51 protein-coding genes, 3 tRNA genes and 2 pseudogenes (2 of these 56 running past the window's edge) are annotated in these 56310 nt (G+C 64.0%); 37 read left to right on the forward strand and 19 right to left on the reverse strand.

Annotated features, from left to right (window positions below; translation table 11 throughout):
- The 4 genes from QN413_RS12600 to QN413_RS12615 form a co-directional block, all read right to left on the reverse strand.
- Positions 1 to 880, reverse strand: the 5' portion of a protein-coding gene (locus QN413_RS12600) for an efflux transporter outer membrane subunit (protein WP_323496947.1). The gene continues 680 nt to the left of window position 1, outside the view; the window shows 880 of its 1560 coding nt (coding positions 1-880); it begins with the start codon at positions 878 to 880; its stop codon lies beyond the left edge, outside the window.
- A gap of 50 nt (positions 881 to 930) precedes the next feature.
- Complete coding sequence (locus QN413_RS12605) at positions 931 to 1710, reverse strand: CerR family C-terminal domain-containing protein (RefSeq protein ID WP_323496948.1); 780 nt, start codon at positions 1708 to 1710, stop codon at positions 931 to 933.
- Between the two features lie 198 nt (positions 1711 to 1908).
- A complete protein-coding gene (locus QN413_RS12610) occupies positions 1909 to 2337 on the reverse strand; it encodes a putative toxin-antitoxin system toxin component, PIN family (RefSeq protein ID WP_323496949.1) in 429 nt (142 codons plus the stop codon).
- A gap of 29 nt (positions 2338 to 2366) precedes the next feature.
- The gene (locus QN413_RS12615) at positions 2367 to 2618 is read right to left on the reverse strand and encodes a type II toxin-antitoxin system Phd/YefM family antitoxin (protein WP_323496950.1); all 252 of its coding nucleotides are present in this window, start codon (positions 2616 to 2618) and stop codon (positions 2367 to 2369) included.
- 136 nt (positions 2619 to 2754) lie between these two features.
- Here QN413_RS12615 and QN413_RS12620 point away from each other — a divergent pair, with 136 nt between their 5' ends.
- The 8 genes from QN413_RS12620 to QN413_RS12655 all read left to right on the forward strand — a co-directional run bounded on the left by QN413_RS12620 (position 2755) and on the right by QN413_RS12655 (position 10808).
- Positions 2755 to 4314 carry a sigma-54 interaction domain-containing protein gene (locus QN413_RS12620; protein WP_323496951.1) on the forward strand — a complete coding sequence of 520 codons (1560 nt, stop codon included), beginning with the start codon at positions 2755 to 2757 and terminating at the stop codon, positions 4312 to 4314.
- 208 nt (positions 4315 to 4522) lie between these two features.
- Positions 4523 to 5731 (forward strand): substrate-binding domain-containing protein, encoded by a 1209-nt coding sequence (locus QN413_RS12625; RefSeq protein ID WP_323496952.1) that lies wholly within the window; start codon positions 4523 to 4525, stop codon positions 5729 to 5731.
- 8 nt (positions 5732 to 5739) lie between these two features.
- Entirely contained in the window at positions 5740 to 6522 is a 783-nt protein-coding gene (locus tag QN413_RS12630) for an ABC transporter ATP-binding protein (RefSeq protein ID WP_323496953.1), read from the forward strand.
- Positions 6519 to 7256 carry an ABC transporter ATP-binding protein gene (locus QN413_RS12635; RefSeq protein WP_323496954.1) on the forward strand — a complete coding sequence of 246 codons (738 nt, stop codon included), beginning with the start codon at positions 6519 to 6521 and terminating at the stop codon, positions 7254 to 7256. Before QN413_RS12630 ends, QN413_RS12635 begins: the two co-directional genes overlap by 4 nt.
- An 11-nt stretch (positions 7257 to 7267) precedes the next feature.
- Positions 7268 to 8254 (forward strand): branched-chain amino acid ABC transporter permease, encoded by a 987-nt coding sequence (locus tag QN413_RS12640; protein ID WP_323496955.1) that lies wholly within the window; start codon positions 7268 to 7270, stop codon positions 8252 to 8254.
- 8 nt (positions 8255 to 8262) lie between these two features.
- On the forward strand, positions 8263 to 9327 hold the full coding sequence (locus tag QN413_RS12645) for a branched-chain amino acid ABC transporter permease (RefSeq protein WP_323496956.1): 1065 nt from the start codon (positions 8263 to 8265) through the stop codon (positions 9325 to 9327).
- Positions 9324 to 10199 (forward strand): alpha/beta hydrolase, encoded by an 876-nt coding sequence (locus tag QN413_RS12650; protein WP_323496957.1) that lies wholly within the window; start codon positions 9324 to 9326, stop codon positions 10197 to 10199. The genes QN413_RS12645 and QN413_RS12650 overlap by 4 nt, the downstream gene beginning before the upstream one ends.
- 102 nt (positions 10200 to 10301) lie before the next feature.
- Complete coding sequence (locus QN413_RS12655; protein WP_323496958.1) at positions 10302 to 10808, forward strand: DUF1993 domain-containing protein; 507 nt, start codon at positions 10302 to 10304, stop codon at positions 10806 to 10808.
- A gap of 66 nt (positions 10809 to 10874) precedes the next feature.
- On the opposite strand, the gene QN413_RS12660 is transcribed toward QN413_RS12655, so the two are convergent.
- The 4 genes and pseudogenes from QN413_RS12660 to QN413_RS12675 form a co-directional block, all read right to left on the reverse strand.
- Positions 10875 to 11429, reverse strand: coding sequence for a DsrE family protein (locus tag QN413_RS12660; RefSeq protein WP_323496959.1), 555 nt, complete (start codon positions 11427 to 11429; stop codon positions 10875 to 10877).
- A gap of 22 nt (positions 11430 to 11451) precedes the next feature.
- Positions 11452 to 11646 (reverse strand): annotated as a pseudogene (locus QN413_RS12665) (DUF6691 family protein); the annotation flags it as partial.
- Positions 11646 to 11780: pseudogene (locus QN413_RS12670) on the reverse strand (YeeE/YedE family protein); the annotation flags it as partial. The pseudogenes QN413_RS12670 and QN413_RS12665, both read right to left, overlap by 1 nt.
- Positions 11780 to 12103: a metalloregulator ArsR/SmtB family transcription factor gene (locus QN413_RS12675; protein ID WP_323496960.1), complete on the reverse strand. Its 324-nt coding sequence runs from the start codon at positions 12101 to 12103 to the stop codon at positions 11780 to 11782. The gene QN413_RS12675 and the pseudogene QN413_RS12670, both read right to left, overlap by 1 nt.
- Positions 12104 to 12237: 134 nt before the next feature.
- Here QN413_RS12675 and QN413_RS12680 point away from each other — a divergent pair, with 134 nt between their 5' ends.
- Positions 12238 to 12987, forward strand: a complete 750-nt coding sequence (locus QN413_RS12680; protein WP_323496961.1) for an MBL fold metallo-hydrolase — start codon at positions 12238 to 12240, stop codon at positions 12985 to 12987.
- Between the two features lie 23 nt (positions 12988 to 13010).
- Positions 13011 to 13436, forward strand: a complete 426-nt coding sequence (locus QN413_RS12685; protein ID WP_323496962.1) for a beta-lactamase hydrolase domain-containing protein — start codon at positions 13011 to 13013, stop codon at positions 13434 to 13436.
- 332 nt (positions 13437 to 13768) lie between these two features.
- Here the strand turns inward: QN413_RS12685 and hemH are convergent, their stop codons facing one another.
- Positions 13769 to 14812 (reverse strand): ferrochelatase, encoded by a 1044-nt coding sequence (gene hemH, locus QN413_RS12690; RefSeq protein ID WP_323496963.1) that lies wholly within the window; start codon positions 14810 to 14812, stop codon positions 13769 to 13771.
- A gap of 39 nt (positions 14813 to 14851) precedes the next feature.
- Between hemH and QN413_RS12695 the strand changes: the two genes are divergently transcribed.
- Complete coding sequence (locus QN413_RS12695) at positions 14852 to 15562, forward strand: HAD family hydrolase (protein WP_416352175.1); 711 nt, start codon at positions 14852 to 14854, stop codon at positions 15560 to 15562.
- A 23-nt stretch (positions 15563 to 15585) separates the two neighbouring features.
- On the opposite strand, the gene QN413_RS12700 is transcribed toward QN413_RS12695, so the two are convergent.
- Genes QN413_RS12700 through hpnC form a run of 4 tightly spaced genes read right to left on the reverse strand, consistent with a single transcriptional unit; the run spans position 15586 to position 18998 of the window.
- A complete protein-coding gene (locus tag QN413_RS12700; protein WP_323496965.1) occupies positions 15586 to 15885 on the reverse strand; it encodes a hypothetical protein in 300 nt (99 codons plus the stop codon).
- Positions 15882 to 17204, reverse strand: coding sequence for a hydroxysqualene dehydroxylase HpnE (gene hpnE / locus QN413_RS12705; RefSeq protein WP_323496966.1), 1323 nt, complete (start codon positions 17202 to 17204; stop codon positions 15882 to 15884). Before hpnE ends, QN413_RS12700 begins: the two co-directional genes overlap by 4 nt.
- Before the next feature lie 28 nt (positions 17205 to 17232).
- Positions 17233 to 18072, reverse strand: a complete 840-nt coding sequence (hpnD, locus tag QN413_RS12710) for a presqualene diphosphate synthase HpnD (RefSeq protein WP_323496967.1) — start codon at positions 18070 to 18072, stop codon at positions 17233 to 17235.
- Positions 18069 to 18998: a squalene synthase HpnC gene (gene hpnC, locus QN413_RS12715; protein ID WP_416352178.1), complete on the reverse strand. Its 930-nt coding sequence runs from the start codon at positions 18996 to 18998 to the stop codon at positions 18069 to 18071. The genes hpnD and hpnC overlap by 4 nt, the downstream gene beginning before the upstream one ends.
- A gap of 51 nt (positions 18999 to 19049) precedes the next feature.
- Between hpnC and QN413_RS12720 the strand changes: the two genes are divergently transcribed.
- The 11 genes from QN413_RS12720 to QN413_RS12770 all read left to right on the forward strand — a co-directional run bounded on the left by QN413_RS12720 (position 19050) and on the right by QN413_RS12770 (position 32375).
- Positions 19050 to 20951 (forward strand): potassium transporter Kup, encoded by a 1902-nt coding sequence (locus QN413_RS12720; RefSeq protein ID WP_409052634.1) that lies wholly within the window; start codon positions 19050 to 19052, stop codon positions 20949 to 20951.
- Between the two features lie 90 nt (positions 20952 to 21041).
- Positions 21042 to 22232 (forward strand): efflux RND transporter periplasmic adaptor subunit, encoded by a 1191-nt coding sequence (locus tag QN413_RS12725; protein ID WP_323496969.1) that lies wholly within the window; start codon positions 21042 to 21044, stop codon positions 22230 to 22232.
- Positions 22229 to 25402 (forward strand): efflux RND transporter permease subunit, encoded by a 3174-nt coding sequence (locus tag QN413_RS12730; RefSeq protein ID WP_323496970.1) that lies wholly within the window; start codon positions 22229 to 22231, stop codon positions 25400 to 25402. The genes QN413_RS12725 and QN413_RS12730 overlap by 4 nt, the downstream gene beginning before the upstream one ends.
- Positions 25403 to 25478: 76 nt before the next feature.
- Positions 25479 to 25565 (forward strand) — tRNA-Leu (locus tag QN413_RS12735).
- A gap of 26 nt (positions 25566 to 25591) precedes the next feature.
- Positions 25592 to 26905, forward strand: coding sequence for a trigger factor (gene tig / locus QN413_RS12740; protein ID WP_323496971.1), 1314 nt, complete (start codon positions 25592 to 25594; stop codon positions 26903 to 26905).
- Positions 26906 to 27052: 147 nt separating this feature from the next.
- On the forward strand, positions 27053 to 27664 hold the full coding sequence (gene clpP / locus QN413_RS12745; RefSeq protein WP_187052311.1) for an ATP-dependent Clp endopeptidase proteolytic subunit ClpP: 612 nt from the start codon (positions 27053 to 27055) through the stop codon (positions 27662 to 27664).
- Between the two features lie 105 nt (positions 27665 to 27769).
- Positions 27770 to 29035, forward strand: coding sequence for an ATP-dependent Clp protease ATP-binding subunit ClpX (clpX, locus tag QN413_RS12750; protein ID WP_187052310.1), 1266 nt, complete (start codon positions 27770 to 27772; stop codon positions 29033 to 29035).
- Between the two features lie 10 nt (positions 29036 to 29045).
- Positions 29046 to 31496: an endopeptidase La gene (lon, locus tag QN413_RS12755; protein WP_323496972.1), complete on the forward strand. Its 2451-nt coding sequence runs from the start codon at positions 29046 to 29048 to the stop codon at positions 31494 to 31496.
- A 51-nt stretch (positions 31497 to 31547) separates the two neighbouring features.
- Positions 31548 to 31623, forward strand: a tRNA-Gly gene (locus QN413_RS12760).
- Between the two features lie 66 nt (positions 31624 to 31689).
- Positions 31690 to 31763: transfer RNA gene (locus tag QN413_RS12765), tRNA-Cys, on the forward strand.
- 156 nt (positions 31764 to 31919) lie between these two features.
- On the forward strand, positions 31920 to 32375 hold the full coding sequence (locus QN413_RS12770) for a hemerythrin domain-containing protein (protein WP_323496973.1): 456 nt from the start codon (positions 31920 to 31922) through the stop codon (positions 32373 to 32375).
- 27 nt (positions 32376 to 32402) lie between these two features.
- Here QN413_RS12770 and QN413_RS12775 read toward each other — a convergent pair whose 3' ends face one another.
- From QN413_RS12775 to hemN, 4 genes are all read right to left on the reverse strand, one after another.
- Positions 32403 to 32735, reverse strand: a complete 333-nt coding sequence (locus QN413_RS12775) for a TraR/DksA C4-type zinc finger protein (RefSeq protein WP_323496974.1) — start codon at positions 32733 to 32735, stop codon at positions 32403 to 32405.
- A gap of 110 nt (positions 32736 to 32845) precedes the next feature.
- Entirely contained in the window at positions 32846 to 35566 is a 2721-nt protein-coding gene (locus tag QN413_RS12780) for a bifunctional acetate--CoA ligase family protein/GNAT family N-acetyltransferase (RefSeq protein WP_323496975.1), read from the reverse strand.
- A 70-nt stretch (positions 35567 to 35636) separates the two neighbouring features.
- Positions 35637 to 36830 (reverse strand): NAD(P)H-dependent flavin oxidoreductase, encoded by a 1194-nt coding sequence (locus tag QN413_RS12785; protein WP_323497041.1) that lies wholly within the window; start codon positions 36828 to 36830, stop codon positions 35637 to 35639.
- A 108-nt stretch (positions 36831 to 36938) separates the two neighbouring features.
- Complete coding sequence (gene hemN, locus QN413_RS12790; protein WP_323496976.1) at positions 36939 to 38357, reverse strand: oxygen-independent coproporphyrinogen III oxidase; 1419 nt, start codon at positions 38355 to 38357, stop codon at positions 36939 to 36941.
- Positions 38358 to 38518: 161 nt separating this feature from the next.
- Between hemN and QN413_RS12795 the strand changes: the two genes are divergently transcribed.
- From QN413_RS12795 to QN413_RS12830, 8 genes are all read left to right on the forward strand, one after another.
- Positions 38519 to 40873 carry a heavy metal translocating P-type ATPase gene (locus QN413_RS12795; RefSeq protein WP_416352176.1) on the forward strand — a complete coding sequence of 785 codons (2355 nt, stop codon included), beginning with the start codon at positions 38519 to 38521 and terminating at the stop codon, positions 40871 to 40873.
- Entirely contained in the window at positions 40873 to 41010 is a 138-nt protein-coding gene (gene ccoS, locus QN413_RS12800) for a cbb3-type cytochrome oxidase assembly protein CcoS (protein WP_323496977.1), read from the forward strand. The genes QN413_RS12795 and ccoS overlap by 1 nt, the downstream gene beginning before the upstream one ends.
- A gap of 67 nt (positions 41011 to 41077) precedes the next feature.
- On the forward strand, positions 41078 to 42517 hold the full coding sequence (ccoN, locus tag QN413_RS12805) for a cytochrome-c oxidase, cbb3-type subunit I (protein WP_323496978.1): 1440 nt from the start codon (positions 41078 to 41080) through the stop codon (positions 42515 to 42517).
- 18 nt (positions 42518 to 42535) lie between these two features.
- A complete protein-coding gene (gene ccoO, locus QN413_RS12810; RefSeq protein ID WP_323496979.1) occupies positions 42536 to 43177 on the forward strand; it encodes a cytochrome-c oxidase, cbb3-type subunit II in 642 nt (213 codons plus the stop codon).
- Between the two features lie 11 nt (positions 43178 to 43188).
- A complete protein-coding gene (locus QN413_RS12815; protein WP_323496980.1) occupies positions 43189 to 43326 on the forward strand; it encodes a cbb3-type cytochrome c oxidase subunit 3 in 138 nt (45 codons plus the stop codon).
- 10 nt (positions 43327 to 43336) lie between these two features.
- Complete coding sequence (gene ccoP / locus QN413_RS12820; RefSeq protein ID WP_323496981.1) at positions 43337 to 44263, forward strand: cytochrome-c oxidase, cbb3-type subunit III; 927 nt, start codon at positions 43337 to 43339, stop codon at positions 44261 to 44263.
- A complete protein-coding gene (gene ccoG, locus QN413_RS12825) occupies positions 44260 to 45690 on the forward strand; it encodes a cytochrome c oxidase accessory protein CcoG (RefSeq protein WP_323496982.1) in 1431 nt (476 codons plus the stop codon). The genes ccoP and ccoG overlap by 4 nt, the downstream gene beginning before the upstream one ends.
- 18 nt (positions 45691 to 45708) lie before the next feature.
- The gene (locus tag QN413_RS12830) at positions 45709 to 46011 is read left to right on the forward strand and encodes a FixH family protein (protein WP_323496983.1); all 303 of its coding nucleotides are present in this window, start codon (positions 45709 to 45711) and stop codon (positions 46009 to 46011) included.
- A gap of 4 nt (positions 46012 to 46015) precedes the next feature.
- On the opposite strand, the gene fnr is transcribed toward QN413_RS12830, so the two are convergent.
- Positions 46016 to 46729 carry a fumarate/nitrate reduction transcriptional regulator Fnr gene (fnr, locus tag QN413_RS12835; protein ID WP_323496984.1) on the reverse strand — a complete coding sequence of 238 codons (714 nt, stop codon included), beginning with the start codon at positions 46727 to 46729 and terminating at the stop codon, positions 46016 to 46018.
- 216 nt (positions 46730 to 46945) lie between these two features.
- On the opposite strand from fnr, the gene QN413_RS12840 reads away from it, so the two are divergent.
- The 7 genes from QN413_RS12840 to QN413_RS12870 all read left to right on the forward strand — a co-directional run bounded on the left by QN413_RS12840 (position 46946) and on the right by QN413_RS12870 (position 55405).
- Positions 46946 to 47656: a sulfite exporter TauE/SafE family protein gene (locus QN413_RS12840; protein ID WP_323496985.1), complete on the forward strand. Its 711-nt coding sequence runs from the start codon at positions 46946 to 46948 to the stop codon at positions 47654 to 47656.
- Between the two features lie 45 nt (positions 47657 to 47701).
- Positions 47702 to 48529, forward strand: coding sequence for a universal stress protein (locus tag QN413_RS12845; RefSeq protein WP_323496986.1), 828 nt, complete (start codon positions 47702 to 47704; stop codon positions 48527 to 48529).
- 186 nt (positions 48530 to 48715) lie between these two features.
- Entirely contained in the window at positions 48716 to 49429 is a 714-nt protein-coding gene (locus tag QN413_RS12850) for a sensor histidine kinase (RefSeq protein ID WP_323496987.1), read from the forward strand.
- The gene (locus tag QN413_RS12855; protein ID WP_323496988.1) at positions 49426 to 50535 is read left to right on the forward strand and encodes an Acg family FMN-binding oxidoreductase; all 1110 of its coding nucleotides are present in this window, start codon (positions 49426 to 49428) and stop codon (positions 50533 to 50535) included. Before QN413_RS12850 ends, QN413_RS12855 begins: the two co-directional genes overlap by 4 nt.
- The gene (locus QN413_RS12860) at positions 50532 to 52091 is read left to right on the forward strand and encodes a DASS family sodium-coupled anion symporter (RefSeq protein ID WP_323496989.1); all 1560 of its coding nucleotides are present in this window, start codon (positions 50532 to 50534) and stop codon (positions 52089 to 52091) included. Before QN413_RS12855 ends, QN413_RS12860 begins: the two co-directional genes overlap by 4 nt.
- Complete coding sequence (locus QN413_RS12865) at positions 52088 to 54970, forward strand: cation-translocating P-type ATPase (RefSeq protein ID WP_323496990.1); 2883 nt, start codon at positions 52088 to 52090, stop codon at positions 54968 to 54970. Before QN413_RS12860 ends, QN413_RS12865 begins: the two co-directional genes overlap by 4 nt.
- A 9-nt stretch (positions 54971 to 54979) precedes the next feature.
- A complete protein-coding gene (locus QN413_RS12870) occupies positions 54980 to 55405 on the forward strand; it encodes a universal stress protein (protein WP_187052291.1) in 426 nt (141 codons plus the stop codon).
- Positions 55406 to 55463: 58 nt separating this feature from the next.
- Here the strand turns inward: QN413_RS12870 and adhP are convergent, their stop codons facing one another.
- On the reverse strand, positions 55464 to 56310 hold the 3' portion of the coding sequence (adhP, locus tag QN413_RS12875) for an alcohol dehydrogenase AdhP (protein WP_323496991.1). 185 nt of this gene lie beyond the right edge of the window; the window shows 847 of its 1032 coding nt (coding positions 186-1032); its start codon lies beyond the right edge, outside the window; the stop codon is at positions 55464 to 55466.

Genomic DNA, 56310 nt, shown 5'->3' on the forward strand with positions numbered 1-56310 from the left:
CGAGTTGCACCGGCGCTGCGGCCAGACGCGGTTCGAGCACGCGCTCGTCGATGCCGCTGAGCGCTACCAGCGCCTTGCGTTGCACGGCGCACGTCGCGCGTTGTTGCGTGAGCCGCGCCGAGCTGTCGGACGCGCTGGCGCGGGCCAGTGCCGCATCGGCCGGCGCAGTGAAGCCTGCGCGCGCCGACAGGTCGGTGAGCCGCGCTGTCTCGCTGCGCGAGCGGGTGTCGTTCTCGGCGACCGCCAACTGCAGCCTGCAAGCGCGCTCCGCGAAATAGGCGTTGGCCGTTTCGGCCGCGACCGATACGCGTGCGTCGTGCCATTTGGCCGTCGCGCTTTCGTCGCGCTGCACCGCGGCGTCACGGTCGGCACGCAGGCGGCCGAACAGGTCGACCTCCCAGCGCGACTGCAGGCTCGCTTGCAGCGTGGTGATTGCGGGGCTCGCACCGGAAGCGCCGAGCGCGGAGCTGGTCGCCGCGCCCGTCGTCCCGGTTGTCGCCGTGCTGCCAGCGGCGCCGGTCGTGCCGACACCGCTGCTTCCGAATGCGCTGTTGCTTCGGGTGCCGGTCAGGCTGCCGTCCAGGCTCGGCAGCAACACGGCACCGGCAGCGATGCGCGTCGACCGCGCCTCTGCCACGCGTGCTGCCGCACTCGCGAGGTTGGGGCTGGCGGCCTCGGCGGCTTCGATCAGCTCGACCAGCAGCGGATCGTCGAGTTGGCGCCACCAGTCGGCGAGGGCGATGGTCGACCCGCCGTGCGGCATGGGCGCATTCCACTGCGCGGGCGTGGGAGCGGCAACTTGCGCAGGCGGGCGCATGAGGCCGCAGCCTGTCAGCGTCAGCGTCAGCAGCAGAGTCAGGGACAGAGCGGGCAGACCCATTGGCAGGCTTGCGGCCGCGCTACCTGGCGTATCGGGTCGAGTGTTCGGTCTCATCGGGCAGGCTGTGGTTTGAGCGCGATGCGCTTGGATGGCGTCCGCTTTTTCAAATGGGAGGGTGCTTGCGCGGGAGGGTGCGCAAGAGATTCGGCACGACGCGCATCCGTGCGTCGCTGCGTCTCGGCGTCGACCATCGCGATGGCGAAAGTGACCAGCCTGTCGGACCATGTGTCGATGTGTTGCGGCGTGTCGAGCAGCGAGGGTGCGAGCGCATCGATGATGTCCTGCATCACGAAGAGCTGCATCGCGAGGCCGCTCACCGCCAGCGCGAGCCGGTGTACGTCGTCGTCTGGCTGCGTGAGCTGCAGATGACGGCCCAGCACGCGTACCAACGCGTCATGCGGTCCCTTGATGTCGCGGTCGAACTCGGTCGGCCACTGCGTGGTCGGTTCGATCATTTCGCGCAGGTGCAGTCGCATGCACTGCCGCACGATTTCGCCGTGTTTGAGTGGTTCGACGTACGCGGTCAGGAAGATGCGCAATGTCTGCTCTATCGGTAAGCCGGGCACGTCGATCAGCGTGATCAGGTCGCCAGCATTGCCACCCATCGGCTCGGTGAAGGTGGCCGAATAGAGGCCTGCCTTGTCGCCGAAGTAGTAGCTGATGGCGGCGATGTTGGCGCCGGCCGCGAGGGCGATCTCGCGGGTCGAGGTCTTGGCGAACCCCTTGGCAGCGAAGAGCGCGAGGGCCGCGTAGAGGATGCGCGCGCGGGCTTCGGCGCCGTCACTGCGCTGGACGCGGGCGGAAAGGGCTTGGTGGGTGGGGGCGCTCATGAACGCCGGGTTTTAACATATAGATCAATCGTTTGATTTATCTATGTGCAAAAGGCGCGCTTGCCCGTAGCAGGCTGCTGAATGTTGTTTTCGAATCGAAACTTTGACCCAATAAAGGGTGGTCGACGCCCCGGCTGTGTCGGAAAAACGGCTTGTAGTCGGTTCCCGAAACACGGCTTTGCTCCTTCGAAGATGCAATCACGAACCGTCAGCAAAGGCCGGCAATGCCAGCGCATCGGCCGGAGAAACGATGGTGACATTAGCGGGTCCCATGTCTGGCGCCAGTACCAGCAGGTCTTTGTCGCCGGTCACCAGCCAAGCAGGCTGGGCAGCCAGTGCTGCGTGAAGAAACTTGTCGTCGTCGACATCGCGACATAAGGCCTCTGCGGCGATCTCGGGCTTGACTTTTACCCAGTGCGCCACTGCGTCCAGATCGGCCAGCAAGGCGCGGCGCTGGTCCATCGAAATGTAGCGATCGAACTTCGGTCGCCACAGGCGGTCTTTGAGTTCGTCGAAAGTTGCTTCTGAAAACACCGGCTGACAGTGGCGGATGACCTTGCGAGTGATTTGAGCAGGGGCGCCCGCCAAACTGATCAGGCCACTGATCCAGACATTGGTGTCGATCACAACGCTGATGCCCGGCGTTCGCACCCCGGTTAGCTTTTGGCGGCCAGCAGTTTCGCCAGCGTTTCTGGCGTCAGCCCCGCGCGCTCCGCCGCGACGGCGGCTTCGTCCATTGTGCGCAGCAGGCGGTCGGCATAAAACGCTCGCATGGCCTCGAAATCCTGCACGCTGACCATCACGCCCACCATGCGGTCGTGCTTGAGCACACCCACAGGCGCACGCTGCGCGCGATCGAGGAATTCCCCGAATCGAGTCTTGGCTTCGTTGGCGGTAAAGGTTTGCATGGAGCGCTCTTAGCGTGACGTCGAGCAGGATAATCTAGTTGGATCGTTCGATTTGGTCAAATCATTCGATATTCGGCTTTTGATACCCGCATGAACTTCAGGCGTAGCGCAGCCACTGTCTCGCTACGATCCCGCAATGCCCGCCCCTCCAGCCCCTGCCGCTTCAGCCACGCCACCCGCGCTGCCCCTCGACGCCAACGCCATCCTCGCCCTGGCAGCGCGGTCGATGTTCCACCTCTTCTCCAGCATCAGCCAGGGCATGTTCCTGGTCGACCGGAGCGGGCGCATCGTTTGGGTGAACGAGGGCTACAAGCGCTTTCTGCCGGCGCTCGGCTTCGCGTCGGTCGACCAGTTTCTGGGGCAGATGGTCGAAGACGTCATCCCCAACACGCAGATGCGGCAGGTGTTGGAAACCGGGCAACCGATCCTCATCGACCTGCTGACCAACAAGGCGGGCACTTTCGTCGTCAGCCGTATTCCGTTGCATGAGGAGCGCGAGGGCGATGCGGGGTATGTGCTGGGCGACGTGATCGGCGCCATCGGCATCGTGTTGTTCGACCAGCCGGAGACGACGCTGCAGCCGCTCATCAGCAAGTTCGCCTTGCTGCAGCGCGACCTCGACGACGCGCGGCGCGAGCTGGCGACGCAGCGTAACCATCCGCTGTGGAAGCAGGCCGGTACCGATGGCCAGCGCCGCGCCAAGCACACGTTCGCGAGCTTCATCGGCAGCAGTCCGGCAGCTGTTGACATCAAGCGGCATGCGCGACGCGCTGCCCAGTCATCGAGCCCGGTGCTGCTGCTCGGCGAGACGGGCACCGGCAAGGAGCTGCTGGCGCACGCCATCCATGCGGCGTCGGCGCGTGCGCAAGGGCCGTTCGTCAGCCTCAACATCGCGGCCGTGCCCGACACGCTGCTGGAAGCCGAGTTCTTCGGCTTTGCGCCCGGCGCGTTCACCGGCGCTGACCGCAAGGGGCGCGAGGGCAAGTTCAAGCTGGCCGACGGCGGCACGCTGTTCCTCGACGAGATCGGCGATATGCCGCTCGGCCTGCAGGCCAAGCTGTTGCGCGCGCTGCAAGAAGGCGAGATCGAACCGCTGGGTTCCAACAAGCTGATCGCTTTCGATGCGCGGGTGATCGCCGCCACCTCGCGCGACCTGGCGGCGCTGGTGCGAGAGGGGCGCTTTCGCGAAGACCTTTACTACCGGCTCAACGTCTTGCCGTTGCGCGTGCCGCCGTTGCGCGACAGGCGCGGAGACATCCCGGCGCTGGTCGAAGCACTGGGCGACGACATGGCGCAGCGAAGTGGCGAGGCGCCTCCCGAACTGCTGCCCGATGCGCTGGCGCTGCTGGCCGCGCAGCACTGGCGCGGCAACATCCGCGAACTGCGCAACGTGCTGGAACAGGTCGCGATGCGCAGCGATTCGACGCGCATCGACGCGGCCGAGATCAAGCGCGTGCTGGCCGAAACGGGTGTTGAAAAGATAGCGGCGCCTGAGGTGCCATTGCAGGCTGACGACGATGTCGACGGCACGCGCTTGTTGCGGCCGCTGTCGGAACAGATCGCCGAACTCGAGCAACGCGCGATCGCTGCGGCGATGTCGAGCACCGGCGGCAACAAGCTGGCGGCGTCGCGGTTGCTCGGCATCTCGCGCGCCACGCTGTACGACCGCATGACGGGTGCCACCGAAGACCGCTGATTGCCGTACAGGCCGAACAGGCACCGCGTCAAGCAAGCTGCTGGAAAACCCTGACCACAGATCAGGCAGTTGTATGAAATACGAGCAAAACGGCTGTCTGTGCATCGCACGAAAGTTGCACTTTGCAAATGAACACCCCGTGTAAACAAGCGTTTCCGCGCTGGCATGAACTGTGCAATATTCAGCCATCATTCCACGGAGACAAAAGATGAATCGTCGCAACACCGTCGCGCTCGCGGCCGCCTTTGGCGCCATCGGCACGCTCGCCATGCTGGGTCAGACGCCGGCCTTCGCGCAGTCCGGCAAGGACATCCGCATTGCCCACATCTACAGCAACACCGGTCCGCTCGAAGCCTATGGCAAGCAGACCGCGATCGGCTTCAACCTCGGCCTCGAATACGCGACCGGCGGCACGATGATGGTCAACGGCCGCAAGCTGGTCGTGATGGAAAAAGACGACCAGGGCAAGCCCGATGTCGCCAAGTCTTTGCTCGCCACGGCGTACAGCGACGACAAGGCCGACCTCGCCGTCGGCACCTCGTCGTCAGGCGCTGCGCTGGCGATGCTGCCTGTCGCGGAGGAGTACAAAAAGATTCTCGTGGTCGAGCCCGCTGTGGCCGATTCGATCACCGGCGACAAGTGGAACAAGTACATCTTTCGCACCGCGCGCAACAGCTCGCAGGACGCCATCAGCAACGCGGTCGCGCAAGACAAGGAAGGCACGTCGATCGTGCTGATGGCGCAAGACAACGCGTTCGGGCGCGATGGCCAGACAGCCTTCAAGGAAGCCATCAAGAAGGCCAAGATCGTGGGCGAGGAATACCTGCCGCCGGCGACCACCGACTTCACCGCGGCTGCGCAACGCGTGCTTGAAAAATTCAAGGGCGTGTCGGGCCGCAAGGTGGTCTACATCGTGTGGGCCGGCGCGGCCAATTCGTTCAAGGTGTCGGACCTCGGCTTGAAGAGCGCCGGCATCGAGATCGCGGGCGGCGGCAACATCCTGCCGGCGCTGGTCAACTACAAGCCGTTCCCGGGCATGGAAGGCTCGATCTACTACTACTTCGGCATCCCGAAGAACGCGACCAACGAATGGCTGGTCGCCAACCACTACAAGAAGTACAAGGCACCGCCTGACTTCTTCACCGCAGGCGGCTTCGCGGCGGCCACGGCCATCGTCACTGCGCTGAAGAAGACGGGTGGCGACACCGGCACCAACAAGCTCATCACCACCATGGAAGGCATGAGCTTCGATACGCCCAAGGGCACGATGACTTTCCGCAAGGAAGACCATCAGGCAATGCAGTCGATGTACCACTTCAAGATCAAGATCGACCCGGCATTCGCATGGGGCGTGCCGGAGCTGGTGCACGAAATCAAGCCTGAAGAGATGAACATCCCCATCAAGAACAAGCGCTGAGTCGGCTCTTGCTCGAAACGAAAAATCTGACCATCCGCTTCGGCGGTCACGTGGCGGTCAACGCGGTCTCGTGCGCTTTCGCGCCGGGCACGTTGACTGCCATCGTCGGCCCCAACGGTGCGGGCAAGACGACCTACTTCAACCTGATCTCCGGGCAGCTCAAAGCGAGCGCCGGCACGGTCTCGCTCGATGGTCGCGTGCTGTCGGGACTGTCGCCTTCCGAGCGCACGCGTGCCGGTCTCGGCAGGGCGTTTCAGTTGACCAATCTGTTTCCCAACCTGAGCGTGCTCGAAAACGTCCGGCTCGCGGTGCAGGCTGCTCGCGAAGGCGCGCATCGGCGCGGCTTCAACCTGTGGAGCATCTGGAGCGATCACAAAGATCTGACCGATCGCGCCGACCAGATCCTGGCCGACGTGGCACTCAAGTCCAAGGAATACGCGGTGGTGTCCAGCCTGCCGCACGGCGATCAGCGCAAGCTCGAAGTCGCGTTGCTGATGGCACTCGAACCCAAGGTCTTCATGTTCGACGAACCCACTGCCGGCATGAACGCGGCCGAAGCGCCGGTCATCCTCGATCTGATCCGCAAGCTCAAGCAGGACAAGCGCAAGACCATCCTGCTGGTCGAACACAAGATGGACGTGGTGCGCGAGTTGGCCGACCGCATCATCGTGCTGCACAACGGCACGCTGGTGGCGGACGGCGAACCGGCTGAAGTGATCGCATCGCCGATCGTGCAGGAGGCGTACCTTGGTGTTGCTGCAGGTTCGGCCGCCGTGAAGGAAGCCGCATGACCAACCTGCTCGAACTGAAGGGCGTGCACACGCATATCGGCGCGTACCACATCCTCCACGGCGTCGACCTCGTGGTGCCGCGCGGCCAGCTCACGATGCTGCTCGGCCGCAATGGTGCGGGCAAGACGACGACGCTGCGAACCATCATGGGACTGTGGCTGGCCTCGCAAGGTACCGTGCGCTTTGGCGCGGGGCAGGGCGATGGTCAAGACATCACGCACCTGTCGACACCTCAAATCGCCGAGCTCGGCATCGCCTACGTTCCTGAAACGATGGGCATCTTCTCGGACCTGACGGTGAAAGAAAACATGGTGCTCGCGGCACGCAGCGCCAAGCGCGCATCGGACATCGACACGGTCCGGCTCGAATGGATCTTCGAGCTGTTCCCAGCGGTCGAGAAGTTCTGGAATCACCCCGCCGGCAAGCTGTCGGGCGGCCAAAAGCAGATGCTCGCGGTATCGCGCGCCATCGTCGAGCCGCGTGAACTGCTCATCGTGGACGAGCCGAGCAAGGGACTCGCGCCGGCCATCATCAACAACATGATCGACGCCTTCGCGCAGCTCAAGGCGAGCGGCGTGACGGTGCTGCTGGTCGAGCAGAACATCCACTTCGCTCAGCGCCTGGGCGACAGCGTGGCGGTGATGGACGACGGCCGCGTGGTGCACGCCGGATCGATGGCCGAGTTCTCTGCAGACACTGCTTTGCAGCAGTCGCTGCTGGGATTGGCACTGTGAAGTCCATCGCTGTGAAATTCGAACTGGATTTCGACTGGAAGCCGCTGTTGCTCGTGCCGGTGTTGGCGCTCGTCGCCTTGCCCCTCGTCGGCACTCCATCGACATGGCTCACGCTCACCATCGCCGGCCTGGCGATGGGGATGATCATCTTCATCATCGCGTCGGGGCTCACGCTGGTGTTCGGGCTGATGGACGTGCTCAACTTCGGTCACGGCGTGTTCATCGCGCTCGGTGCCTATGTCGCGACCACCGTACTCGGCGGCATGCAGGACTGGACCAGTGTCGACTCGCTCGGCCGCAATCTCGTCGCGCTGCTGCCGGCGTTGCTGCTCGCCATGCTGGCGGCCGGTGCGCTGGGCGTGGTGTTCGAGCGCTTCATCGTGCGGCCGGTGTACGGCCAGCATCTGAAGCAGATCCTCATCACCATGGGCGGCATGATCATCGGCGAAGAGCTGATCAAGGTGGTGTGGGGGCCGCAGCAGATTCCGTTGCTGCCACCCGCAGCGTTGCAGGGCACGGTGTTCTGGCTCGGCGCTTCGATCGAAAAATACCGGCTGCTGGCGGTTGCAATCGGTCTGGTCGTTTTCCTCGCGCTGGCCTGGACGCTGTCGCGCACCAAGATCGGTCTCTTGATCCGCGCCGGCGTGCAAGACCGCGAGATGGTCGAGTCGCTGGGCTACCGGATCCGGCGCCTCTTCATCGGCGTGTTCGTCGTCGGCAGCGCGCTCGCGGGCCTGGGTGGCGTGATGTGGGGCATGTTCCAGCAGAGCGTGGTGCCGCAGATCGGCGCGCAGGTCAACGTGCTCATCTTCATCGTGATCATCATCGGCGGGCTGGGCTCGACCGGTGGTGCGCTCATCGGTGCGTTGATGGTCGGGCTAATGGCCAACTACAGCGGATTTCTGGCACCGAAGGTGGCGCTGTTCTCCAACATCCTGCTGATGGTCGGCGTGTTGTTATGGCGGCCGCAGGGCGTCTATCCGGTGGCGAATCGATGAGTCCGGCAATGTTGAAACGCCTTCTCTCCAATGACATGCCGCGCAGCCGCGTGCTGGCGGTGCTGCTGGTTGCGCTGTTGCTCGGCCTGGCCTTCGCGCCCTTCATCTTCCCCGGTGTCAAGGCGCTGAGCGTGGCGGCCAAGGTGCTTGTGTTCATCGTGTTGGTGGCGAGCTTCGACCTGCTGCTGGGCTACACCGGCATCGTGAGTTTCGCGCACACGATGTTCTTCGGCATCGGGGCGTATGGCATCTCGATCGCGGCGACGCGGCTCGGCGCCAATTGGGGCGCGGTGGTAGTCGGGCTCGGCGCTTCGCTCGCGGTGTCGCTGGTGCTGGCACTGGCCGTCGGCTTGTTTTCGCTGCGCGTCCGGGCGATCTTTTTCGCGATGATCACGCTCGCGGTGGCGTCGGCTTTCCAGACGCTGGCGTCGCAGTTGTCGGACTTCACCGGCGGCGAAGACGGCCTCACGTTCAAGCTTCCCGCGCTGATCTCGCCGAGCTTCGAATTTGCCGACGAGCCGTTCTTGGGTGTCTCGCTCGACGGCCGCTTGCTCTGCTACTACCTGCTGTTCGTGGTCGCGGTCGTGCTTGTGCTGGCGTTGCTGCGCATCGTCAACTCACCGTTCGGTCGAGTGCTGCAGGCGATTCGCGAGAACGAGTTTCGGGCCGAGGCCATCGGCTACCGCGTGGTCGTGTATCGCACCACGGCTGCCGTGCTGTCGGCGCTGTTCGCGACGCTCGCGGGCGCGATGCTGGCGATCTGGCTGCGCTACAACGGGCCGGACACTTCGCTCAGTTTCGAGATCATGGTCGACGTGCTGTTGATCGTCGTCATCGGCGGCATGGGCAGCATCTACGGGGCGGTGATCGGTGCGGCGTTGTTCGTCATGGCACAGAGCTATCTGCAGGACTTGCTCAAGCTCGGCAGCGATGCGGCGAGCGGCTTGCCGTGGCTGTCCGCGCTGCTGTCGCCCGACCGCTGGCTGCTGTGGATGGGCGTGCTGTTCGTGTTGTCGGTGTATTACTTTCCGACCGGCATCGTCGGCCGTTTGCGCGCGAGGGCCTTGCGATGACCCCGCCGTCTTCCTGCTACGTCAAGATACTGGGGCGCGAAATCCACTGGATGGATTGGGGTCCACAAGACGGACCGGTCGTCGTCGCATGGCACGGCTTGGCACGGACCGGCCGCGACATGGATGAGCTCGCTGCACACTTTGCCGCCAAGGGATTCCGGGTGGTGTGCCCCGACACCATCGGCCGTGGCCTGAGCCAGTGGAGCCCGGCGCCCGACGATGAGTACCAGCTCTCGTTCTATGCCCGGCTTGCAGAAGCGTTTTGCGATGCACTGAAGCTCGATCGCATCCACTGGGTCGGCACGTCGATGGGCGGCGCCATCGGCACCGTGTGCGCGTCGGGCCTGACCGTGCCACGCATTAAGTCGCGCATCGCGAGCCTCACGCTGAACGACAACGCCCCACAGCTTGCGCAGTCGGCCATCGACCGCATTCGCGCCTATGCCGGTAACCCGCCAGCCTTCGACACCATCGCAGAACTCGAAGCGTTTTTTCGCACGGTTTACAAACCTTATGGATGGCTCAGCGATGCGCAGTGGCTGCGTCTGACCGAGACATCGACGCGCAGACTGCCCGACGGCCGCGTGACGCCGCACTACGATCCGTTGATGGTGCGCCAGTTCACAGCGCATGAAAACGACTACCTCATCTGGCCGCATTGGGACGCCATCGAGGCGCCGGTTCTGCTCCTGCGCGGTGTCGATTCCGACCTGGTGCGGCCGGAGGTCATAGACGAAATGCGCGGTCGTGGGCCGGGCGCCGCCGGGCGATTGCAAGTGATCGAAGTGCCCGGTTGCGGCCATGCGCCGGCGCTGAATGTGGATTCGCATCTGGCGCCGATCGAGGCCTTCGTGCGCTCAGCAGGAATCTGAGCGCGCAGTCACAATCGCGGCCCGAGTCACGAGCAAGCTGTCGCGACTCATCCCCACGCACTCAGTGCGCCAATACCGCAAAAGCGACTCCAGGAGATTCCCATGGCCCTCACGATGTATGACGCATCCGTTACCGTTTTCATGCACAACCTCAAGCAGCTGTCGCACCTGCTCGATAAGGGTGCTGCGCATGCCGAGTCCACTGGCATCGACCCCGCGACGCTGGTGCAGGCCAAGCTGGCCGAAGATATGCGCCCGCTGTCGTTCCAGATCCAGAGCGCGAGCGATGCCAGCAAGCTGGCCGTGGTGCGTTTGAGTGGCGTCCCGGCACCGAGCTTTCCCGATACCGAAACGACTTTCGACGAGCTGCGAGCACGCGTCGCCAACACACGCGACTACCTAGAGACCGTCTCGCGCCAAGCCTTCGAGGGCAGCGAGGAACGCGTCGTCACGATGAAGGCGGGCACGGTCGAGCTTGAATTCACCGGCCAGTCGTACCTGCTGCACTTTGCGCTGCCGAACTTTTTCTTCCACGTGACGACCGCGTACGACATCCTGCGTCACAACGGCGTGCCGGTCGGCAAGCGCGACTTTCTCGGTCGCCTGTAACTGGCACTGAGCTTGGGACGCTGGTCAGGCCGTCGACTCTCTGAGTCCGGGCAAGGAAAAGACTTGTCACGGCGTGATTGGCAGATACCCGGATTTCTCGAAATCGACCAAGGTGCCCATCCCGGAGACGACCACACGGGCGTACGGCAACAAGTCTTGAGCCGAGTAGCCTTTCAGTCGCATGGCGACGCTACATTCGTACAGCTTTGCGCCCTGTTTGACCATCTCGTCGAGCAGGGCTCGATTCGGATTGCCTGCCGGATGCGGTGTTTTGACTTTGCTGTCGTAGGCATCGTCAGTCAGTAGAAATTGCGCGCCGTCAGCCCTGAAGACCATGGCAATGTCGTAGTCCTTGCCAGGCTGCATGCCAAGCGCTGCGTAATGATCGAACAAGTTTTTCGCTGCCAGCACCTGTTTGGCAATGCCATTGGGAACAGTGTCTGCGTAGTTAATCTGAATGACGACCTTCAGCCCGGTCTGTGCCGCGATCTGCAATGGCGGCTTGGTGTTTTCGGCGGCCGGGACTGTCGTTTGAGCCGACGCAACAGACGCTCCGCACTGCAACGACAGGGCGAGAAGAACGGTCGTGACGATCGACAATAAGTTGATTGGTTTTTTCATCTGTTTTCCTTGGTTTGTGGTCCTATGCGGATCGCGGTAGCGCCGCCATCCTGCGTCGTTCGAGGAGTTCGAAGACTCCCATGCCCGCCAGCATCGCGACCGCGAACACCGCCGCCTTGAACTGCCCCATACCGAGCGCCACCAAGCCCGGCCCCAGACAGAAGCCGGCTATGCCCCAGCCCATGCCAAACAGAATGCTGCCGAGCCCCAGTCGACGAACAGGCCGCCGATGACGCCGCTGATACCGGCAATCCGGCCATTGAGCAACACCAGCATGGCTGCAGCGATACCTATCAAACCCCCGCCCGCCAAAGCCGGCCAGGGCGTGAACATATTCCAGGCAATCGTCATCATTGTTCCTTCGGGCAGTACAGGCGATAGAGAACCTCGAGGATCTGCAGAAGGTTCGGATCGGCCACGCTGTAGTAGATGTTCTTGCCCTCGCGGCGTGTGGCGACCACGCCCTCGTTGCGCAGCACGCCGAGTTGTTGCGACAGCGTCGGCTGGCGGATGTCGAGGTGTGTTTCCAGATCGCCCACGCACATTTCGCCTTGCGACAACTGACACAGCAACAACAGTCGCTCGACGTTGGCCAGTAACTTGAGCGCACCGACGGCCTGATCGGCAGCCCGGCGCAGCGTTTCAGTGTCGAAGGCGATGGCTGCAGATTTCATGAAGGGGAATCGATTTCAAAGGCTTGCTTTCATTATGCTTATCAATATAATATAAATCAATGTAATTCTGCTGGCAAAAGCACGCCGCGCTTTAAGTGCTGGCCTGCCATACCGCCCGACCCAGGAGAACTTCGATGATCTTTCGCCAACTGTTCGAGCCGTTGTCGAGTACCTACACCTACTTGTTGGGTTGCCAGAACACAGGCAGGGCTATCCTGGTCGATCCGGTGATCGTCACCATGGAACGCGATTTGGCAGAAGTCGACCGCCTTGGCCTGACGCTGGCGTTCACCATGGAGACGCATATCCATGCCGACCACATCACGGCCGCCCTCGAACTCAAGAATAAGGTCGGCAGCAGGATCGTGGCACCGGCATTCGATCGGCTGGCCTGCGTCGATGTCGGCATTGAAGAAGGAACGCCGTTCACGATGGGAAGCCTCCAGTTGCAGCCGCTGCACACGCCGGGCCACACGGCCGGGCACTTTGCTTACCTGCTCGGCGACAGGCTGTTGACCGGCGACGCGTTGCTGATCGAAGGCTGCGGCCGTACGGACTTCCAGAATGGTGATGCCGATGCCTTGTACAAAAGCGTCACTGAGAAACTGTTTTCATTGCCGGATGACACGCTGGTTTATCCGGCCCACGACTATCAGGACCGGCGCGTTTCAACCATTGCGCAGGAAAAGAAACGCAACCCGCGCCTCGGCCAGCAGCAAACCCTGGAGCAGTTCCGGGACACGATGGCCAAGCTGAAACTGCCGTATCCGAAGTTCATCGATTACGCCGTGCCCGGCAACCGGCAGTGCGGTGTCTGTCCGGACCATCTTCCCGAAAACCTGGCGCAATACTGCGACCACATGACCGAAAGCCTCCAGGGCTGATCTCATTTTCAAGGAGCCAAAGCATGACCTCGTGCACCCGCATCGACGACCAAATTTTTATGGGGCCCCAACCTACCGAACAGGATCTCGATGCTGCCAGGCAGCAAGGCATCAGAACGGTGATCGATTTCCGGTTGCCATCGGAGACTGTGGCATCCAACCAGAGTTTGACGAAGACTCACGGGATGGCCTACATCAACATTCCGGTCAACAAAGCCGCGCTATCGGCGGACCAGATAGGGGTCTTGGACAATGCAATGAAAGAACACGAAGGCCCGTTTCTGTTGCACTGCGCCACCGGCGCGCGCGCTGCGCTGCTCCTGTCGCTGAGCAAGGCGGGACAGGAAGGCTGGAATAGCAGTCAAACATTCGCCGAAGCGAAACGATTCGGCTTCGATCTGGAAACGTCACCGGAATTTGTGAAATTTGTGAAGCAGACTCTCGGTTGATAAGACGCGGACAGATCAGTCAACTCAAGTATTCAAAGGTGCGTCCTTGCTGGAACGGACCGGTTTTGTCGCTTTAGAGTGCCCGCCCAGGCCACCCACCGTGTTGGTTCCCCGACCGCTGTTGAATTCGGCGTTGCGCAATTTGATCGACAACTCGCTGCGCCATGGGGGAGGCAGTGCCGGTCTTATTCATGTGGAATGTGCGGATTCAGGGCACATGCAGTTGAGCGATTTTGGCGGCGTGGCGCCAGCGACTTCAATGGCTCCGGAGAAATCACGAGCCTAACGATTCCGCATTGCGGCAGTCCCGCGTTCTCCGGGAATCTGTGCGGCTAACCCTGCAGGGTCGGCCAGCCAGCGAGGTTGCGCTCGGTGATGTCGGCCAGCGCGGTGATCCACGCCGGGCTGTCGTTAAGGCACGGAATAAAGTGGAACTCGCCGCCGCCTTCATGCACGAAAGCCTCACGGCCTTCCATCGCGATTTCTTCCAGCGTCTCGAGGCAGTCCGCCGGAAAGCCGGGGCACATCACATCGACGCGACGGGTGCCGGCTGCGCCCAGTTCCCGCAGGGTCGGCTCGGTGTAGGGCTCCAGCCACTTCGCGCGACCGAAACGCGACTGGAAGGTCACGCGATGCTGCGCCGGCGAGAGCTGCAGTCGCGCCACCAGCAGGCGTGCGGTTTCGAGGCACTGCTCCTGGTAAGGATCGCCCAGCGCGATGTTGCGTGCCGGGATGCCGTGAAAGCTCATGAGCAGCACATCGCCCCGGCCATTGAGCTGCCAGTAGCGCTCGACACCTTGGGCCAGCGCATCGATGTAGCCGGCGTCGTCGTGGTAACGGTTGACGAAGCGAAACTCCGGCATGCGACGCTGCCGCTTGGTCCACGCCTGCACCGCATCGATCACGCTGGCCGTCGTGGTCGCCGAATACTGCGGGTAGGCCTGCATTACCAGCACGCGGGTCACGCCCTCGGCCTGCAGCGCATCGAGCTGCGAGGCGATCGACGGATTGGCATAGCGCATCGCGTCGCGCACCGTGACGCGATGGCCGCGTTCGCTGAGCCAGCCGGCCAGCATGACGGCCTGCTTTTTCGTCCACACCTTGAGCGGTGACCCTTCGGGCAGCCAGATGCTGGCGTATTTGGCAGCCGACTTGGCGGGCCGCACGCGCAGGATGATCCCGTGCAGGATCAGGCACCAGATGGCACGCGGAATTTCCACCACGCGGTAGTCATGCAGGAACTGCGAAAGGTAGCGCCGCACCGCCGGCGCGGTGGGCTCGTCGGGCGAGCCGAGGTTGCACCAGAGCACGGCGGTGCGCTCGTTGGCAGGGGATGTAGCAGGGGAGACCGGGCTCGGCGCAGGGCTGGAAGGCATGCGATATTCTCTCGCATGACCTCAGAAGCTGCAGTCCCGGTGGCTCCCGTCCAACTAGATGTGAAGCGCATTTCAGCGATTTCACTCGACCTGGACGACACCCTCTGGCCCGTGTGGCCCGCCATCGAGCGCGCCGAGCGCGTGCTTCATGCATGGCTCGTCAAGGAGGCGCCGAAGACTGCGGAGCTGCTGGTCACGCCCGGCATCCTGCGCGAACTGCGCGAAGCCACTGCCAAGGAACGATCGGACCTCGCGCATGACATGAGCGCACTGCGCCGCGAGTCGATTCGCACCGCGCTACGGCGCGCCGGTGAAGACCCGGCCCTTGCCGACCCGGCCTTCGATGCCTTCTTCGCGCAGCGTCAGCGCGTGGAGCTCTACGACGATGCGCTGCCGGCCCTCAAGTGGCTGAGCGAGCGCTACCCGCTGGTCGCGATTTCGAACGGCAATGCAGACATCCACCTCACCGGTGTCGGACGCTGGTTTCGCACCGCCTTCAACGCGCGCGCGTTCGGCAGCGGCAAGCCGCATGCGCCGATATTTCGTGCGGCTGCCGCTTCCGTCGGCCTGTTGCCGCGCGACGTGCTGCATGTGGGCGACGACGCCGCGCTGGACGTGGTCGGCGCGCTCAACGCCGGCATGCAGGCGGCCTGGCTGGTTCGCGACGAGCGACCTTGGGAGCACGATGCGAGGCCGCAGCTGATCGTGCCGAACTTGCACGCGCTGTGCGTGGCGCTGGAAGCAGGGTAGCCGCGCAGTCCGAGCGACCGGCTTCAGTCGAGTGCGAATTGTTCCCGAACCGCTTCGCAAAAACTTGCCGTGCCGCTGATCGAGACGACGAAGGTGCGCCGCGCTGCGCCTTCGTCGGGTTCCTGCAGATCGAAGTCCCAGTCGGCGCCAGCGCTCAACTCGCCGCGTCCAAGGGGGAACAGGGCGTTAGCCCATGCAAGCACCTGCGCGATTTCAGCCTCGACCTGAGCGGCCTCGGCTGGCGTGGTCGACGCCATCGCTTCGAAAGTGCCGATGCCTTCCGTGTCTTCCGTGAAGTCGAAGACGAGGTACTGCAGTGTCATGGCGAGGGCATTTTTTTTGCCGCTGCGGCCAATCCGCTCATGACCGCACCTTCGAGCGTGGCGGGATAAGGGCCTTCGATGTAGTCGCCGCAAGCGTCGAGGCCGGGCGCTATCGACATCGGAGGGCGCGCGAGGCCGGGCGTGCAGGCGAAGGTCGCGCGCTTTTCGACCACGGTCAGCACGACTCTGGGATCGGCGCAACCCAGTTGCTCGCGGGCCTGGGCAACGACTTGCGATTCGAGCATCGCGCGCTCGGTCGAACTCGCGCTCACGACCATGGCCCATAAGCCGTCCGGACCACCGGTCCGTGCGCGATCGAAGACGAACTGGGCGGGTGCGTCGGGCGTCGAGCGCAGTGCCAGCATCGGCTTGGGCAACCTATGGCCGCCTTCGAGATAGACCGTCGTGATGGCTTCGAATCGCAAGGCGCGTGCGTTGGCGGACCAGCTTCTGGCTTGCACAACGCCGCTCGATTCGACCAGCCGTGCCGCCTCGCCGGGAGGGCATGCGAGCACGACGTGATCGAACTCGCCGTTGGCATCCTCGACGCCGGCCTGGCCTTTGTCGCCGTCTCCGACGATCCGCCAGCCACGCGCTGCGGGGACGATCGCCTGCACGCGGCAGCCCGGCGCGATGCGGCCGCCATGCGCTGCCACCCAGCGTGCCGCTGCTTCCGGAAACAGCGCACCCAGATCGACACGCGGCAGCAGGAGATTCGATCCGCCGCTCACCCCGAACATCGCATCACGCAGCACGCGCAAGAACACCTGACCGCTGGCCGCGTCTGCTGCCGTGTTCAGCGCCGAGACGCACAGTGGATCGATCATCTCGGCCCGTACACGGTGCGTGAGTTCACCGCACAAATCGGCGACCGTGCGGTCTGCCTCGCACTCGAACTTCGTGCGTAGCCATCCCGCGGCGACGCGCAGTAGCGACAGCTTGTCGCGCCACGACCAGCCGCGTGCGCTCACGATGCCTATCAGCGCGTCGAGCGGTGCCGGCAGCTTGGGAAAGCGCAAGCCCATGCCGTCAGGAAAGACCATCGTCAGCGGCATGCGCAGAAGTGCGGTGTCGACATCGATGCCGACCTGTCGCATCAAGCGCAAGGTCTGGGTGTAGGCGCCGATGAGGATGTGCTGGCCGTTGTCGAGGATTATGTTTTGGCCGTCGGCCAGGGTGGCCTGGACGGCGCGGGCGCGTCCGCCGAGCGTGCGGGCTGCTTCGAAGATGGTGACATCGTGGCCGGCTTGGGTGGCGGCCACTGCGGCGGAGAGACCCGACCAACCTGCGCCCACGATGGCGACGGTGGTTGCCCTCATGGAAAGGGAGCAATGCGGCGCCGTCGCGTCATACGCGACCCAAAGCCTGGACACGCCACGCGAGCCAAAGCTTGCGCACCGGCGTCAGGCTCACGCGCTGGTTCAGCACCTGGAAGTCGTCGCTCTCGATCTCGCGCAGCAGCGTGCGGTAGATGCTCGCCATCATCAGGCCGGGCTTCTGTGTACGTCGGTCGGCAGCGGGCAGCAGCGTCAGCGCTTCGTCGTAGGCGGCATGGGCACGCGTGGCCTGAAACTTCATCAGCGCGACGAAGCGCTCGGAGTGGACGCGGTTGAGCACCTCGTGCGCCTTGACGTCGAACTGCTGCAACTCGTTCACGGGCAGGTAGATGCGGCCGCGCAATGCGTCTTCGCCTACATCGCGAATGATGTTGGTGAGCTGCAGAGCGAGGCCGAGCTTGTGGGCGTACTGCGTGGTTGCGTCCTCAGTCTGTCCAAAGATGCGTGCCGCGACTTCGCCGACAACGCCGGCCACGCGGTGGCAATACAGGCGCAGTGCAGGGAAGTCGAGGTACCGCGTCTGGTCGAGGTCCATCTGGCAACCGTCGACGACTTCGTGCAGCTGCCGCGCCTCGATGCCGTAGGCGCCCGCATGCGGCATGAGCGCCTTCATGACCGGGTGCCGCGGTTGGCCGGCAAAAGACTGGGCGACCTCGGTGCGCCACCAGGCGAGCTTGGTGGCGGCGACACCGGGGTCGGTCACTTCGTCGACCACGTCGTCGACTTCGCGGCAGAACGAATAAAACGCAGTGATGGCGGCGCGACGCGGCTTCGGCAGAAAGAGGAAGGCGTAATAAAAGCTGCTGCCCGATGCAGCCGCCTTGTCCTGGACGTACTGTTCGGGCGTCATCGCGGGGATGCTTCTTCTTTTTTCATCGGTTGCGATTGTCTCCGCATCCACAGGGTTCGCCAGGCCAGCAGCGGCGCATCGCTTTTGCCGATGGTCGGACGCTCTGAAAAAGTGTCGAAGCCGATGGCCTCGATCTTGTCGAGGATGCGCAGGCCGCCTTGCACGACGAGGCGCAGTTCCCAGCCGGCGCGGCCGGACAGTCGATGCACCAGCGGTGCGCCTTGCTGCATCAGCTCGCGTGCCCATGCGGTTTCTTGTGCCATCAGCGCGATGGCCTGCCGTGGTGGCTTGGCCGAAGTCATCGGCCTGAAAGAGTCGAAGCTTTCGCGCGCCAGCCCGTGCGCCGCACAATCCGCCAGGGGAAGATAGAAGCGTCCGCGCGGCAGATCGACGCTCGGGTCTTGCCAGAAATTAATGAGCTGCAGTGCGCTGCAGATGGCGTCGCTCCGGCGCAGCGATTCCGATTCGGCGATGCCGTAAAGATGCAGCAGCAGCCGGCCCACCGGATTGGCCGATCGGCGGCAGTAGTCGAGCAGCTCGGCGCGGTCGGCATAAGCGCCGCCGTCGCGCGTTTTCTCGATGTCCTGCATAAAAGCAGAGAGCAGATCGGCCAGCAGCGATTCGGGCAATTCGAACTGGGCCATGGCAGCCGCGAGCGGTCCGAACACGCCGGGCCAGCGCGACGAGGCAGCGCGCCCAGCTGCAATGGCGGCCAGGTCGGCGCGGAATGCCCTCAGGTCGGCGAGCCGCTCATCGGCAGACGCATCGCCCTCGTCGGTGATGTCGTCGGCGGTGCGGGCGAACCCATAGATGGCCGCAATCGGTGGGCGCAGGCGCGCCGGGCATAACCACGACGCGACCGGAAAATTTTCGTAGTGGTCAGGCACGTCGGCGATTGTCGGCGAGTCGCCACACGTCGGTCGCAGTCTGTCCCGCCCGGCCCTATGCTCGTCGTACCGTCACGCTCGAACCACCGTATGAACTCTCCCCCCAAGACGCTGCAGGACGCGGCCAAGACGCCACCGGGCGCAGGCCTGATGATCGCCGCGCTCGGTGTGGTGTTCGGTGACATCGGCACCTCGCCGCTGTATGCGTTCAAGGAAACGTTGAATCCGGACCATGGCGTGCCTTTTTCGCCGGACGCGGTGCTCGGCATGCTGTCGCTGATCTTCTGGGGCCTGATGTTCGTGGTCACGCTCAAGTACGTGGTGTTCGTGCTGCGCGCCGACCACGATGGCGAAGGTGGCATCCTGGCCTTGCAGGCGCTGGCGCGCCGGGCAATGGAAGGTCCGGGAACGCCGGTCTGGGCCTGGCAACTGCTTGGCATGCTGGGCCTGGTCGGCGCGGCGATGTTCTACGGCGACAGCCTCATCACCCCGGCCATCTCGGTGCTGTCCGCGGTCGAGGGGCTGGAGGTGCTGCAACCAGGGCTGGAACGCTTCGTGATCCCGATCACCATCGTCATCCTGATTGGTTTGTTCATGGTGCAGCGCAAGGGCACGGCGGTGGTCGGCAAGGTCTTCGGGCCGGTCATGCTGCTGTGGTTCTTCCTTCTGGCGGTGGGTGGGGCATGGCAGATCTGGCAGCAGCCGCAGGTGCTGGCAGCGCTCGATCCGCGCCATGCTTTCAGCTTCTTGTTCACGCATCGGGCGCAGGCGCTGCCCGTACTCGGCGCTGTGTTCCTGGCGTTCACCGGTGGCGAGGCGCTGTATGCCGATATGGGGCATTTCGGCGCGCGGCCGATTCGGCTGGCGTGGGCGTTTGTCGCGCTGCCCGGCCTGGTGCTCAATTACTTCGGCCAGGGCGCTTTGGTGCTTGGCAATCCGGCAGCCATCGACAACCCGTTTTTCCGACTCTTCCCGGCATGGAGCGTATTGCCGATGGTGGTGCTCGCGGCCATGGCCACGGTCATCGCTTCGCAAGCAGTGATCTCCGGCGCCTTTTCCCTGACAGCGCAGGCGATGCGCATGGGCTACCTGCCGCGCATGCGCGTGGTGCAGACCTCGCGCGATGCCATCGGGCAGATCTATGTGCCGGCAATCAACTGGATGCTGATGGTCGGCGTGCTGTTGCTGGTGCTGGGCTTTCGGAGTTCGAGCGCGCTCTCCGCCGCCTACGGCATCGCGGTGTCGATCACCATGGTCACGACGACGCTGCTGGCGGGCGTGGTGGCTTATGGGCTCTGGCGCTGGAACCGCGTTGCGGTGGTCGTCGGCGTGGTGCTCTTCGCGATCGTCGACCTGACCTTCGTTTTTGCCAACAGCCTGAAAGTGGCGCAGGGCGGCTGGCTGACGCTCGCGGTCGCCGCGGTGGTCATGGTGATATTCACCACCTGGGCGAAGGGGCGGCGCATCGGCCTCGAAGTCGCGGCCGCCGAGCGCCTGCCGCTCAAACCGTTCATCGAATCGCTCGCCATCAACCTGCCGCATCGGGTGCGTGGCACGGCGGTGTTTCCCAGCGTCGATGTCGACTCGGTGCCGTATGCGCTGCTGCACAACCTGAAGCACAACCAGGTGCTGCACGACCAGGTCATCGTGCTGCTGGTCCGGCCCTGCGACACGCCGCGTGTGGACGCGGCCCAGCGCATCGAGTCTGAGTCGCTGGGCCACGGCGTCTGGACGGTGACCGCGCGGCACGGCTTCATGGAACCGCCGGACGTGCCGAATTTCATTCGCATCTTCGCGTACCAGCAGGGTATCGGCTGCGACTCTATGACGACCTCGTACTTCACCTCGCGGGCGTCGATCTCGGCCAATTTGCCGGGCATGAACCCGCTGCGGGTGGCGCTGTTCAGTTGGATGCAGCGAAATGCGGGGCGCGCTTCGGACTACTTTCATCTGCCGGGCAACCGGCTGGTGGAGCTTGGGCAACGGACCTGACCGGCCAATTGACACGCTTTCGCGTTTACCCTAGATTACTAACCGCCCGGTCAGTAATGACTGCCGTTTCGTTTTCTCAAGGTAGGTCCTATGCCCGCGTTGCCCCTCGTTCGCGCTGTTTTTGCTCGCCGCGGTTCCCTGGTCACTTCAGCAGTCGCGGCAGCATTTGCCGCATTGGCGATTGCCGGCTGCTCGCATCCCGCCCCGCCAGAGGAGCCGTTGCGCGCGGTCAAGATCACGACGGTCGGTGTCTCCACTTTTGACACCGAGCCCGAGTTTTCCGCCGAGGTGCGGGCCCGCGTGGAATCGCGCATCGGTTTTCGGGTCGGCGGCAAGATCACCAAACGCCAGGTCGATATGGGCCAGCATGTGAATGCCGGCCAGGTGCTGGCGCAACTCGATCCGCAGGATTTCAAGCTCGCGACCGATGCGGCGCGTGCCCAGCTGGCCGCAGCGACGACCAATCGCGACATCGCAGCGAGTGACCTCAAGCGCTACCAGGGGTTGCGCGACCAGAACTTCATCAGCGGGGCCGATCTCGAGCGCCGCGAGACCACCTACAAATCGGCGCAGGCGCAGTTCGAGCAGGCACAGGCGCAGTTGTCGTCGCAGGGCAATCAGGCCAACTACACGACGCTGGTGGCCGACGTGCCGGGCATCGTCACCGCCATCGAGGCCGAGCCGGGCCAGGTGGTGACTTCCGGCACGCCGGTGGTTCGCATCGCGCAGGACGGCGCACGCGACGTGGTGTTCGCGGTGCCGGAAGACCGTGCTGCGCTCATCAAGCCGGGTGCGCCGGTGACAGTGCGCGGCTGGGCTGGCGGTGCTGAACTCGAAGGCAAGGTGCGCGAAGTCGCGGCCAGTGCGGATGCGGTGACGCGCACCTACACCGTCAAGGTCGCCATCGATGCGGCGACCGCGCCTGCCCTCGGTGCCACCGTCTATGCCCGCCCGCAGAGCCTGTCGCGCAGCGGCACCGCGGTGATCAAGTTGCCGACCAGCGCGCTGCGTCAGGAGGGCCAGGGCAGCGCTGTCTGGGTGCTCGACAAGGACACCATGACGGTGCGTTTGCAAGCCGTGCAGGTCGCGACGGCCGACGGCAACGCGGCGGTGATCTCCGGTGGCATCACGCCCGGGATGATGGTCGTGGTGGCCGGCGTGCACGTACTGCAGCCGGGTCAGAAGGTGTCGATCTATCAAGATAAGAACGCCATCGCAGCGGCGCCTTCCCCTGCGCCCGCCGCCGCTGTCGTGCCCACCGCAGCGGGTGCCAAACAATGACGTCGCCGGTCGAAGCCAAGCCCGCCGGGTTCAATCTCTCCAAATGGGCGCTCGACCACGGGGCGCTCACACGCTACCTGATGCTGGTGCTCATGGTGCTGGGGTTCACTTCGTACTTTCAGCTCGGGCAGGACGAAGACCCGCCGTTCACCTTCCGGGTGATGGTCGTGCAGACGTTCTGGCCCGGGGCCACTGCGCAGCAGGTGGCCGAGCAGGTCACCGACAAGATCGAGCGCACGCTGCAAGAGGTGCCGTACGCCGACAAAATCCGCAGTTACTCGAAGCCGGGTGAGTCGCAGATCATTTTCGAGATCAAGGATTCGTCCAGGGCTAGTGAGGTACCTAACGTCTGGTACACGGTGCGCAAGAAGATCGCCGACATGCGCGGAAACTTGCCCGGCGGCATCCAGGGCCCGTTCTTCAACGACGAATTCGGCGATGTCTTCGGCGTGATCTACGCACTCGAAAGCGAAGGCTTCAGCCAATCCGAGCTCAAGACCTTTGCCGACGATGTGCGCCAGCGCCTCTTGCGCGTCAAAGACGTTTCCAAGGTGCAGCAATTCGGTCTGCAGGACGAAAAAGTCTTCATCGAGGTTTCGCAGAAGCGCGTGGCGCAACTGGGGCTCGACTTCAACGCGGTGCTGGCGCAGATCGGCTCGCAGAACGCAGTCGAGCCTGCCGGCACGATCCAGTCGCCTTTGGATGTGGTGCAGGTGCGCGTGGCAGGGCAGTTCACCAGCGTCGAACAGTTGCGCGACATGCCCATTCGCGGCAGTTCGGGCAACCAGCTGCGCCTCGGCGACATCGCCGACATTCACCGTGGCTACGTCGATCCGCCGACCGTCAAGGTGCATTACCAGGGCAAGGAAGTGGTGGCACTCGGCATCTCGATGGCCAAGGGCGGCGACATCATCGCGTTGGGCAAGGCGCTGAAGGTCGCGACCAAAGAGATCGACAGGCAGTTGCCGGCCGGCGTCAAGCTGGCGCAGATCCAGGACCAGCCGGTGGCGGTGGCTGACTCCGTCAGCGAGTTCATCGACGTACTGGTCGAGGCCGTGGCCATCGTGCTGGCGGTGAGCTTCATCGCGCTCGGGCTTCACAAGGGCGGGCGCTTCGGCTGGTATGTCGACATCCGGCCGGGGCTGGTGGTGGCGATCACCATTCCGCTGGTGCTGGCGCTGACTTTCCTGGCGATGAACTACTTCGGCATCGGGCTGCACAAGATTTCGCTCGGCTCGCTGATCATCGCGCTCGGCCTCTTGGTCGACGACGCGATCATCGCGGTCGAGATGATGGTGCGGAAGATGGAAGAGGGCTACGACAAGGTGCGTGCCGCGACCTACGCCTACGACGTGACCGCCAAGCCGATGCTGACTGGCACCTTGATCACCGCGGCTGGCTTCCTGCCTATCGGCATCGCGAAGTCTGTGACGGGCGAGTACACCTTCGCGATCTTCGCGGTGACCGTGATCGCCCTGCTGTTGAGCTGGATCGTGTCGGTGTATTTCGTGCCGTATCTCGGCACGGTGCTGCTCAAGGTGAAGCCGCACGACCCTGACGCGCCACCGCACGAGCTGTTCGACTCGCCCTTCTACAACACGTTCCGCCGCACGGTGAACTGGTGCGTGGAGTACCGCTGGATCACCATCGGTGCGACTGTTGCGATTTTTGCGTTGGGTATCGTCGGCATGGGCAAGGTCCAGCAGCAGTTCTTTCCCGATTCGAGTCGACCTGAAATCCTGGTTGAACTGTGGTCGCCCGAAGGCACCTCGTTCGCAGCGTCTGAAGCCATTGCCCGACGTGCCGAGAAACGGTTCATGCAGGAGTCCGGCGTGGCCACGGTGGCGACCTGGATCGGCACCGGCGTGCCTCGCTTCTATCTGCCACTCGACCAGGTGTTCCCGCAAACCAACGTGTCGCAGATGATCGTGCTGACGAAAGATCTGCATCAGCGAGAGTTGCTTCGCGTGAAACTGCCGGCCATCCTGGCGCAGGAATTCCCCGAGGTGCGGGGCCGCGTCAAGCTGCTGCCCAACGGCCCGCCTGTCGCATACCCGGTGCAGTTTCGCGTGATCGGCACGGATCCGGCGACGCTGCGCATCAAGGCCGACGAGGTCAAGGCCGTGATGCGCGACAACGCCAACATGCGCGGCGTCAACGACAACTGGAACGAGTCGGTCAAGGTGATCCGGCTCGAAATCGATCAATCGAAGGCACGCGCCTTGGGCGTGACGAGCCAGGCGATCGCGCAAGCGTCCAAGACGATGTTCAGCGGCACCAACGTGGGCCAATACCGCGAGAACGACCGGCTCATCGACATTGTCTTGCGCCAGTCACCGGACGAGCGCCAGGCGATCTCGGACATCGGCAACGCCTACATCCCGACGACATCGGGCCATTCGATTCCGTTGACACAGATCGCCCGGCCGGTATTCACATGGGAGCCGGGCGTGATCTGGCGCCAGAACCGTGACTACACGATCACCGTGCAGGGCGACATCGTCGAGGGGCTGCAAGGCGCGACCGTGACCAACCAGTTGCTGCCGAAGCTGCGCGAGATCGAGGCGAAGTGGCGGGCCGACGGCCAGGGCGCCTATCGCATCGAAGTGGCGGGCGCCGTGGAGGAGAGCAGCAAGGGTTCGTCGTCGATCGTGGTCGGCGTGCCGATCATGCTTTTCCTGGTGTTCACGTTGCTGATGCTGCAGTTGCATAGCTTCAGCCGGTCGTTGCTCGTGTTCATTACCGGGCCGCTGGGTATTGCGGGTGTGTCGGCGGCATTGCTGCTGTTGAACCGGCCGTTCGGCTTTGTCGCGTTGCTCGGCGTGATCGCGTTGATGGGCATGATCCAGCGCAACTCGGTAATCCTGATCGACCAGATCGAGAGCGATCGGGCAGCGGGCGTGCCTGCCTGGGATGCGATCGTCGAATCGGCTGTGCGGCGGCTGCGGCCGATCGTGCTGACCGCGGCGGCTGCGGTGCTGGCGATGATTCCGCTGTCGCGCAGTGTCTTCTGGGGGCCGATGGCGGTCGCCATCATGGGCGGGCTGATCGTGGCAACCGTGCTGACCCTGTTGGCCTTGCCTGCAATGTATGCCGCGGCGTTCAGGGTCAAGCGCGAACCTGTCGAAGGTTCGCAAGAGGTGCTGAAACACGTCCCCGTTAGCGTTTAAAATGCGCGATTGACCGATTTCGACGGGTGGTCTGCTTTTCAGAGGCCGCCCGTTTTCGCATCCATTTCACCTGATCGCGCGGGTGGCGAAATTGGTAGACGCACCAGGTTTAGGTCCTGACGTTCGCAAGAACGTGCCGGTTCGAGTCCGGCCCCGCGCACCAGAAACCCCATCAAAAGGAAGAGTCCGATGACCGTGAACGTTGAAACCCTCGAAAAGCTCGAACGCAAGATCACGCTGACCTTGCCGGCCAGCACCATCCAGTCCGAAGTCGACTCGCGCCTGAAGAAGCTGGCCCGTACCGTCAAGATGGACGGCTTTCGTCCCGGCAAGGTGCCGATGAACGTCGTGGCCCAGCGCTACGGCTATTCGGTTCACTACGAAGTGATGAACGACAAGGTCGGCGAGGCTTTTTCGCAAGCCGCCAACGAAGCCAAACTCCGTGTTGCCGGCCAGCCGCGCATCACCGAGAAGGAAGAGTCGCCTGAAGGCGAACTGGCTTTCGACGCGATTTTCGAGGTGTTTCCTGAAGTCAAGATCAAGGACCTGGCCGGTGCTGAAGTCGAACGCATCACCGCCGAAGTCGGCGACGACTCGATCGACAAGACTCTCGACATCCTGCGCAAGCAGCGCCGCACCTTCGCGCAACGCGCCATCGACGCTGCAGCGCAAGACGACGACCGCGTGACGGTCGACTTCGAAGGCAAGATCGAAGGCGAGACCTTCCAGGGCGGCAAGGCCGAAGACTTCCAGTTCATCATCGGCGAAGGCCAGATGCTGAAGGAATTCGAAGACGCGGTGCGTGGTTTGAAGTCCGGCGACAGCCGCACCTTCCCGCTCTCTTTTCCGGCCGACTATCACGGCAAGGATGTGGCCGGCAAGCAGGCCGACTTCATGGTCACCGTGAAGAAGATCGAATCGACGCACCTGCCAGAAGTCAACGAACAACTCGCCAAGTCGCTCGGCATCGCCGAAGCCACCGTCGAAGGCCTCCGTGCCGATATCAAGCGCAACCTCGAACGTGAAGTGAAGTTCCGTTTGCTGGCGCGCAACAAGAACGCCGTGATGGACGCGCTGATCACCAATGCCGAGCTCGACCTGCCCAACTCGAGCGTGCAGGCCGAAGTCGACCGCATGGTCGAAGGCGCCCGTGCCGAGCTCAAGCAGCGCGGCATCAAGGACGCCGACAAGGCACCGATTCCCGACGACGTGTTTCGTCCGCAAGCCGAGCGCCGCGTGCGTTTGGGCCTGGTCGTCGCCGAGCTGGTGCGTGCCAACGAACTGCAAGCCAAGCCGGAGCAGATCAAAGCCCATATCGACGAGCTGGCCGCAAGCTACGAAAAGCCGGCCGACGTGGTGCGCTGGTACTTCAGCGACAACCGCCGTCTGGCCGAAGTCGAAGCTGTCGTGATTGAGAACAACGTGACGGATTTCGTGCTCGGCAAGGCCAAGGTCGCCGACAAGTCGGTGTCGTTCGACGAGCTGATGGCGCAGCAAAATTGATAGCTGCTTGAGAGCTGCCGTCTCTGCATGAGCGGGGACGGAAATGGGGCTTGTGCTTTGCGGTACGAGCCCCATTTCACTGAGGCGTACAGTCAGTGGCAGTCAATGACGAATTACGAACGAACCCCTTATTCGGAGAGCAAATTCATGAGCGCACAAGAAATTCAAGGCCTCGGCATGGTTCCGATGGTCATCGAGCAGTCGGGCCGCGGCGAGCGGTCTTACGACATCTATTCGCGCTTGCTGAAAGAGCGTGTGATTTTCCTGGTGGGTGAGGTCAACGACCAGACCGCCAATCTGGTGGTTGCGCAGTTGCTGTTCCTCGAGAGCGAGAACCCGGACAAGGACATTTCGTTCTACATCAACTCGCCGGGCGGCAGCGTGAGCGCCGGCATGGCGATCTACGACACGATGCAGTTCATCAAGCCCGACGTGTCCACCCTGTGCATCGGCTTTGCCGCCAGCATGGGCGCGTTTTTGTTGGCAGCCGGTGAAAAGGGCAAGCGCTTCTCGTTGCCCAATTCCAAGATCATGATTCACCAGGTGCTGGGCGGCGCACGCGGTCAGGCAACCGATATCGAGATTCACGCACGCGACATCCTGAAGACGCGTGAGCAGATGAACCGCATCCTTGCGGAGCGCACCGGTCAACCGCTCGAAAAGATCCAGCGCGACACCGAACGCGACTATTTCCTGACGGCCGACGAGTCCAAGGAATATGGCTTGGTCGACCAGGTTATTTCCAAACGCGGTGTGTAACCGTTCGCGGCGCTGACGCGCCACGGCAACGAACGGCGTTTCCCACACGGGGAACGCCGTTTTTGTTTCGCTATCATTGATAAATCCCAGTTACGAGGCACCTGCATGGCCGACAAAAAAGGCTCTTCCAGCGAAAAAACGCTTTACTGCTCGTTCTGCGGAAAGAGCCAGCACGAGGTCAAGAAGCTGATCGCAGGGCCATCGGTCTTCATCTGCGACGAGTGCATCGACCTCTGCAACGAAATCATCCGCGACGAGTTGCCCGCCGGTGAAGAAGCACGCGACGCCCGCAACGATCTGCCGACACCGCTCGAGATCAAGACCAACCTCGACAACTACGTGATTGGCCAGGAGCCGGCGAAGCGCATGTTGTCGGTGGCTGTGTACAACCACTACAAACGTCTGCGTCACAAGGAAAAGTCCAAGGGCGAAGAGGTCGAACTCAGCAAGAGCAACATCCTGTTGATCGGCCCGACAGGTTCGGGCAAGACGCTGCTGGCGCAAACGCTGGCGCGCATGCTCGACGTGCCTTTCGTGATGGCCGATGCCACCACGCTGACCGAAGCCGGCTACGTCGGCGAAGACGTAGAGAACATCATCCAGAAGCTCCTGCAAAGCTGCAACTACGAAGTAGAGCGGGCGCAGCGCGGCATCGTCTACATCGATGAAATCGACAAGATCTCGCGCAAGTCGGACAACCCGTCCATCACGCGCGACGTGTCGGGCGAGGGCGTGCAGCAGGCGCTGCTGAAGCTCATCGAAGGCACGATGGCCAGCGTGCCGCCCCAAGGCGGACGCAAGCACCCGAACCAGGACTTTCTGCAGATCGACACGACCAACATCCTGTTCATCTGCGGCGGTGCTTTTTCCGGACTTGAAAAGGTCATCGAGAACCGCACCGAGGCGTCGGGCATCGGCTTCGGCGCCTCGGTGCGCAGCAAGAAGGAACGCAGCCTGACCGATGTGTTCCGCGAAGTCGAACCCGAAGACCTGATCAAGTTCGGCCTGATTCCCGAACTCGTCGGTCGCATGCCGGTGATTGCTTCGCTGGCCGAACTCAGCGAAGACGCGCTGGTACAGATCCTGACCGAACCCAAGAACGCGGTGGTCAAGCAGTTCACCAAGCTGCTGCAAATGGAAGGCGTCGACCTGGAGATTCGTCCGGCGGCGTTGAAGGCGATTGCACGCAAAGCGCTGGCACGCAAGACCGGCGCCCGCGGATTGCGCTCGATCCTTGAACAGTCGTTGATCGACACCATGTTCGAACTGCCTAACGCGATCAATGTCGACAAGGTGGTGGTCGAGGAATCGACCATCGATGAAAACAAGCCCCCGTTGCTCGTGTACCGCGAAGCAGCGAAAAAGGCCTAAAAGGATTTCCATGTCCGGTCATATCCCCTTGCCATCCGATGCCCTCGACCTGCCGCTGCTCCCGCTGCGCGATGTCGTGGTGTTTCCTCACATGGTCATCCCGCTTTTCGTGGGCCGACCCAAAAGTATCAAGGCGCTCGAACTCGCGATGGAATCCGAGCGCCGCATCATGCTGGTGGCGCAGAAGGCCGCGGCCAAGGACGAGCCTTCTGTCGAAGACATGTTCGAGGTCGGCTGCGTCTCGACCATCCTGCAGATGCTCAAGCTGCCAGACGGCACCGTGAAGGTGCTGGTGGAAGGCCAGCAACGCGCACGCGTGAACCGCATCGACGACAGCGAGACCCACTTCTCGGCCAACGTGAGCCCGATCGAAGCGGTCGAAGGCGCCGCCAAGGGCACCGAAGTCGAAGCATTGCGCCGCGCGGTCATGCAGCAGTTCGACCAGTACGTGAAGCTCAACAAGAAGATCCCGCCCGAGATCCTCACGTCGATTTCCAGTATCGACGATCCGGGTCGCCTCGCCGACACGATCGCCGCACACCTGCCACTGAAGCTCGACAACAAGCAGGCTGTGCTCGACCTCGACGACATCAAGGCGCGCCTGGAAAACCTGTATGGTCAACTCGAGCGCGAAGTCGACATCCTGAACGTCGACAAGAAGATTCGTGGCCGCGTGAAGCGCCAGATGGAGAAGAACCAGCGCGACTTCTACCTGAACGAGCAAGTCAAGGCGATCCAGAAAGAGCTGGGCGAAGGTGAAGACGGCGCTGACATCGAGGAGATCGAGAAAAAGATCAAGCTCGCCAAGATGCCGAAAGAGGCGCTGAAGAAGGCCGAGAGCGAACTCAAAAAGCTCAAGCTGATGTCGCCGATGTCAGCCGAGGCGACAGTGGTGCGCAACTACATCGACGTGCTGGTCGGCCTGCCGTGGAGCAAGAAGACCAAGATCAAACACGACCTGGCCAATGCCGAGGCGGTGCTCAACGAAGACCACTACGGGCTCGACAAGGTCAAGGACCGCATCCTGGAATACCTCGCGGTGCAACAACGCGTGGACAAGGTAAAGGCGCCGATCCTGTGTCTGGTCGGCCCTCCAGGTGTCGGCAAGACTTCGCTCGGCCAGTCGATCGCGAAAGCGACCGGCCGCAAGTACACGCGCATGGCCCTGGGCGGCATGCGTGACGAGGCAGAGATTCGCGGGCATCGCCGCACATACATCGGCGCGCTGCCGGGCAAGGTGCTGCAGGGCCTGAACAAGATCGGGACGCGCAATCCGCTTTTCCTGCTCGACGAAATCGACAAACTGGGCACCGACTTCCGTGGCGACCCGTCGAGCGCGCTGCTCGAAGTGCTCGACCCCGAGCAGAACCACACCTTCGGCGACCACTATGTCGAGGTCGATTTCGATTTGTCCGACGTGATGTTCGTGGCGACTTCGAACTCAATGAACATCCCGCCGGCACTGCTCGACCGGATGGAGGTCATTCGTCTCTCGGGCTACACCGAAGACGAGAAGACTCACATCGCGCTGAAGTACCTTCTGCCCAAGCAGTTGAAGAACAACGGCGTGAAGGACGAAGAGCTCCTCATCACCGAAGAAGCGGTGCGCGACATCGTGCGTTACTACACGCGTGAAGCCGGCGTGCGCTCTCTCGAGCGGGAACTGTCGAAGATCTGTCGCAAGGTCGTCAAGGGCCTGCTGCTCAAGAAGATGACGCCGAAGGTGACCGTAGACGGCAGCAACCTGAACGACTTTCTGGGCGTGCGCAAGTACAGCTTCGGTCTGGCTGAAAAGCAGAACCAGGTCGGCCAGGTCGTCGGTCTCGCATGGACCGAAGTGGGCGGCGATCTGCTCACGATCGAAGCGGTGACGATGCCTGGCAAGGGCGTCATCACACGCACCGGTTCGCTCGGCGACGTGATGAAGGAATCGGTCGAGGCTGCACGCACGGTGGTGCGCAGCCGGGCGCGCCGCCTTGGCATCAAGGACGAGATGTTCGAGAAGCGCGACATCCACATCCACGTGCCCGATGGCGCGACGCCGAAGGACGGCCCGAGCGCCGGCGCCGCGATGACGACGGCTTTCGTATCGGCGTTGACGGGCATTCCGGTGCGTGGCGATGTCGCGATGACCGGCGAGATTACCTTGCGCGGCGAAGTGACTGCCATCGGCGGCTTGAAGGAAAAGTTGCTTGCTGCCTTGCGTGGCGGCATCAAGACGGTGCTCATCCCGGAAGAAAACGCCAAGGACTTGCAGGACATTCCCGAGAACGTGAAGAACGGGCTCGAGATCGTGCCGGTGAAGTGGATCGACAAGGTGCTCGAGATCGCTCTCGAGAGAATGCCGACGCCGCTGTCCGATGAAGAAGTCGCTGCCTCTGCCGCAGCGGTCGCCGAGTTGGCAAAGCAGCGTTCTGCGCAGCCGGCTCCAGCTCCCACGGAAGGCTCGATCAAACATTGATCGAGCCTTGCCAGAGAGCCAAAAGTTGTTGTATAATCTGAGGCTCGAAACGCGGGATTAGCTCAGTTGGTAGAGCGCAACCTTGCCAAGGTTGAGGTCGAGAGTTCGAGTCTCTTATCCCGCTCCAAGTTTTGAAAAAGGGAAGCTACATGCTTCCCTTTTTTTCGCAGGTTGTTTTCGAACAGTTCTTTTTGGCGCGATAGCAAAGCGGTTATGCAACGGATTGCAAATCCGTGTAGCCCGGTTCGACTCCGGGTCGCGCCTCCAAAAAAAACGCTGATGCAGCGAATCAAAGCCCGGAGCCTCCCGGGCTTTTCTTTTTTGCGCTTTTTCTTTGGCGTCGCTACGACCCATGTTGTCCCAGGTCAAAACCCCTGCGGCGAGGCATGCATAGCCTTGACGGTTTCATCCAAAGGAAACCGAATGGCTGCCTTGAACTGGTCGGAATCGCTTGTGCTGGACCTGCCTTTTATGGACCGTGAACACCAGGCGTTCGTGGACCTGATCGAGCGCGTGGAGGTGGCCGACGATGCGCAGCTTGCATTGGCGTGGAGCGATCTCGTGGCCTGTACGACCAACCATTTCGCGCGTGAAGATCTCTGGATGCAATCCAGCGGTTTTGCTTCGAGGAAAGATCACATCGTGCAGCATCGCGTTGTGCTGGAAGTCATGCGCGAAGGTCTAGTTCACGCGCGCGAACGACGGTTCCTGCAAGTGCGCGAGATGGCGCGACAGCTCAGGAGTTGGTACGTCAAACACGTGCAGACGATGGACGCGGCTCTGGCGCTTCATTTGCGTGGCAGGCGCTTCGATCCGGCGACTTCAGCGACTTCACCGGCTTGCGCAGCTTTCTCCGTACTGGAACCGACAGGCCACTGAACGCCAGTCGGTGTCGATGCGTGCGGCCTAGCGCGCGATTGTGGAGAGCGCGGATTGGCAGACGACGCATCGAACAGCGGCCGGCTGGATCAGAAGTCGCTCACGCGCAATAACCTGTTCGCAATCCACGCAAAGGGCATATCGGCCGATCGAGATTCGCTGCAGTGCCTGCTCGATGTCGGCCAGCGTCGGACGTCGGACCTTGACCGCCGCGCAGGCAGCGGTTTTTGCATCGTCGGCATGCGCCGCGTCGTTTTCGTGGTCCAGCTGCGCAGCCAGCTTCCTGCGGTCGTGCGCGACGGCCCATCGTCGAAGAATGTCCAGGCGTTCGACGAAGGCCCGCATGTCTTCGGGACTCATATGGCTCATGGTGACTCCGTCTTTTGGCGTGCCCGCAAAAGGCACCGGCGCAGTATCACCAGACGGCCATGGCATCTGCTTGATCCAAATCAAGCGGCGCGGCGTCGCCGCTACAGCGTGAGTGTCACCAATCGAAAACCTGGATCATCGGCAAACCGCTTGACCGCGAAGCCGAGCCTCTTGATCAGCTTCAGCATCTCCGCGTTCTCCGCCAGCACCAGCCCTTCAATCTCTGCGAGCCCCTTGTCTCGCGCCGCATCGATGATGCTTTCCATCAACCGTGAACCGAGTCCCTTGCCGCTGAAGTCGTCGGCCACCACCAGCGAGAACTCGCAGCTCGTCTGATCCGGGTTGGTGATGTAGCGCGACACGCCGACGATGCGTTCAGTTTCGGTCGCGAGGCCGGCGGTATCGACCGTGCGTTCGCGGACCACGGCCACCAGCGCCATCTCGCGGTCGTAATCGATCAGCGTGAAGCGCGACAGCATCGACGCCGGCAGTTCGCGGAAGTGCGACACGTAGCGGAACCACCGACTCTCCGGCGACAGATGCTGCACCAGGTTTTGCAGCATCTGCGCGTCGTCGGGGTGCACCGGTCGCACCGTGTAGGCACCGCCGGCAACGCCACTGCTGCCACCCGCACCCCCAGGCAAGGGCCACTCGCGCCGATATCGTGCCGGGTAGGGAAGGATGGCCAGGTGGTTGTAGCTGATGCCATGCGGCCCCGTCGCCTGCGAATTCATGTGACCGATGACGATGCGCGCGTCGACCGCCACCGCACCCGACGCGTCCACGATGATCGGATTGATGTCCATCTCGCGCAGCTCGGGGAGCTCGCACACCATTTCGGAGACGCGCAGCAAGACCTGCTCCAGCGCCTCCATGTCTGTGGCCGGCGCACCGCGCCACTCGCCCAGCGTCTCGGCCACCCGCGAACGTTCGATCAGGCGCCGCGCCAGGAACTGGTTGAGCGGCGGCAGCTCCATCGCGCGGTCGTCGAGGAGCTCGATCATGGTGCCGCCGGCACCGAAGACGATGACCGGCCCGAAAGGCTCGTCCGTGACCAGGCCGATGTAGATCTCGCGCCCGCGCCGGGCCCGCGCCATCTTCTGCACGGTCACGCCGTTGATGCGTGCGTCGGGTGCGAGACGCGCCACGCGCTCCATCATGTCGGTGTACGTATCGCGCGCGCCGGCGCCGTTCATCACGTCGAGCGCCACACCCTCGACATCCGACTTGTGGCTGATGTCGGGCGAATCGATCTTGAGCGCTACCGGAAATCCGAGCTGCGTCGCGATCATCATGGCTTCGTTGGCGCTGCGTGCCAGCAGGGTGCGCGTGATCGGAATGTGGAAGGCCGACAGCAGCGTTTTCGACTCCATTTCTGTCAGCACCTTGCGCCGTTCTGCGAGCACGCTTTCGATCATCAGCCGCGCACCTTCGATGTCGGGCTTGGCCAGCGCCGACAACGGCGGTGGCGTCTGCTGGAGCATCAACTGGTTTTCATAGAACGATGCGATGTTGCCGAACGCGCCGACCGCCGCTTCGGGCGTGCGAAAGGTTGGGATCGTCGCTTCGGAAAGCACCTCACGCGCGGGCCCTACGGTGGCATCGCCCATCCAGCACGACAACAGCGGCTTGCTCATCGGCCGCGGAATGTCGGCGAGCACGCGCGCGACCGCAGCGGCATCGGCACCCGGCTTGGGCGAGAAGATGGCGAGCACGCCGTCGATCTGGCGGTCGGCGGCAGCGGCTTCGATGGCAGCCTTGTAATGCGCGGGCTCGGCCTCTTCGGAAAGGTCGATGAGGTCGGTCAATGACGCCAGTGCCGGCAGATGGGGCTGCAGCTTCTGCGCCGATTCGGCCGAAAGCTTGCCCAGTTGCAGACCGATCTCGTTGACCCAGTCGGCCGCCAGCACGCCCGGGCCGCCGCCGTTGGTGACGATGGCCAGCCGCTTGCCCACGGGCCGGTAGCGCGAGGCTAGGCACTTCGCAGCCGAGAACAGTTCGACGAAGGAGCGCACACGGACCGCGCCGGCGCGGCGCAAGGCGGCGTCGAACACATCGTCGCTGCCGACGATCGACGCACTGTGCGTCTGCGCCGCCTCGTTGCCGGCAGGCTTGCGGCCGGCCTTCAACACCACCACGGGCTTCACATGCGAGGCAGACCGCAGCGCACTCATGAAGCGGCGCGCGTTGGAGATGCCCTCCATGTACACGATGATGCTGTGCGTGCTGCCGTCGTGCGCGAAGAAGTCGAGCACCTCTGCCAGATCGACCGAGGTGTGCGGGCCGAGCGAAACGACGTTCGAGAAGCCGACCGAGTTCTTGCGCGCCCAGTCGAGCATCGACGCGGTGAGCGCGCCGGACTGCGACACCAGTGCGAGCGGCCCGGCCTTGGCCAGCGGCCCGGCTGTGCTCGCGTTCAGATGCAGTTGCGGCCGCTGGAAGCCCAGCGAATTCGGCCCGAGAAGATGCACCCCCTCGTGCCGCGCCACCTTCGCCAGTTCCGCCGCTTGCTCGGCGCCGATGCCGGTCGACAGCACGAGCGCGGTGCGGCATCCGATGCGCGCCGCGATTTCGAGCGCCGCTCCGATCTCGCTCGGCGCCAGGGCGATGATCGCCAGGTCGGCGCGCGTCTGCGCAAGATCTTTCAGGGTGCCGCTGGTGTGGATGTCGACGAAGTGCAGCGTGCCGGTGAAGCGGTCGGCGTCGAGCGCCTGACGCAGGATCCTGGCCTGCGGCGACTGACCTTCGGCAGCGTCGGTCCGGCCCGCGAAAACGACCACCGAGCCTGGCGTGAAGAGGGGTGCGAGGTAATGCTTGTCCATGCGATCAGTCTGCACCATCGGAGCCCCGATGTGGGTGCCACTGCACTTGGCACCGCTGCATCCTGGCCTGTCAGCGAACCGTCGGCACGGTCGGCCGGATGCCCCCCAACAGCCACCGCATGAGTTCCCCGACAGGCCGGATCTCGCCCCCGAACGGCAAGCGCCCCGCGCCTCTGAAGAACAAGCCTTGATCGGTATGCCCCTCCAACGCGTGGCCCAGCGTCTTGTCGATGCAGAACTGGCCCCATGTCGCGGTGCCGTCACGCAGGCCGCAATGCGCCAGGCAATCGAAGCGCATCGTGCAATGCTCCTTCTTGTGCGCCTTGTCTTTGAGCCGCGGCTCCAGACGCAGGTACTTCTCCAGCCACGGCGTCCGCACCGCGCGCGCGGGCAGCCCGGCCGTGCTGATGAACTCCACGATGTCTTCGGGCCCTGCATCGGCCAGTACGCGCTTGAATGCGATGTTCGCGTCGCACTCGGTGGTCACGGCGAAGGCGGTGCCCAGCTGCACCGCTGAAGCGCCCAGGCCCTGCAGGCGACGGATGTCTTCCAGGCTGCCGATGCCGCCCGCGACGATCAACGGAATGCGGCCTTCGATGCCGGCGCTCTTGAGAAACGCCAGCACCTGCGGCAGCACCACCTCGAAGTCGAAGCGCGGATCCGTCAGGTCGGCGATCTTCGCGGCGCCGAGGTGGCCGCCCGCCAGACGCGGATGCTCGATCACGATGGCATCGGGCAAGCGGCCTTTCTTCTCCCACTTGCGCACCACGAGTTGAACGCCGCGCGCGTCGGAAAGAATCGGGATCAGCGCGACGTCGGGATACTCGCGTGCGATCTCCGGCAGGTCGAGCGGCAGGCCGGCGCCCACCACGAGGGCATCGACGCCACAGGCCATCGCATGCCGAAGCAGGGCCTCGTAGGAGGTCAGTGCCTTCATCACGTTCACCGCGATGAGGCCGCGACCGCCGGAAATCGTGCGTGCCTTGGCGATCTCGCGGCCCAGCGCTTCCAGGTTGGCGGCGTCGATGCACGTGCCCGCATCGACCTCGGCTTCCCGGTCGACCGTGCGCGCCATCAGGTCGGGATGCAGGCGGCGCAGGTCGACGGACGAGATCGTGCCCATGCCGCCCAGCCCGGCCACGGTGCCTGCAAGGCCGCCAGCGGACACGCCGACACCCATGCCGCCCTGCACGACCGGGATGTATTCGCGGCCCTTCAAGTGCCAATTGCGCAGGCCCGAGGCGGCGGCAAGGCTGGCGAGCATGTCGGCGCTGCACGTCGCACCGGATTCTGAAGCGGGCACATCGGGCCGGACTACCGGCGTTGTTTCCAGAAATGGGGTCATCGTCTTTTCAAAGGTGCCCGGTCGTCGTCAGATGATCCGGGAGAACCGCGCGCGCTTGCGGTCAGTTTGCAGGTAGCGGTCGAACACCATGGCCACCGCGCGCACGAAGAACCAGCCCTTGTCGGTCACGGTCAGATCGTGGTCGGTGACCTGCACCAGCCCGTCGGCCGCGAGCTGTCCGAGAGCGGCCAGCTCCGTGGCGAAGTGGTTCGGAAAATTGATGAGATGCGCAATGCCGATCGACTCGAAGTCGACATGACCCTGGCACATGATCGCCATGATCACCGCGCGCCGCAGCACGTCGTCGCGCGACAGTCCGAGGCCTCGCACGACTGGCAGTCGGCCCTGGTCGAGGTGGTCGTAGTACTCCTCCAGCGTCTTCGCGTTCTGGCTGTAGGTGCCGCCCACATGTCCGATGGCGGAGACGCCCAGCGCGATGAGGTCGCAGTCGGGCTGCGTGCTGTAGCCCTGAAAGTTGCGGTGCAGCCGACCTTGGCGCTTGGCTACGGCCAGCGCATCGTCAGGGCGCGCGAAGTGGTCCATGCCGATGTAGACGTAGCCCGCTTCGGTGAGTGCGGCGATTGAGCGCGAGAGCATGTCGATCTTGACCGCGGCGTACGGCAGGTCGCTCGTCGCGATGCGGCGCTGTGGCTTGAATCGATCGGGCAGATGTGCGTAGGCATAGAGCGCAATGCGGTCGGGTTGCAACTCGCACACCTGCGCCAGCGTGCGGTCGAACGAGGCCACGCTCTGCCGCGGTAGCCCATAGATCAAGTCGACATTGATCGACTGGAACGAAAGCTGCCGTGCCGCTGCGACGAGGTCGAACACCTGTTTCGCGGGCTGAATCCGATGCACCGCCTGCTGCACGGCCGGATCGAAATCCTGCACGCCGAAGCTCAGCCGGTTGAAGCCCAGGCGCGCCAGGTGGGCAAGTCGGCCGGCGTCGACGGTGCGCGGGTCGATCTCGATCGCGTACTCGCCGGATGCCGAAAAAGAGAACGCCTCGCGCAGCATCCGCATGAGATCGGCCAGGTCTTCGTCGCTCAGAAACGTCGGCGTGCCGCCGCCCAGATGCAGCTGGCTTACAGGCGTTCCGGGGCCGAGCCGCGCCACATGCAAATCGATTTCCTTGCTTAGGTAACGCAGGTATTCGCGACCGCGCGATGCGTGGCGCGTGACGATCTTGTTGCAGGCGCAGTAGTAGCAGAGCGATGCGCAAAAAGGAATGTGCACATAGAGCGAAATGGGACTGCGTGCGCTTGCGCCCAGACGTCGCTGTCTTGCAGCCGCGCCGTAGTCATCGGCACCGAAAGCTTCGACGAAACGGTCGGCCGTCGGGTACGAGGTGTAGCGCGGGCCGGCAATGTCGAAGCGCGCCAGCATCTCGGCCGAGACGCTGTGCGCTGAAGTTTGAAGGTCCGGTGCCAGGGCGATGGAAGTCATTGCGGAAGGGCTTGAGGTTGCAAGGCGCGAAAGGAGGCGGGACTTTCAATGTGCCTCGGTCGCCTCGGGAAAATCTTGACCCTCGTCAAGCTTCGCCTCCGTGACGCCACGCCTTGATGCAGATCAACAGGTCGATCGGCACACGGCGCTAGCCTCGTCGCATGCAAGCTGTACTCCCTTCGGGCCCGATGGGCGCCGCTGTCGCCATGGCCCGAATGAACGCGGACGCAAGCGACTTGTCGGTGCTGGACGACCCAGCCGAATGGCCCGCGTTCGGCCAGTCGCTCGACGGCGCACTGTGGGAGTCGCGCGTGGTGGTGCAGGGCATGCACTGCGCAGCGTGTGCGTTCGCGGTCGAGTCGGCGTTGTCGCGCGTGAGCGGCGTGCACGAGGTGCAGGTCAACGCCGCGACCGGACGCGCGCGCATCGTCTGGTCGCCTGCGAGCGTGCTGCCATCGCACTGGTTCGAGGCCTCCGCAGCAGCCGGCTATCCGCTGGTGCCGGCCGGCGACATCGCTGCGCGTGGCGAGCGTGCACGCAGTGCCCGAAAAGCGCTCTGGCGCTGGCTGGTCGCGGGGTTTTGCATGATGCAAGTGATGATGTACGCCTACCCCGGCTACATCGCAAAAGCCGGCGACATCGCACCGGATTCGATGCAGCTTTTGCGCTGGGCCTCCTGGGTACTGTCGCTGCCCGTGCTGCTCTTTTCCTGCAGCCCGTTCTTCGCCAACGCATGGCAAGACCTGCGCTCGCGACGTGTCGGCATGGACCTGCCGGTGGCGCTCGGCATGCTGATCACCTTTGCGGTGAGCACGGCGGCCACCTTCGATGCCACCGGTCCGCTCGGGCACGAGGTCTACTTCGACTCGTTCACCATGTTCGTCTTCTTTCTGTTGACCGGCCGCTGGCTCGAGGCCCGCTTGCGCGACCGCACCGCAGGTGCGCTGGAGGCACTGATGAACCGGCTGCCGGACAGCATCGAGCGGCGCGATGCCCACGGCGATTTCGTGCGCATCGCGGTGCGCCGGCTGGCAGTCGGCGACGTCGTGCGGGTGCTGCCCGGCGAGGCGTTTCCCGGCGATGGCATCGTGCTGGCGGGCGACACATCGGTCGATGAAGCACTGCTGACCGGCGAGTCGCGACCGATGCCGCGCGCCAGCGGTGCGCAGGTTCTGGCGGGCAGCCACAACCTGGATGCACCGGTTCAGGTGCGTATCGACGCGCTGGGGTCGAGCACGCGCTTTGCGCAGATCGTCGCCTTGATGGAAAGCGCTTCGGTAGACAAGCCGCGACTGTCCAGGCTCGCCGACCGGATCGCCCGACCCTTTCTGCTGCTGGTGCTGGCGGCTGCCGCCGGTGCGCTGGTTTTCTGGTGGCCCGTCGACCATGGCAAGGCGCTGATGGCCGCGGTCGCGGTGCTCATCGTCACCTGCCCCTGCGCGCTGTCGCTGGCGACGCCGGCCGCCATGCTCGCGAGTGCGGGTTCACTGGCGCGCGGCGGCGTGCTGTCGAGCCGGCTCCAGGCGCTCGAAGCGCTCGCCACCGTCGACACGGTCATCTTCGACAAGACCGGCACGCTGACAGACGACACGCCGCGGCTCGACCGCGTCTATTGCCGGCGAGGCCTGCAGCCGGGCGACGCGGTGGAGACCGCGGCGGCGCTCGGCATGCAGTCGCTGCACCCGGCTTCGCGCGCGCTGGTGGCGGCCTGGCAAGAGCGCTTTCGCATGGCGCCGGCTTGGGACATCGTGCAACTCCACGAGCACGGCGGGCAAGGGCTCGAAGCGCGCATGCGTCGCACCGACGGTCACGGTCAACCCACGCGCTCCGTGCGCTTCGGCTCGGCCGTTTTTTGCAACGTCGCTGCCTTGCATGTCGATAGCGCCCAGGTCCATCTGAGCGACGACGAAGGCTGGCTCGCCAGCTTCGTTCTGGCCGAAAACTTGCGAAGCGATGCGATCGGCGCCATCGCTACGCTGGAGGCTCAGGGCATCGCGGTGCAGCTGCTCTCCGGCGACCGCGCCACCGCGGTTCGCAGCCTGGCGGAGCGTGCCGGCATCCAGACGGCGCAGGGCGACTGCCGGCCTGAAGACAAGCTCGACGTGCTGCGTATCTTGCAGGGCCGAGGTCACCGCGTGGCCATGGTGGGGGACGGCCTCAACGATGGTCCGGTGCTGGTCCGCGCCGATGCCTCCTTCGCCTTTGGCAGGGCGGTACCGCTCGCGCAGGCGCGGGCCGACTTCATCGTCATGGGCGGCGCCTTGCAGTCGATTCCCGATGCCATCGCCCAGGCGCGTCGCACGATGCGCGTGGTGCGGCAGAACCTGTGGTGGGCCGCTGGCTACAACGCGCTGTGCGTGCCGCTGGCGCTGGTCGGTTTCATGCCGGCCTGGCTGGCGGGCGTCGGCATGGCGGTCAGCTCGCTGGTGGTGGTCGGCAATGCTTCGCGCCTTGCCGCAAGGCCTGACGGACGTCTTGCCGCACGTCCTGCGACAGCACCTGGAGTCAGCCGCTAATGGACATCCTTTTCCTGCTCATCCCGTTTTCGGTGGTGCTCGCACTGGTCATCCTCTTCGGCCTTTGGTGGGCCGTCGACAGTGGTCAATTCGACGACGTGGAGCGCGAAGGGCAGCGGATTCTTCGCGACGATTGATCTGCATCAACGTGCTTGCGGCTGCACTTGGGAACACTCGGTCAGTCCAATGAACGAGGCAGTCCGAATGCAAGCAACCCACACCCCGGAGGTGACCTACTCCGATACGGTCATCCGCCAGTTCGCCTTGATGTCAGTGGTCTGGGGCGTGGTCGGCATGCTGGTCGGCGTGATCATCGCGTCGCAGCTCGCATGGCCCGAAATGAACCTCGGCGTGCCATGGCTCAGCTACGGCCGCCTGCGACCGCTGCACACCAACGCGGTGATCTTCGCCTTTGGCGGCTGCGCCTTGATGGCGACCAGCTTTCATGTGGTGCAGCGCACTTGTCAGGTTCGCCTCTTCGCACCGAAGCTCGCGTCGTTCGTCTTCTGGGGCTGGCAGGCGGTGATCGTCTCGGCCGCAATCAGCCTGCCGATGGGCTTCACGCGCGGCAAGGAATACGCGGAACTCGAATGGCCGATCACGATCGCCATCGCGGTCATCTGGGTCGCGTATGCCATCGTCTTCTTCGGCACCATCGGCCGCCGCAAGGTGCGCCACATCTACGTGGCCAACTGGTTCTACGGTGCCTTCATCATCGCGGTCGCGCTGCTGCACATCGTCAACGGCGCGTCGATGCCGGCGGGCTGGATGAAGAGCTATTCGGTCTACGCCGGCGTGCAGGATGCAATGGTGCAGTGGTGGTACGGCCACAACGCGGTCGGCTTCTTCCTGACCGCCGGATTCCTCGGAATGATGTATTACTACATCCCCAAGCAGGCCGAGCGCCCGGTGTACTCGTACCGCCTGTCGATCGTGCACTTCTGGGCGCTGATCTTCACCTACATGTGGGCCGGCCCGCACCACCTGCACTACACCGCGTTGCCCGACTGGACGCAGTCGCTCGGCATGGTCTTCTCGCTCATCCTGCTGGCGCCGAGCTGGGGCGGAATGATCAATGGCGTGATGACGCTGTCGGGTGCATGGCACAAGTTGCGCGACGACCCGATCTTGCGCTTCCTCATCGTGGCGCTGTCGTTCTACGGCATGGCGACTTTCGAAGGTCCGATGATGTCCATCAAGAGCGTCAACGCGCTCAGCCACTACACCGATTGGGGCATCGCCCACGTGCACTCGGGTGCGCTCGGCTGGGTCGGCTTCATCTCGATGGGCTCGCTCTACTACCTGATCCCCCGGATGTACGGCCGCACGACGATGTACAGCGTCAATGCCATCGAGGTGCACTTCTGGACCGCCACCATCGGCGTGGTGCTCTACATCGCCGCCATGTGGATCGCCGGCGTGATGCAGGGCCTGATGTGGCGCGCCATCAACGCCGACGGCACGCTGACATACACCTTCGTCGAGAGCGTCAAGGCGACCTATCCCTTCTACGTGGTGCGCCTCATCGGCGGGCTGTTGTACCTGAGCGGCATGTTGGTGATGGCCTGGAACGTCTGGATGACGGTGGGATCGGGCCGCTCGGTTCGCGTTGCGATTCCGCCAATTGCCCTGGCCCATGCGTGAAGCACACAAAGAAAAATCATGTCTTCCAAACCCACCCTCCGGCCCGCCCTCAAAACCGGCTTCACCCATGAAAAGGTGGAGACCAACAACCTGCTGATGATCGTGCTGATCCTGGTCACCATCGCCATCGGCGGGCTGGTCGAGATCGTGCCGCTCTTCTTTCAGAAGTCGACGACGGAGCCGATCGTCGGGCTGAAGCCGTACACCGCGCTGCAACTGGCCGGCCGCGACATCTACCAGCGCGAGGGTTGCTACAACTGCCACTCGCAGATGATCCGACCCTTTCGCTCCGAGACGCTGCGCTACGGGCACTACTCTGTCGCAGGCGAGTTCGTCTACGACCATCCGTTTCAGTGGGGCAGCAAGCGCACCGGGCCCGACCTGCACCGCGTGGGCGGCAAGTACAGCGACGAGTGGCATCGCATTCATCTGAACAACCCGCGCGACCTGGTGCCGGAGTCGAACATGCCGGCCTATTCGTGGCTCGCAACCAACCAGGTCGATGCGGAGGCGATGCCCGCTCACATGCGCGCCTTGCGCCGTGTCGGCGTGCCCTACACCGACGCGGAAATCGCATCGGCCACCGCAGACACCCAGGGCAAGACGGAGCTCGAGGCGACCATCGCCTACCTCCAGTCACTGGGCCTCGCGCTCAAGTAAAGGAGCACACCATGGACATCACCACCCTGCGCGTTTTTGCGACCGTCGCCTGCTTCGTACTCTTCATTGGCATCGTCGTGTGGACCTATTCGAGCCGCAACACACGCCGCTTCGAAGAGGCCGCACAGCTGCCTTTCGAGCAGGACTGAAAGACACGCCATGAACGATTTCATCAGTAGCTTCTGGGCCAACTATGTCGCCGTCTCGGCCGTCGTCAGCATCGTGGCTTGCGGTCTGCTGCTGTGGGTCACGGCACGCGGGCGCATCGCGCCGACCGACGACAACACCACCGGCCACGTCTGGGACGAAGACCTGCGCGAGGCCAACAATCCGTTGCCGATGTGGTGGGTCGGGCTGTTCGTCATCACGATCATCTTTGCCTTCGTCTATCTGGCCTTTTTTCCGGGGCTGGGCAGCTTCAACGGCAAGCTCGGATGGAGTGCCGTTGGCCAGTACGAGGCCGAGGTTGCCCAGGCCGACAAGGATCTCGTTCCCGTTTATGCGGCATTCCAGACGATGCCGGTCGAGCGGATTGCCGGCGACCCCAAGGCGATGGCCATCGGCGAGCGGCTCTTCATGAACAACTGCTCGCAGTGCCACGGGTCCGATGCACGCGGCAGCAAGGGCTTCCCGAATCTGACGGACGTCGACTGGCTGCATGGCGGCACGCCGGACAAGATCATCGAAACCGTCACCAAAGGCCGCATCGGCGAGATGCCGCCCATGGCGGCCGCGGTCGGCACGCCGGACGACGTCAAGAACGTCGCGCAGTACGTGCTCAGCCTGTCGGGTCGCTCGACCGACTCGGTGCGCGCCGGGCTGGGCAAGTCGAAGTTCACCGCCTGTGCGGCCTGTCACGGCATCGGTGGCGTCGGCAACCAGGGCATCGGGGCACCGCGCCTGAACGACGAGATATGGCTGCACGGCTTCGGCGAGAACGCCATCGTCGCGATGATCAACGGCGGCAAACACAACGTCATGCCCGGCCAGGAAGGTCGCCTGACCGAAGCGCAGATCAAGGTGGTGGCCTCGTACGTGTGGGGGCTGTCGAACAAGGCCGTTGCATTGCCTGTCGTACTGCCATGACCGTACCTGCCCCAGCCCGCAAGATCATTCCGATCGTGCCCGTGGCGGAGGAGGCCGGCGGGCTCTATGAAGCGACCAAGAAGATCTATCCGCGCAGCGTGCGCGGCAAGTTCGCGCGCTGGCGCTGGGCGATGGTGTTCGTCACCCAGCTGTTTTTCTACGCCACGCCCTGGTTGCAGTGGGGCGACCGCCAGACCCTGCTGTTCGATCTGGTCGCGCGGCGCTTTTACGTCTTCGGGCTGGTGTTGTATCCGCAAGACCTGATCTACCTGTCGGGGCTGCTGGTGCTGTCGGCGCTGTCGTTGTTTTTGTTCACCGCGGTGGCCGGGCGGCTCTGGTGCGGGTACGCGTGCCCGCAGACGGTCTACACCGAGATGTTCATGTGGATCGAGCAACGGATCGAGGGCAGCCGCATCGCCCGCATGCGGCTCGACGGCGAATCGTTCTCGGCCGAGAAGCTGGTCAAGAAGTGGTTCAAGCATTTCATCTGGCTCGGCATCGCGATGTGGACGGGCTTTACCTTCGTCGGCTACTTCACGCCCATCCGCGAGCTGGGCATGGAGTTCCTGCAGACGCGCATGGGTTCGTGGGAAGTCTTCTGGGTCTTCTTCTACGGTCTGGCCACCTACGGTAACGCCGGCTTCATGCGCGAGCAGGTCTGCAAGTACATGTGCCCGTATGCACGCTTTCAGAGCGCGATGTTCGACAAGGACACGCTGATCGTCAGCTACGACTTGCCGCGTGGTGAACCGCGTGGCGTGCACGCCAGGGCACAGGACGCACGCACCCAGGGCCTGGGCGACTGCATCGATTGCGGCCTGTGCGTGCAGGTGTGCCCGACCGGTATCGACATCCGCGAGGGTCTGCAGTACGAGTGCATCGGCTGCGGCCTGTGCGTCGACGCCTGCAACACGGTGATGGACCGCATGGCGCAGCCGCACGGGTTGATCCGCTACGCCACGCAAAACGGGCTGGCCGGTGGCTGGAGCGCGGTGCAGGTGCTGCGGCGTGTTTTTCGCCCGCGCGTGCTGATCTATGGCGCCGTGCTGTTGGCCTTGGGCGTTGGCTTGCTCGCGAGCCTGGTGGTGCGCGTGCCGCTCAAGGTCGACGTGGTGCGCGACCGTACCTCGCTTGCACGTATCGCCGATGGCGGCAGGCTCGAGAACGTCTATCGGCTGCAGATCATGAACGCGACCGAGCGCTCGCAGCGTTACCGCATCGCTGCCAGCGGACTGAAGGGTCTTGCCGTGGCGACGCCCAGCCAGGCGGTCGATGTCGGGCCGGCCGAGTCGCGCTGGGTGGCGGTGCGGCTGCAAGTGCCTGCAGAAGATGCACCACCCGGATCGCACACCGTTTTCTTCAACGTGCGGTCCGCCGACGGTGCCTCGCAGGTCTCTGAAAAGGCCGTGTTCCTCATTCCCCGATAACCGACTGGAGACTTGAAAATGAGCGCGCTTCCTCCTGCTTCCAAAGGTTCCGGACCGTGGTGGAAATTCCCGCTGGTCTGGCTCGTGCTGGGCCTGCCCGCCGTGGTGGTGGTCGGCAGCCTGACGTCGGCCTGGATCGCGATCAGCACGGCAGACCCGGTGGTCGAAGAAAACTACTACCAGAAGGGCCTGGAGATCAATCGGACGCTGGCGGGCAAGTCGGCTGGGCCGGTGGCCGACAAGGCGCTGGTGCCGGCCGAAAAGGGCCGCAACCACACCACGACGCCGGTGCAGGACATGCCGTCGCCGCCGCCGCGCTAGCGCCTCACACCGTCGGGTTGATCATCCTGCGCAAAGCATCGGCGTCGAGGATCCGAACATTCCGCATGTCGACTTCGACGATGCGGTCGTCCACGAACTTGGACAAGGTGCGGCTCACCGTCTCCAGCTTGAGCCCGAGGTAACTGCCGATTTCTTCGCGCGTCATGCGCAGCATCAGCTCGGACTTCGAGAAGCCGCGCGCGTGCAGGCGTTCCACGAGGTTGAGCAGAAAGGCGGCCAACCGCTCGTCGGCACGCATGCTGCCCAGCAGCAGCATCACGCCGTGCTCGCGCACGATCTCGCGGCTCATGATCTGGTGCACATGGCGCTGCAGTGAAGTGACCTCGCGCGACAGCTCCTCGATGCGGTCGAACGGCATCACGCAGACCTCGGCGTCTTCGAGTGCCACCGCGTCGCAGGTGTGATGGTCGTTCACGATGCCATCGAGTCCGATGATCTCGCCGGCCATCTGGAAGCCCGTGACCTGATCGCGACCGTCTTCCGATGCCACGCGAGTCTTGAACACGCCAGTCCGAATCGCATAGAGCGAGGTGAACCGCTCGCCATTGCGAAAGAGGGTTTCGCGGCGCTTCACCTTGCGACGCGTCGCCACCAGGTCGTCGATGCGCGCAAGCTCTTCCGGGTTGAGGCCGACCGGCATGCACAGTTCGCGCAGGTTGCAGTTGGAGCATGCGACTTTGATGGTTTGAGGTGTCATGGCGGCTGTCTCTTTGCGGCAGGTGGTGCGGTGAAATGTGCAGCGTGGCAAAGCAAGCGAAAGCGCCGCGCTGCTCCGCTCGATTCTCCGTTCGGCTTTTGTGTCCGCGTTGATGCAGATCAAGTGGCGTTCGAATGATCGAACGCAAAGTCGCAGCACCATGAACCGCTGTCGCCGACCATCGCTGCTCACGCTCTTTCGGCAGCGCTATTGATCATGCAAACCGCACTGGCCGCATCCGCGCTGTTGATGGGACTGGCGGGTGGTCCGCATTGCGTGGCCATGTGCGGTGCGGCGTGCGCGGGTGTCGTGCGTGGGGTGGGAGTTCGACCCGGCCATGGCGTCATCGCGATCACGCCCGCTGCTTTGCCGATGGCGCCGTTGCTGCTCCAAGCTGGCCGGATGGCGGGCTATGCGGCAGCAGGCGCACTGGCCGCTGCCACCGTGCAAAGCCTGACATGGGCCAGCGTGAATGTCTCCGCGCTTCGCGGCCTTTGGATGCTGTTCCACGTGGTCGTGATGGCCTGGGGCGCGGTGCTGGCCGTGACCGGGCGTCAGCCGCTGTGGTCGCAACGGGTCGGCCGTCTCCTCGCAGAGCGATTGCGCGCCTTGACGGGCTCTGCCGCCAGCGTGTTCGCGACCGGTCTTGCATGGGTCGCCATGCCGTGCGGCCTGCTGTATTCCGCGCTCATGCTGGCGAGCCTGGCCAACGGTCCGCTGCAGGGCGCTTTCATCATGGTGCTGTTCGCGGCCGGCAGCGGTGCGTCGTTGCTCGTCGCGCCCTGGCTGTGGCACCGCTTTGCCATCGGCTTGGGCGCATGGCGCCAGCAATGGGGAACCCGGCTCGCCGGCGTCGCCTTGCTGGTCATCTCCGTGCAGGCGGTCTGGATCGATCTTGCCCACCAGATCGATGTGTGGTGCCGCTGAAATACGTGGTGTCTCTTTCGTACCTCGACAACTCAGGAATTTGCAATGACAACCCCTAAATCGATTCTGGTTCACCTCGACAGTTCAGCCCGCACCGCCACGCGCGTCGAGCTTGCACGCAAGCTGGCAGAGACCTTCGGCGCCCAGGTCACCGGCATGCCGTGCACGCTCTCTGCGCTGGTGCGCTACCCCTCCGCCCTCGAAGGTGCGGCCGAAGCCATGGCAATCATGCTGGCGCTCGACAAGCAATCGCGCGACAAGGCGTACGCCACCTTCATGGCTGCCGGTGGCGACTCGCCGCACATGCATTGGGCCGAGCCGATGAGCGATGCGCCCTGGGGCTTCGGCCGCCGCGCGCTCTATGCCGACCTTTTGATACTCGGTCAGCGCGATGGTGACAACGCTTACGACGGCGAGCTGCCTGCCGAGTTCGTGTCCACCGTGCTGGTCGAAAGCGGCCGGCCCGCGCTGGTGTTGCCTTACATCACGACAGGGTCGGTCGACCCGGTCGGGCGCACGGTGCTGGTGGCATGGAAAGAGACTCGCGAAGCTGCCCGTGCGGTGTCTGCCGCGCTGCCCTGGCTGCAAGGCGCGGCGCGCGTGCATGCGGTCTGCTACGGCGACGAGGCAGAGTCGCAACTACGCTCGCTGCAGGACTATCTGAATTCGCATGGCGTGACCGCGACGATGCAGGCCGGCGTGCAAGGTGAAGGCGACGCCGGTGCGCAGCTGCTGTCGCTGGCCGCGGATGTCGGTGCCGATCTGCTGGTGATGGGCTGCTACGGACACAGCCGCGCACGCGAGTGGGTGCTCGGTGGCGTCACGCGGACGATTCTGCAATCCATGACGTTGCCTGTGCTCATGTCGCATTGAGGGGTTGAGCCAGAGCAGCGTCAACGCACATGAGGCTTCTTGACATTTGCTCGGCCAAGGTCGCCGAGCCTTGATCTGCATCAAGCCCTGCAACGCGGCACGCAGCAGACTGCGATGAGCGCATGCCGGCAACCACGGTTCGCCGCGAGCATCCGCTTTTCAGCCATTGATCGAGGAACCCTCCGGATGACGCCCGAACGCAATTCGATCCAGACCCACGGAGAGTCCCGCGCCCGATACCTCGGCGACCTGGCGACTCACCTTCAGCGCATCCGCGAGCAGGAGCGCGCGCTGCTCGCCCGCGAACTGCACGACGAACTGGGTGCCATCCTGACAGCAGCCAAGCTCGACGTGGCTTGCCTTAAGTCGCGTCTCGAACATGCGTCGCCCGAGATCGATCGGCGCCTTCAGCATCTGGCTGAAATGCTCGGTCGCGGTATCGCATTGAAGAGCCGGGTGGTCGAGGGACTGTGTCCGTCGTCGCTGGCCAACCTGGGCCTGGCGTCGTCGCTGACCATCCTGTGTCGGGACTTCAGCCTGAGTTCGACGATTGCGGTGACGACTGCGATCGAAGAGGCCCGCGGCGACGACGCGAGTGAGCTGGCCATCTATCGTCTGGTGCAGGAGTGCCTGACCAACATCGGAAAGTACGCCTGCGCCAGTACGGTTTCGGTCACCCTGGTCGATGCGGGAAAGAACATCCTGGTCGAGGTGCTGGACAACGGCATCGGGTTCGACATCGAACAGGTGGCTTCGTCGCGCTTCGGCCTGGCCGGAATGCGCCACCGGGTTCAGGCCTGCGGCGGCCGCCTCACGGTCACGTCGGCTCAGGGGCAAGGTACGCACGTCATGGCGATGTTGCCGAAGGTGGTGGTCGAGAGCGCGAAAGTGATCGCATGACTCCGGCTCTGGCATCCCTCACGCGACGGCGCTTTGCGACCGTGGGCGCTGTGCTCCTGAACGCCTGCTCCTTCGACGGCCGTGAGGCGAGCTATGCCGATGCGGTGCGAAGCACATGGCACCGGGATACGACCGAGGCGACCAGTGGCCGGCCGCTCTTCGAAGAACTGGTCCGCTGTGCCACGTTGGCACCGTCGAGCCACAACTCGCAATGCTGGAAGTTCGCGATACAGCCGCAGTCCATCTCGATTCTTCCGGATCTGTCGCGCAGATGCCCGGCCGTCGATCCCGACGATCACCATCTGTTCGTCTCGCTCGGCTGTGCCGCGGAGAACCTGGTGCAGGCGGCGTCGGCGCATGGCCTGCAAGCCGATGTCGTCTTCGATGCAGGCATGGAGGGCGACGCGCTGCGCGTTCGGCTCGAGCCGACCCGGGCGATCCGGTCTGACCTCTATGCGGCGATCTTCGACAGGCAGTGCACGCGCACCGACTACGACGGCCGGCCGCTGACGGTCGACGAACTTGGATTGCTGGAACGCGCGGGCACACGCAACGGCGTTCAGATGCTGATCCTCAGCGACAAAGCCGCGACAGAAAAAATGCTGGCGTACATCGTGGACGCCAACACGCGGCAGATCGACGACCCGGCTTTCGTCGCTGAACTCAAGCAATGGCTTCGCTTCGGCGACACGGAAGCCGTCCGGTCCGGCGACGGACTGTTCTCCGGTGCGTCCGGCAATCCGACGGTGCCGCGATGGCTCGGCGAAATGCTCTTCGCCCGCTTCTTCACGCCTGCGCGCGAGAACGACAAGTACGCGAGCCAGGTGCGCAGTTCCGCCGGCATCGCCGTCTTCGTCTCCGAGAAGAACGACAAGAGGCACTGGATCGAAGCAGGGCGCTGCTACGAGCGATTTGCGTTGCAGGCGACCGCCCTGGGGATTCGCAATGCGATGCTGAATCAGCCGGTCGAGGTCGCGAGCGTGCGGCCCGGGCTCGCGCGTGCCTTTGGATGGGGCGACCGGCGGCCCGACCTCGTGGTGCGCTTCGGTCGCGGACCCGCGATGCCTCGGTCCTTGCGGCGCCCGCTCGAAGCGGTGTTGGCATGACCACCGCAGTCGAGGCGCAAGCGATCGCGGCAGCGATTGCGCCCGCCGTCGCGCCAGGCAGCGATGTCGTCAAGCGCGCCGGGCTGGTCGCCGCCTTCAGCGCGCTCGTTGCGATCGTCTCGCTGCCAGCCGCGACGGGCCTTCCTGCCGCGGGTCAGATGATGCTGGGCATCCTCGCCTTCGCGGTGATCGTCTGGATGACCGAGGCGCTCGACTACGCGGTGAGCGCGGTCGTCATCGGCGCGCTGATGGTGTTCTTGCTGGCCTTCACGCCGGATGCGGCCAAGCCCGTGACGGCGGCCACGGCGGCAACGGCGGCAATGGGCACGGGCGCGGCACTCAACCTCGCCTTGTCCGGCTTCTCGAACAGCGCGGTGGCACTGGTCGCTGCAGCCTGCTTCATCGCCGCGGCCATGACGGCCACGGGGCTCGATCGGCGCATCGCGCTGGTGGTGTTGTCGCGGGTGGATGCACGCACCAATCACATCGTCATCGGCGCGATGGGTGTGGGCTTTTTACTGTCTTTCATCGTGCCCAGCACCACTGCACGCGTCGCATGTCTGGTGCCGATCATGATGGGCTTCATCCTGGCCTTCAAGGTCGAGAAGCGAAGCCGCTTCGCCGGCCTGCTGGTCATTACCGCTGCGCAGACGGCGAGCATCTGGAACATCGGCATCAAGACGGCGGCCGCGCAGAACATGGTGGCCGCCGGCTTTATCCAGAAGCAGTTTCAGACCACCATCAGCTGGACCGAATGGTTCGTTGCCGGTGCACCGTTTTCGGCGCTGCTGACCATTGCGCTCTACTTCATCATGACGCGGATGATGCGGCCGGAGATGTCGGAGATCGCCGGCGGCAAGGAGACGATTCGCCGGCAGCTCGAAGCCATCGGCAAGATGACTGCGAACGAGTGGAAGCTGCTGGCCATCGTGCTGACGCTCCTCGGGTTCTGGGCGTCTGAAAAAGCGCTGCACGACTTCGATACCGCTTCCACCACCATCGCCGCCATCGCATTGATGCTGCTGCCGCGCGTGGGCGTGATGAACTGGAAGACCTCGCAGAAGGGCTTCCCGTGGGGCACCGTGGTGCTCTTCGCCATCGGCATCAGCGTGGGAACGGCACTGCTGCAAACGCGCGCCGCCGGCTGGCTCGCCAACCTGATCGTGCAGCACCTCGGCTTGCAGAGCGCCAGTGCCTTCGCCATCCTGATGCTGTTGTCGTTGTTCCTCATCGTCATCCATCTCGGCTTTGCGAGCGCCACGGCGCTGGCGTCCACCATGATCCCGATCGTGATCAGCGTGCTGGGCGCGGTGCAGACGCCAGGCATCAACGTCATCGGCATGACGATGCTGCTGCAGTTCGTCGTGAGCTTTGGCTTCATCCTGCCGGTGAACGCACCGCAGAACATGATCGCCTACGGCACGGATACCTTCGAGGCACGCGACTTCATTCGCACCGGGTTGATGGTCACTCTGGCTGCTGCGGTGCTGCTGGTGATTTTCTCGCTCACCTACTGGCCTTGGATGGGGTACATGACGCTGTCGAGCCCGCAATGAGTGCGCCAAAAGCCCTTGGTCTTGGCGATCCGTCGGTACTGGCAATCGGGCAAGTGCTGCAGGCGCTCGGCGCCGACGCGACGCACGGGCTGAGCTCGCAAGAGGCGGAACGGCGGCTCGCCGAGCACGGCCCGAATGAGCTGCGCGGCGTGCCGCCCGTGGCGACATGGCGTCGCGTGCTGGCGCAGTTTCAAGACCCGCTGGTCTACCTGTTGCTCGCCGCCATCGCCATCGCTCTGGGCGCCTGGGCCATCGAAGGTTTCGAAGGCTGGCCGCTGGATGCGCTGGTGATCGCGGCTGTCGTGCTGGTCAACGGCTTGCTGGGCTATGCGCAGCAGGCCAGGGCGAGAGATGCGGTGGCGGCGCTGGCGCGGATGACCGCCGTGACATCGGCCGTCGTGCGTGACGGCCAGACCCTGCGCGTGCCCAGTGCCGAGTTGGTTCCCGGTGACCTGTTGGCGCTGGGTGAGGGCGATGCCGTGGGCGCGGACGCCCGTCTGTTGCAGGCGGCGTCTTTGCGGGTGCTGGAGGCGTCGCTGACCGGCGAGAGCGAAGCCGTGCTGAAAGGCGTGGCGCAGCTGGCTGGCACATCGGCGCTCGGCGATCGGCTCGACATGGTTTTCAAGGGCACGGCTGTCGCCCAGGGCACCGGCCATGCAATCGTCACCGCCACCGGCATGCAGACCGAGATCGGCGCCATCGCCGAGATGCTCGAAGCGACCGTCGAGGCCCCGACGCCGTTGAGCGTCGAGGTGGCGCGCATCGGACGCATGCTGGGCATCGCGGTTGTGCTCATCGCCGCGGTCGTGGTGACGACGATCTTGTCGATCTCCGAGATCCGCAGCGCCGCCGATGTCATCGCCGTGCTGCTGCTCGGCGTATCGCTCGCGGTAGCGGCGGTGCCTGAAGGGTTGCCTGCGATTTTGTCGGTGGTGCTGGCGATGGGCGTGCAGCGCATGGCCCGGCAAAACGCCATCGTCAAGAACTTGTCGTCGGTCGAAACGCTGGGCGCCGCATCGGTCATCTGCACCGACAAGACCGGCACGCTCACCCGGGCGGAAATGACGATCGAGCGCGTGATGACCGCGTCCGGCAGCGCCCGCATCACCGGCGAGGGCTATGCGCCGCTGGGTCGCGTCGAGCACGAGGGCGCTGCGGTAACGGCCGGCCCGTTGCGTGACGAGCTCACCGTGGTGCTTTCTGGCGGCAGTCTTGCCGGCGACGCACGGCTGCATCAGGATGCCGGCGGCACCTGGTCGATTCATGGCGACCCCACCGAAGCGGCGTTCCTGGTGGCCGAACGCAAGATGGGGCTGACGGAGCTGCGGCGACAGCGCTTCGCGCGCATCGGCGAAATTCCGTTCACTTCCGAGCGCAAGATGATGTCGACCATCGAGCGCGACCACGCGCACGATGACCAGATCGTGGTGATCACCAAGGGCGCACCGGACGTGTTGCTCGGCCATTGCAGCCGGGCGCGAGTGGGCATGGAAGTGGTCGCGCTCGACGAGGCACTTCGCGCCGGCATCCTGGCCGACGTCGAATCGCTTTCCGACGCCGCCTTGCGCACGCTGGCGGTGGCTTACCGTCCGCTGACCGCGAAGGAAGATCCTTCGGCAACGCAGTCGCATGAACGGCTGGAGCGCGACCTCATCTACGTCGGCACGGTGGGCATCATCGATCCACCGCGCGCCGGGGCGGCAGAGGCGATCGGGCAGGCACTGCGCGCGGGCATCCGCGTGATCATGATCACCGGCGACCATCCGCGCACTGCCAGCCGGATCGCGGCGGACCTCGGCATCGTTGGGCCTGGTGCGACCGCACTCACCGGTCTCGAATTGGACGCGCTGGACGATGCCGCCTTCGCTGCAGCGTTGCGCCGCACATCGGTCTTCGCACGCGTGGCGCCGGCCCACAAACTGCGCATCGTCGCCGCGCTGCAAGCCGATGGCAGCGTCGTCGCCATGACCGGAGACGGCGTCAACGACGCGCCCGCACTGAAGGCGGCGGATATCGGCATCGCCATGGGCGTGACCGGCACCGAGGTCACCAAAGAGGCCGCGCGGATGATCCTGGTCGACGACAACTTCGCGACCATCGTCGCGGCGGTGCGCGAAGGGCGCGGCATCTTCGACAGCATCCGCAAGGCATTGCGCTACCTGCTCTCGTCCAACATGGGCGAGGTGCTCACCGTGTTTCTGGGCGTGGTCGGTGCCGGCATGCTGGGGTTGGTTGGAAGTGGCGGCGGTGGTGCTGGTGACGGCGGCACGGTCGTGTTGCCGTTGCTGGCCACGCAGATTCTCTGGATCAACCTCATCACCGACTCGGGTCCCGCGCTGGCGATGGGCGTCGACCCGCCGACCGACGACGTCATGGCTCGCAAGCCGCGTGGCCGCGCGGAGCGCGTGATCGATGCGCGGATGTGGTCGGGCGTGGTCCAGATCGGCCTGGTGATGGCGCTGACCACCCTGCTGACCATCGACCTTTTCCTGCCCGGTGGCATGGTCGAAGGAAGCGATGACCTCGCGACCACCCGCACCGCCGGCTTCACCGTGCTCGTGCTGGCGCAGCTCTTCAACTGCTTCAACGCACGCTCCGACAGCAAGAGCGCCTTCTCGCATCTCTTCGTGAATCGCTGGCTGTGGGGCGCAGTCGCGCTGTCTGCCTTGTTGCAGGTGGCGGTGGTCCACCTCGGCTTTCTCAACCTGGCCTTCGGCACCGCGCCGCTCTCCTTCGACGAGTGGCTCGTGTGCATCGCGATGGCGAGCGCAGTGCTCTGGTACAGCGAGCTTCGCAAGCTGGTGGTTCGTTTCTTGGGGCGCTTCGTGCGCCGTCCGCTGCGTGCATCGATCGACGCCTCTCAACCTGTTCAACGCTGAAAGAAGACAATGAAAATTCTCGTCGCCATCGATGGCTCCAAGCACGCGCTGCGTGCAGTGAAGTACGCCGCCAAACTGGTGGGCCTCCTGAAGGCCCACAGCGTCGTGACGCTGGTCAGCGTGCATGACGACACCGGGCTGCGCCATGCCAAAGCACTGGTCGGCAGCGAGCAGGTTGCCGACTACCTGCGTGAACTGAGTGATACCGAGTTGAAGCCCGCGAGAAGTTTGCTCGACAAGGCCGGCATCAGGCACGACGCGGTGATTCGCACGGGCTCGGTGGCGCAGGAGATCGTCGATTGCGCGAACTCCGGCAAGTTCGATCTGCTCGTGCTGGGCGCCAAGGGGCGAGGCGCCTTCGTCGACCTGCTGGTCGGCTCGGTGGCGCAGCGTGTGATGTCGCTGGCAAAGCAGCCAGTCGTCCTCGTGAAGTAGCAGCGTTGCGCGCCCCGCGCGTGACGCGCAACCGCTGGCAACGGCTGCTGGCATCGGCTCATGCCACGTCTGAAATTCGCATCACGACGCGGCCCTGGATTTCACCGGCACGCATCCGGTCCATCACCTGGTTGACGCGCTCCAGCCTGTCTTCGGTGAACACCGTATGCACCTTGCCTTCGCCTGCGAACGCCAGCGCTTCCTGCAAGTCTTTGCGGGTGCCGACGATCGAGCCGCGCACCGTCTTGGCATTGAGCACGACGTCGAAGATCGGCAAGGCGAAGTCGCCCGGCGGCAGGCCGACGAGGGCCATCGTTCCGCGCTTGTGCAGCATGCCGAGGGCTTGCGAGAAGGCACTGCGGGACACGGCAGTGACCAGTACGCCATGCACGCCGCGCAAAGCCGTCTGCAGTTCCTTGACCGGGTCTTGCAGCGCAGCGTTGATCACCATGTCGGCGCCCAATTTCTTGGCGAGCTGGAGCTGGCCTTCGTGGATGTCGACGGCCACCACATGAAATCCCATGGCCTTGGCGTACTGCACCGCAAGATGGCCGAGCCCGCCCACGCCGGAGATGGCGACCCAGTCGCCCGGCTTGCATTCGAGAACCTTCAGGCCCTTGTAGACGGTGACGCCGGCGCAGAGCACCGGCGCAATTTCGCTGAAGCCCACATTGGCCGGCAACTGCCCGATGTAGCCGGGGTCGGCCAGCACGTATTCGGCATAGGCGCCGTTGACGGTGTAGCCCGTCATCTGCTGTCCGTCGCAAAGGGTCTCCCATCCGGTGATGCAGTGCTCGCAATGTCCGCAGGCGGTGTGCAGCCACGGCACGCCGACGCGGTCGCCTTCCTTGATTCCTTTGACGCCCGCACCCAGGGCCGCCACGAAGCCGACACCCTCATGGCCC

Source organism: Variovorax sp. LG9.2 (genome assembly GCF_035018885.1).
Classification (GTDB): domain Bacteria; phylum Pseudomonadota; class Gammaproteobacteria; order Burkholderiales; family Burkholderiaceae_C; genus Variovorax.

What these genes read in the sequence shown, in the direction of transcription:
- QN413_RS12605 (WP_323496948.1), bottom strand. Translation starts at nt 1,710, where the DNA reads ATGAGCGCCCCCACCCACCAAGCCCTTTCCGCCCGCGTCCAGCGCAGT.
- QN413_RS12615 (WP_323496950.1), bottom strand. Translation starts at nt 2,618, where the DNA reads ATGCAAACCTTTACCGCCAACGAAGCCAAGACTCGATTCGGGGAATTC.
- QN413_RS12620 (WP_323496951.1), top strand. Translation starts at nt 2,755, where the DNA reads ATGCCCGCCCCTCCAGCCCCTGCCGCTTCAGCCACGCCACCCGCGCTG.
- QN413_RS12625 (WP_323496952.1), top strand. Translation starts at nt 4,523, where the DNA reads ATGAATCGTCGCAACACCGTCGCGCTCGCGGCCGCCTTTGGCGCCATC.
- QN413_RS12635 (WP_323496954.1), top strand. Translation starts at nt 6,519, where the DNA reads ATGACCAACCTGCTCGAACTGAAGGGCGTGCACACGCATATCGGCGCG.
- QN413_RS12645 (WP_323496956.1), top strand. Translation starts at nt 8,263, where the DNA reads ATGTTGAAACGCCTTCTCTCCAATGACATGCCGCGCAGCCGCGTGCTG.
- QN413_RS12650 (WP_323496957.1), top strand. Translation starts at nt 9,324, where the DNA reads ATGACCCCGCCGTCTTCCTGCTACGTCAAGATACTGGGGCGCGAAATC.
- QN413_RS12655 (WP_323496958.1), top strand. Translation starts at nt 10,302, where the DNA reads ATGGCCCTCACGATGTATGACGCATCCGTTACCGTTTTCATGCACAAC.
- QN413_RS12660 (WP_323496959.1), bottom strand. Translation starts at nt 11,429, where the DNA reads ATGAAAAAACCAATCAACTTATTGTCGATCGTCACGACCGTTCTTCTC.
- QN413_RS12675 (WP_323496960.1), bottom strand. Translation starts at nt 12,103, where the DNA reads ATGAAATCTGCAGCCATCGCCTTCGACACTGAAACGCTGCGCCGGGCT.
- QN413_RS12680 (WP_323496961.1), top strand. Translation starts at nt 12,238, where the DNA reads ATGATCTTTCGCCAACTGTTCGAGCCGTTGTCGAGTACCTACACCTAC.
- QN413_RS12685 (WP_323496962.1), top strand. Translation starts at nt 13,011, where the DNA reads ATGACCTCGTGCACCCGCATCGACGACCAAATTTTTATGGGGCCCCAA.
- hemH (WP_323496963.1), bottom strand. Translation starts at nt 14,812, where the DNA reads ATGCCTTCCAGCCCTGCGCCGAGCCCGGTCTCCCCTGCTACATCCCCT.
- QN413_RS12700 (WP_323496965.1), bottom strand. Translation starts at nt 15,885, where the DNA reads ATGACACTGCAGTACCTCGTCTTCGACTTCACGGAAGACACGGAAGGC.
- hpnE (WP_323496966.1), bottom strand. Translation starts at nt 17,204, where the DNA reads ATGAGGGCAACCACCGTCGCCATCGTGGGCGCAGGTTGGTCGGGTCTC.
- hpnD (WP_323496967.1), bottom strand. Translation starts at nt 18,072, where the DNA reads ATGACGCCCGAACAGTACGTCCAGGACAAGGCGGCTGCATCGGGCAGC.
- QN413_RS12720 (WP_409052634.1), top strand. Translation starts at nt 19,050, where the DNA reads ATGAACTCTCCCCCCAAGACGCTGCAGGACGCGGCCAAGACGCCACCG.
- QN413_RS12725 (WP_323496969.1), top strand. Translation starts at nt 21,042, where the DNA reads ATGCCCGCGTTGCCCCTCGTTCGCGCTGTTTTTGCTCGCCGCGGTTCC.
- QN413_RS12730 (WP_323496970.1), top strand. Translation starts at nt 22,229, where the DNA reads ATGACGTCGCCGGTCGAAGCCAAGCCCGCCGGGTTCAATCTCTCCAAA.
- tig (WP_323496971.1), top strand. Translation starts at nt 25,592, where the DNA reads ATGACCGTGAACGTTGAAACCCTCGAAAAGCTCGAACGCAAGATCACG.
- clpP (WP_187052311.1), top strand. Translation starts at nt 27,053, where the DNA reads ATGAGCGCACAAGAAATTCAAGGCCTCGGCATGGTTCCGATGGTCATC.
- clpX (WP_187052310.1), top strand. Translation starts at nt 27,770, where the DNA reads ATGGCCGACAAAAAAGGCTCTTCCAGCGAAAAAACGCTTTACTGCTCG.
- lon (WP_323496972.1), top strand. Translation starts at nt 29,046, where the DNA reads ATGTCCGGTCATATCCCCTTGCCATCCGATGCCCTCGACCTGCCGCTG.
- QN413_RS12770 (WP_323496973.1), top strand. Translation starts at nt 31,920, where the DNA reads ATGGCTGCCTTGAACTGGTCGGAATCGCTTGTGCTGGACCTGCCTTTT.
- QN413_RS12775 (WP_323496974.1), bottom strand. Translation starts at nt 32,735, where the DNA reads ATGAGTCCCGAAGACATGCGGGCCTTCGTCGAACGCCTGGACATTCTT.
- QN413_RS12780 (WP_323496975.1), bottom strand. Translation starts at nt 35,566, where the DNA reads ATGGACAAGCATTACCTCGCACCCCTCTTCACGCCAGGCTCGGTGGTC.
- QN413_RS12785 (WP_323497041.1), bottom strand. Translation starts at nt 36,830, where the DNA reads ATGCTCGCCAGCCTTGCCGCCGCCTCGGGCCTGCGCAATTGGCACTTG.
- hemN (WP_323496976.1), bottom strand. Translation starts at nt 38,357, where the DNA reads ATGACTTCCATCGCCCTGGCACCGGACCTTCAAACTTCAGCGCACAGC.
- QN413_RS12795 (WP_416352176.1), top strand. Translation starts at nt 38,519, where the DNA reads ATGCAAGCTGTACTCCCTTCGGGCCCGATGGGCGCCGCTGTCGCCATG.
- ccoS (WP_323496977.1), top strand. Translation starts at nt 40,873, where the DNA reads ATGGACATCCTTTTCCTGCTCATCCCGTTTTCGGTGGTGCTCGCACTG.
- ccoN (WP_323496978.1), top strand. Translation starts at nt 41,078, where the DNA reads ATGCAAGCAACCCACACCCCGGAGGTGACCTACTCCGATACGGTCATC.
- ccoO (WP_323496979.1), top strand. Translation starts at nt 42,536, where the DNA reads ATGTCTTCCAAACCCACCCTCCGGCCCGCCCTCAAAACCGGCTTCACC.
- QN413_RS12815 (WP_323496980.1), top strand. Translation starts at nt 43,189, where the DNA reads ATGGACATCACCACCCTGCGCGTTTTTGCGACCGTCGCCTGCTTCGTA.
- ccoP (WP_323496981.1), top strand. Translation starts at nt 43,337, where the DNA reads ATGAACGATTTCATCAGTAGCTTCTGGGCCAACTATGTCGCCGTCTCG.
- ccoG (WP_323496982.1), top strand. Translation starts at nt 44,260, where the DNA reads ATGACCGTACCTGCCCCAGCCCGCAAGATCATTCCGATCGTGCCCGTG.
- QN413_RS12830 (WP_323496983.1), top strand. Translation starts at nt 45,709, where the DNA reads ATGAGCGCGCTTCCTCCTGCTTCCAAAGGTTCCGGACCGTGGTGGAAA.
- fnr (WP_323496984.1), bottom strand. Translation starts at nt 46,729, where the DNA reads ATGACACCTCAAACCATCAAAGTCGCATGCTCCAACTGCAACCTGCGC.
- QN413_RS12840 (WP_323496985.1), top strand. Translation starts at nt 46,946, where the DNA reads ATGCAAACCGCACTGGCCGCATCCGCGCTGTTGATGGGACTGGCGGGT.
- QN413_RS12845 (WP_323496986.1), top strand. Translation starts at nt 47,702, where the DNA reads ATGACAACCCCTAAATCGATTCTGGTTCACCTCGACAGTTCAGCCCGC.
- QN413_RS12850 (WP_323496987.1), top strand. Translation starts at nt 48,716, where the DNA reads ATGACGCCCGAACGCAATTCGATCCAGACCCACGGAGAGTCCCGCGCC.
- QN413_RS12855 (WP_323496988.1), top strand. Translation starts at nt 49,426, where the DNA reads ATGACTCCGGCTCTGGCATCCCTCACGCGACGGCGCTTTGCGACCGTG.
- QN413_RS12860 (WP_323496989.1), top strand. Translation starts at nt 50,532, where the DNA reads ATGACCACCGCAGTCGAGGCGCAAGCGATCGCGGCAGCGATTGCGCCC.
- QN413_RS12865 (WP_323496990.1), top strand. Translation starts at nt 52,088, where the DNA reads ATGAGTGCGCCAAAAGCCCTTGGTCTTGGCGATCCGTCGGTACTGGCA.
- QN413_RS12870 (WP_187052291.1), top strand. Translation starts at nt 54,980, where the DNA reads ATGAAAATTCTCGTCGCCATCGATGGCTCCAAGCACGCGCTGCGTGCA.